Origin of the sequence: Rhizobium binae (assembly GCF_017357225.1) — a bacterium.
In the GTDB taxonomy this organism is placed as follows: Bacteria; Pseudomonadota; Alphaproteobacteria; order Rhizobiales; family Rhizobiaceae; genus Rhizobium; species Rhizobium binae.
In genome coordinates this window covers 281,205-337,058 of record NZ_CP071606.1, presented here as the reverse complement: position 1 = coordinate 337,058, position 55,854 = coordinate 281,205, and the positions used below count along the sequence as shown (strand labels likewise).

Here is a 55,854-nt window from a genome sequence, read left to right as displayed (position 1 = left end):
GCTCCGCGAATTTCATCGTACCCTGCGGGTCGGTGCGCCATTCATCCATGCCCGGCTCTTTCAACATGGCGAGCAGGTCATCGAGGCTGGTCTTGTCGCCCGACACCGTCTTGTAGGCTTCGAGGGCTGTCTTGGGATCTTTCTTGATGAAAGCGACCGCTTCTTCCGTTGCTTCGCGCAGCGCCTTGACGATCTTCGGGTTGGCGTCGGCGAATGCCGTGGTGGTGAAGAAGGTCGCTTGGGTCAGCGCACCTCCCAAGATCTCCTTGGAATCGGTCACTCTATGCACGCCCTGCTGCTTCAGCTCGATATACTGGAAAGGCGGCGCCGAGAAATGGTTCTTCACCTCGTGGTTTGGGTTGGCGATCGCAGCAACCGCGTCCGGATGTCCGAGCTGAACGGTGTTGGAATCGAATGTCTTGACCTTGTCCTCGCCAAACATCTTCGCCGCCGCCATCTGCAGCAGGATGGCCTGGGTCGACACGCCGACTGTCGGCACGGCGATCTTGTCGGACGGCGTGATGTCCTTCAGCGACTTGATGCGCGGATCATTGCTGACCATGATCACCGGCTGCGCGGAGCTGGTGATGATCCCCTTCACCTTTCCCCTCGTGCGGTCCCAGAGCAGAAGCAGGTTGCCGGTGCCGGTGTTGACGACGTCGACGTTTCCGGCGAGCAAGGCATCCGTCTGAGCGCCGCCGCCGCTGAAGGTGCGCCATTCGACAGTCACATCGGCCACACCCTCGGCAGCTGCATGCTTTTCGATCAGCTTCTGCGTCTCCATCACATGGCTGGCGAGATAGAGAATGCCGGGCTGGCGGGTAATCGAAATAGCGGTCTTCTCCTGCGCTTGACTGGCAGAGGCAAGGCCGAGCGTCACGGCCGCGGCCACAAGACAATGTTTTAGAATTTGCATCTGGTCCTCCCAAAGGATGCGGGCGTCAGCCCTCTGCCGCCTTTCCCGAGGCGGATTTCGTCATTGAAGCACTAATGCATCAGTGCATCAACCCAAAAAATATGGTTTAGTCGATTTGCACGGCGCAAAAACAGGGCAGGGACATGAGCGGAATGGTTCGGGAAAGCCAGTTGGATCGGTCACGACAGGTGGCGCTGCAGATCCACGAGATATTGCGGGCAAGGATTTTGACGGTGGAACTTGCGCCCGGGACGGTCTTGTCGCGCGCCTCGTTGCAGCTCGAATTCGGCGTGAGCCAGACGCCTGTGCGCGATGCCTTGATGCGCCTTCAGGAAGAGGGACTTGTCGAAGTCTATCCGCAATATGCAACGGTCGTCGCCAAGATCGACACCGACCATGCGCGGCAGGCGCAGTTCCTGCGACTATCGATCGAGCTTGAGGCGGTGCGGCGGCTGACCGAGGAGTCGCCGGGCGAGACGGCGGCGGAACTGCGCGAGATTCTGGCGCGCCAGAATGCCGTTCGGTCTCCGGAAACCTATGACATCTTCGACGAGATTGACCGCGATTTTCACCGGAAGCTCTACGAGAGGGCGGGCATATTGCAGCTTTGGGCCAATGTCAGGCGCCAGAGCGTGCATCTCGACCGGTTGCGGCGCCTCAACCTGCCGATGCCGGGAAAAATGCAGACGGTGCTGGCCGACCACCAAGCAATCGTCGACGCCATCGCGTCGGGAAAGCCTGAAGCAGCAGCGGCGGCGCTGAGAAAACATCTGTCCGGCACGCTGTCGATCATCGATGTGATCCGAGCCCAATACCCCAATTATATTCGCGGCTGAAGTTCGAGCAATCGGCCCCGCTATCGCAAGCTTTCAAGAGGCAACGGTCCCGCAGTTCGGCGGAAGCTATGCCGCAATCCGCCGAGGACGGACCCGCCCGTTGACGCAGGAAGCATATCGACCATTGCTTCGCCCACAGGAAAGAATCATTCCGGATTCCTTTCAAATACCTCTACTCGTGCAGAGGATGTGATTTCCAGTCGATCGGGCTCTATATTCACGTAGCCGCGGCGGGTTCCACAAACCGCACCGCCATCGGCGAATATCTCGACGATTCCGCAGTCATGAAACAGACGAAGATCCTGCCCGCTGCCAAGCTCCGCCACGTATTCGATCGAGCCATCGTCCTGGGCGAGCCGGATCGAGAGGATGTCGTCGACGACGCCCACCTCGAAAGCAAGTTCGCCGCCCGTCGTCGCGACAAGCTTGCTGTCCTGCAGCGACCCGGAAAGTCGGATCTCGATCGGACGGCCGGGGAGTGAGTAACCGCCGCTTTGGTCCATGGCGAGAGGGATGGCGACATAGTGCTCGTCGACCTCGATCGCCGGCAGCATGCAGATCTTCTTCTTGTCTTCGCTAAGACTTAGAACGCGGGGCAAGGACATTTCGCCGGAATAAGCTGAACCGTCCGGCTTGCGGTATTCCCAGTTGAAAAGCCATGCAAAGGCGATCTGTCGCCCTTCTGCTTCGAAACTCTGCATCGCGTAATAGTCAGTCCCGAAATCCAGCAGTTGCAGCTCGGGCGTATCGGGCACAAAGCGATCGTTGATAAACTCGCCGATCAGGGCGTAGAGGAGGTTGTGGCGCCTTGTCGCTGCTTCGATATGGCCCACAAAGCCCATAACCAAAACCCACTTGTCCTCCAGCAGAAAGAAGTCTGGGCATTCCACTGCGCGGGCGCCTTCTTCGCGGAAATTGACCGGCGCGCGGTAAAGTAGCCCCAGATATTGCCATTCTAGTCCATCATCGGAGCCATATAGCAGCACCGCGGGATCGCCATACATTGATGCACCAAGGATCATGCGATAGGCGTTGGCTGCTTCGTCCCACCAGACTTTAGGGTCTCGGAAATCATGCTTCACGCCTTCCGGACGGATCTCCAGCACGGTCGTGATTCGCTCGGCATTGATGAGGTCGCGGCCGGGTTCGGCGATCTTCTGGACTTCGCGATAATTTGCGAAGAGATCGTAGGCGGGCAAGCGCTCCGTGTAATAGAACTTTATCTTTCCGTCCCGATCCCGAAACGCGCTTCCCGAGAACGCGCCACCAGTCGCACCGAGTCGAGCGAGGTTCTGTTCCGGTCGCAAGAAGACCGGCATATGAAGCCACGCGCACAGGTCGAGGCTGGTCGCATGCCCCCAATGCATCGGCCCCCAATCCGTGCCGCCGGGGTGGAACTGGTAGAACAGATGCCAGACATCGCCAACCTTGCACAACCCGTTGGGATCGTTCATCCAGCCTCTCACTGGTGAGAAGTGCAGGCGCGGCCGTTGCGTGTCGGCCGCGCACCAGCCGTCGATTTCGGATCCGGTGCGCTCCACCAATCGTTCCCCGAATTCCAAAACAGTGATTCCGGTCTTCGAGACTGACCGTGGATCGTAAGCATAGGCCCAAGTGAATTCTGTTCTGCCTTCATCCCATTCGAATTCCACATCGCCCGCTTCACGATGATGGTAGCTGTAAAATTCCGAAAACTCGGAAAAGCGTTTCACCCCCCACAAGAGCTGGTCACCCTGCAGAACGCGAAATTGGAATTCGTCCGAGTTCGGTTCCTTCGATGTCGCCCAGAATTCAACGCGCGTCCCAAGCGCCAATCGCATTTTCTGCCGTCGCATCCTGTTCCTCCAGAAAGTGAATGGTCCCGACCCGATACCGCCCGGGCGCACGGTCGCTATCCCGGCCGCGGCCAGTGACGAGGTGGCATTTCAGGTCTTCTTTTTTCGCTTAGCGTCCGATCGAGGATTAGGAACCGTCGCGTTCAGTCCGAGGTCGGCGATATGAGCGCGGGAGCCGCTATGGCTATCCTATAACTGGCGTTGCCCGGAACGCATTCATTGTTCTGTCCAACTGGACCTGTTCGTCACTGCCTGAATCGAGTACCGTGTTCCGCACAGAATCTTTTTGGACCTTTATTGCCGTTACTTCGAGCGTCGCTAAATTGCTCGTAGAAAGCAATGCGCCCACCTGCGTCGAAAAGCAGGCACTTTCTGGTGCGTCGCTGCTTTGCGATTTTTCAGTCGTGGCCACAATGTGATTATTGGCTATGTAATTTCCGCTACCGGAAACCAAGTTGATAATCACAGGCTTTGCAGCGATAGGCTTGATATACTGAGTATCAATCGTTTCCGAGATGTGGTTTGCGATCACCGAGTTGTTGCTCCCGTCAATTCGCAAAAGTCCGTATAGATCATCCAGCCCATTGTCGTATTTCTGCATGGGCGCCCATGGTTCGCGGTCTCGCAAAAGGTGATTTGAGGAGACCAAATTCTCGCAGCAGTTGTCGGCAAGAACCAGCATCCCGGGATAAAAGGAGTGGAATCTATTTCCTGTGACTGCGGAACGGACGACGCCGGAAAAATAGATGCTGCTGGCTCCTCGAGGGAATACGTTGTTTGAGGATATCAGAACGCCCCCATAGTTTTCCGCGAATATGGAATGGCCCCTGTAGCCGGCTCCAACGAAATTATTCGCTATTCTTGACGCCTGCCCCATGCCTTTCAATTCAATACAGTTGCCGCACTCGGCAATGAAATTGTTATCGATCGCGAGCGCATCTGCATCACGAACCGTAACTCCATGCTCCAGATAGATAAGACCCATCCCCGTTATCCGGAATGAGTCATTGGCGCTGCCTACATAGATTCCTGTTTTGCCGTTCTTGTAGGAATTTTCTGCGTCATATTGCCCCGAACCATCGTCAATAAAGTGCAGGCCGTCGATGCAGAAGTCAGCAAACTCCACGGAACTTATCCGAGGATTTCCGGCGCGCTTAACATAAAACGCGGCTCCTGCGGCCTCACCGTCGGCGGCCTCAGGAGTTGTATCTACAAGTACCCGACTTCCGCCGGGCCACACTTCATGCCAGTGTCTCAGTTCGTTTGCGGGTACGTTGAAACGGATGCTCGAAGACGTAAAACCATGCCCGGAGCCCACAATCTTAAGATAGCTGACGTCGATAACGACTTGGGTGACAAGTCGGTAATCGCCGGGCGGTATATAAATAACCGCTCCAGGTTTTCCGCCGTCATTCAGATCGGATACCGGTTGCCCGCTTTTGATATCCGCAATGATGCTGTTGATGACCGCTCCAATATCCTCATAGGGATTTCCTGCAGGGTACTTCGTTACGTCGAAACAGTTTTCGCTCGCCATTGTTGATATCTCCTCGGACATTTCTCACTCCACAGCGAGAGTAATGATGTCCTTGATTGGCTTGATGCTCGCTGGGCGCCTGGGCAAATGCGTTCAAGCAGCTCTATGTTTGATCACCAGATGCTGGTGCGGGTGTCCGGTCTAAAGAAGTGAAGTTCTTCTGCATCGACAGCGAGGCGCGCGATGTCACCGGCGCGGACTGTGCTCTTCGGAGAGAACCGGGCGACAGCAGTTTTATCGTTGCCGATGTCGGCGATGGCATCCGGATCGCCGGCATCCACCCAAGGTGCGTCGATATTCACATGCACCATGGATTCAGAACCCAGCGCCTCGACAAGAGTGACCGAGACCGAGATCTCGGCCGAAGAAGGTCGGATTGCGGCGTCGTTCATGTGCTCCGGCCGGATACCGACGATGACCCGACGGTTGGACGCACCTTTGAGCGAGGGGCGATATTCGAAAACCCGGCCAGGGATTTCAAAACTGTTGCTGCCCAGGGTCAGAGTCCTGCCATTCAGAACGGCCTCGTACAAGTTCATCGAGGGCGATCCGATAAAGGCGGCAACAAAGACGTTGTCAGGGCGGTCGTACAGGTTTTGCGGCGTGTCGACTTGCTGCAGCACGCCGCCTTTCATGACAGCGACGCGATCACCCATCGTCATCGCCTCGACCTGGTCGTGGGTCACATAGATCGTGGTGACATTCAATTTTCTTTGCAGGCTGGCAATCTCGGCCCGCATCTGCACGCGCAGCTTGGCATCGAGGTTCGACAATGGTTCATCCATCAGGAAGGCTGCCGGCTTGCGGACGATCGCTCGTCCCATGGCAACGCGCTGGCGCTGCCCGCCGGAGAGCAGTGCCGGCTTACGGTCGAGCAGTGTCGTCAGTTCGAGAATGCGCGCCGCCTCGTTCACTCGGCTGTCGATCTCAGCCTTGGGCAGTCCGGCCATCAGCAAGGGAAAGGCGATGTTTTCGCGCACCGTCTTATGCGGATAGAGCGCGTAGGATTGGAAGACCATGGCAATGTCGCGGTCTTTGGGATCTACGTCGTTTACGATCTGGTCTCCGATCTTGAGTTCACCGCCGGAAATGCTCTCCAGGCCTGCGATCATTCTGAGTGCTGTCGACTTCCCACATCCCGAGGGACCGACAAACACCATGAACTCACCGTCCTTGATGTCGAAGTTGAGATCATGCAAAGCGTGAAAGCTGTTTCCGTAGATCTTGTTGATATTGCGCAGTTCTACACCGGCCATGCTGGTCTCCTCATCCCTTCACAGCGCCGAACGTCAGTCCGCCGACGATCTGTTTTTGAAGTGCGAGCGTTACGATGATGACGGGCAGCGAATAGAGCACCGCGGCGGCCGTCATCGCGCCCCACGCAAGCCCGTAGACCGAATTGTATTCGGCAATAACGATAGGTGCCGTCTTGGTCGCTTCCGACGTCAGCAGCAATGCATAGAGGAATTCGTTCCAGCTGGTGATGAAGGTGAAGAGCGCAGTGACGGCAATTCCGCCGATCATCACAGGAAGAATGATTTTCCGAAAGGCTTGGAATCGTGTGCAGCCATCCATGCGGGCAGCTTCTTCGAGTTCCTTGGGCACACCTTCGAAAAATGCCGACATCAGCAATAGCGCCAGTGGCACAGCCGCCGAAGTGTGTGCGAGAATCAGCCCTGGAATGCTGTCAAGCAGAGCCATGGACTTCAAAAGTTGGAACAGCGGCACGCCCAGCGACACCGACGGCACCATGCGGGTGACCAAAGCAAAGAGCAGGAAAAGTGTCGTGATCCGGCGGCGATACTGAGTGGCAACGTAGGCGGCCGGCACCGCCACCAGCAGCGAGAGCGCAGTCGTCAGCACCGCTACCGTGAGGGAGTTGACGAAAGCCTTCGGCAGCGTCGACGATTGTAAGACTTCCCGAAAATTCTCGAACGATATGACAGCGGGAAAGAAGCTCGGCGGAATCTGCTGGACGTCTGCCGCCGGCTTGATCGAGGTCATCAGCAAATAGATGTAAGGGAGCGCGTAGGACAGCACGATCACTAAGGCCGCGGCGTTGATCAGGACTCCGCTGGTATTGAGGCGAGGCGCTCTATGCATGGGCGGGCCTCCATATCTTCCAATAGGCGATGCCGGCCAGAAGCATCATGACGAGGAGGAAGAGCGTGCCGGATGCGGATGCCTCGCCGAGATCGCCAAACCGAACCATGCGCTGATAGATGTTCATCGAGAACACTTCCGAGGCATGGCGGGGACCGCCCTGCGTCTGGATCCAGATCAGATCGAACGTCTTGGCGGCGTCCACGCCCCGCACGATGACCACGACGGCAATGACCGGCCGCATCAGCGGCAGGGTGACATGCCAGAACCGCTTGAGCGCGTTCGCCCCATCGATCCGGGCCGCCTCGAGAAGGTCCCTGGGGATGTTCGTCAACCCGGCATAGGAGATGAGCGCGACAAAGGAGGTCGTCAGCCATATGTCGGCGAAGGATACTGAATATATGACGATATTCTCGCTGGAGAGCCACGCAATCTCGTTGGGGTCGCTGATCAACCCCAGGCGAACCAGCCCGTAATTCAGGATGCCGATATTGCCGACCAGCAGGAACCGCCATAGCAGGCCGGCGACGATCGGCGGCACCATCAGCGGCAGAGCAAAGATTGTGCGGTGCCAGCGCGATTGGCCCACCATGGCCGAGAACAACAGTGCGGCGCAGAAGCCGAAGGTGAACTCGAAGAAGAGTGCGAAGACCGAATACTGAAGCGTCCGCAAAGCGCTTTCCGCAACGCGCTTCGAGGTCAAGGCATCGACATAATTTTGCACTCCAACCCATTCGCGGATGTGAGGCGTGATCGTTTCGACCTTGAAGAAGGAATCGAAGATCAGCAGTCCCACGGGGTAGGCGACCAACAAGCCGAGGATCGCAACCGCGGGCGCGAGCATGCAGAGCACAAATCGGTCTTCATCCGACATGTTCGCCTCCGAAGGCTGATGGCGCGGGAGTGACAACGAACCTCCCGCGATATTGAGGAAAAGTCGGACTAGTTAAGGATATCCTCGATCGTTTCCTTGGCTTCCGTGAGCACTCCTCCCACGTCGGCCTTGCACGTCAGCGCCTGCTGCACGGCCGGCAAGACAGCCTCGTCGATGATTTCCTGATATTTTTCGTTTATCGGTCGGCCTTGGGTTGCCGGCGCGCTCAACGTTTCAAGCAGCGGCTTGAAATGCTCATAGCCGGATTTGCCGACGTAGCTGTTATAGGCCGAGTTGGTCGCGGCAAGGCCGAGCTTGGCTTCGATGCCTAATCCATTGTTGGCGATCGCGAAAGCGATGAACTTTTTCGCCGCATCCTTATGCTGGGATGCCGAAGGAATGACATTGTACCAAGGACCCGGAATGGCGGCGATGCCTGCATCACCGGCCAACATCGGAGCGACGCCGACTTTGCCGCTGACCTTGGAATCCTCAGGCGTCATCTTGTAAGCGTGCGCCCAGAATTTCATCATCGCTGTCTTGCCCTGATAGAACAGATTTTGCGCCTCGCCCCAGCCGATTTCGTTGACGTTTTCAGGAACCGAATGGTCGGCGCAGTGCGGCGCGATATAGAACTCGAGAGCCTTCTTGTGCGCCTCGTTGTCGATGATGACATTGCCATCCTTGTCAAGGATCACACCGGGCGAGCCCGCCTGCAGCACATGCGCCATCCATTCTTCCGAGAAGGTGCCGATGGTGTCAGTACCCCAGAAATCGACCTTGCCGTCGCCGTCAGTGTCGCGCGTGAAAAATTTCGCCATGTCACGCCATTGCTGCCAGGTTTTCGGCGGCGCGAGGGGATACCCGTACTTAGCCTGGAAAGCTTCCTTTTCCTCGGGCTTATCGAAGAGGTCCTTGCGATAGAAGACGATCTCCGCATTCGCCCATGCGGGCATTCCGATCATTTTGTCGCCAGCCTTTGCGTCGGCAAGCAAAGCCGGCGGCAGATCCTTGCGCACCGCGTCGGTAAAGAGCGGTGAGAGATCCTCCACGTGGTTCGCGAACTTCGCGTTCCAGACCACGTCGATCGTCACGACATCGAATGCCGACGAGCCGGAGGCGATCTCGGCAGAAAACTTGTCGAACACGCCCTGATAGGGAACGACAGTGAATTTGACCTCAATGCCGGTTTCTCTGGTGAACTTTTCTGCCACCGCCTTCTGCAGCATCTCGCCGCCGCCTTCGACAAGAAGGTTGATGGTTTCGGCCTTCGCCGCGACCGCCATGAAGATGAGCGCAAGCGCGCTGGCACCAAGCAGATTTCTCATTGATTCCTCCCTTGCTCGCTGGGGCGCTTGCAACAGCGCCATTGCTTTCTTGGACCATAGTCTCCATATGACGACGTTGTCAACACACATTGTCGACGTTGTCATAGAAATATGTCGACGTTGTCAGCTAACTGGTTTAGAACGGTTGCCAGCAAGGAGATCGGCGAGACATGGTCAGCATTATCAGCGTCGCGAAGGCGGCCGGGGTTTCGAATAAGACAGTCTCTCGAGTGATTAACGGCGAGCCCTACGTGACGGAGGAAACACGGGAGCGGGTGGAGAAGGCTATTCGGGATCTTGGCTATATCCCCAACATGGCTGCGCGCCTCATACGGTCGAGCCGCTCCAACACCTTCGGCATCATCACAGATTATGTGTCTACCACGCCCTATTCGGTCGACATCGTGCGAGGAATACAGGATTGGGCCAATGCGAACGGGAAGACCATCCTCATGGCGAATACAGGTGGCTCGTCCAAAAGAGAGGCTGAAATCTGGAAAATGTTCCAGTCCCATCGGATCGACGGGGTTCTTTATGTGACAATGTATCGTCGCACCGTGGATCCTGAGGCAGGCGACGTCCGGATTCCGACGGTAATGATCAACTGCAGGCCTCAGACGAACGAACTGTTGCCGTCGATTGAGCCGGATGACTACCAAGGCGCGCAGGATCTTACCCGTTATCTGCTTGACCGTGGCCATCGAAAGATCGGCTATATCAGGCTCAATCCCATCTTGTTGGGTGCTCAGCTGCGCCTCGATGCCTTCCGTAAAACCGCTGCAGAGTTTGGCCTTGCTGAGAGCGACCTGAGCATCCGTCTGGGCATGGAAGGGCCGGTTGGAGCGGAGAAGAACTACGTTTTTGCCGCTGCGACTGAGATGCTGCAACAAAAGGATCGACCGACTGCAATCATGAGCGGCAATGACGAAATGACGATTCAAGTCTACATAGCAACAATGGCGCTGGGTCTGCGCATCCCTGAGGATGTCAGTATTGTCGGCTTTGACGATTTTCGGACGGTTTCCCTAGCGCTGAAGCCGGAACTGACGACAGCGGCCTTGCCCTATTACGCTTTAGGTCTGGAAGGGGCGGATTTGTTGAATAGCGTAGTTGCGGGAAACAAGGCTCGTCCGAGCAGGCGCGTTATGCCCTGTAAACTGGTCGAGCGAACGTCGGTGCAATCCGTATAGTCTGACCTCAAGCGGCAGGCGCGCTCAGATCAGCCATCAATGCGGCGTTTTCCAGCGCGTAGGTGGCCAGGCAGGGGGTAGTCGTGGAGATTTGGCAGCACTTAGCACGTCTTCAGGCAGATAGAAACTGGACCACCAGGCCGCTCGGCTAACCAAGTTCCATAACATACCTTACGCCGCATCGGGTTGTAGGGGCTATTTAGTAATGCGACAGTTGGGCCAGTTAGAGATGCGACAGTCTCGCCTCTCGACGCACTGGTCAAAGCCAATGTTGGGAGCAAGGATGACGATCTTCAGCCTGGTCGAGACCATGAGCGGTCGGAGTCGTCATGTCCTTTATGATCACCATGTCGCAGAAAGAGTTGCATCGCCTCGAAGTCATCCAGAAGATCCGTGACGAACGCCTGAGCGTTGTCCAGGCTGCCGAACTGCTCGACCTCAGTCGAAGTCAGGTCCATCGGCTGCTGCAGGCTTATGACCGGAATGGTCCAGCCGGCCTTGTTTCCAAGAAGCGATCACAACCGAGCAACCGGCGCCACAGCGAGGAGTTTCGCAATGCGGCGCTGGATCTCATCCGGGAGCGCTATCTGGATTTCGGTCCGACGCTGGCTCGCGAGAAGCTGATCGAACTGCATCATATTTCGGTCGCCAAGGAGACGCTGCGGCAATGGATGACCGAGGCCGGCATCTGGATCTCGCGTCGCGAGCGCAAGAAGCGGGTTTTCCAGCCACGCGGCCGGCGCGACTGCTTTGGCGAACTGGTGCAGATCGATGGTTCGCATCACTGGTGGTTCGAGAACCGCGGCCCCAAATGCGCCCTGCTCGTCTATATCGATGACGCCACTGGCAAGCTGTTACATCTTCGCTTTGCCGGATCGGAGAACACGTTCGATTATCTGCATGCGACGAAAGCCTATCTGCAGCAATGGGGCAAACCGCTGGCTTTCTATAGCGACAAGCATGGTGTTTTTCGTTCGACCCATGCGTCGGAGAAGGACCGGACGAGCGGCCTGACGCAGTTTGGTCGTGCGCTTTATGAGCTGAACATCGACATTATCTGTGCCAACACTCCGCAAGCCAAGGGCCGTGTGGAACGCGCCAACCAGACATTGCAGGATCGGCTGGTCAAGGAGATGCGGCTTCGCGGCATCGATACGATCGAAGCTGCCAATGCCTATGCGCCTGAGTTCATTGCGGATTTCAATTCGCGGTTCGGCAAGCAACCGCGCAATCCGAAGGACATGCACCGACCGCTGGCCGACCATGAGAATCTCGATGGCGCCATGTGCCGGAAGGAAGTCCGCACACTGTCGCAGTCGCTGACGCTCCGTTACGACAAGGTCTTGTTCATTCTCGATCCGACCGAGATTTCCAGGCCATTGGCGGGTAAGAAGGTCGTTGTCTGCGACTACCCGGACGGCCGCCTCGAGATCATGCACGAGAGCTTCACCCTGCCCTACAGAACCTTCGATACATTGCGGTCGGTCCACCGGGCAGAGGTTGTCGAGAACAAGCGTCTCGACGACATGCTTTCCATCGTCGCCGAGCTGCAGGCTGGGCGGGAACAGCAACGCAGCAAGAGCGGCCCTCGCCGCACCGGCCAGACGGATCATATGTTCGGTATTCCCGATGGCAGCCAGGGCAATGGTTATCAGAAGCGTGGCCGCAAGCCTGGCCGGCGGACGGACTTCATGAATGATCCGGAGGTCATCGCAAAAAGGCAGAAGGCGCTGGCACGGCTGGAGGCAGCGGAATAAATCGGGCACTCATAGTCTCAAAGCTAAAGCCGAAGGGGTGCTCCTCACCCGCCCCCTCCCTTCCCTTGCAACCCGGCCCAGCCGGTCCGGTCGGGGGCTTGCCTCAGCGCAAGTGGACATGCCGAGTGTCGCATTTCTAAATGGCTGACAGCGTTGCGCATCTAATCAGCTTTGACACGGGTTGTAGCGGGGTACATTCTATTTCCAAGTGCGACATGCCAATGATTTCAACGGCTTCACTTTGGAGATTTTGGCATGTCCCGATGCTATACGCAGCTTGCTCTCGCCGACCGACGACGCCTACATCAGCTGGTGGCGGCAAAAGTTCCCATCAACGAAATGGCCCGTCAGCTTGGCCGCCATCGTTCGACGATTTACCGCGAGATCAAGCGCAACACGTTCCGCGATCGTGAACTGCCGGACTACGACGGCTACTACAGCACGGTAGCTCACGATATCTCCAAGGACCGGCGACGCCGGCTGAGAAAGCTGCGGCGGCACCCGAATTTACGCACGGAGATCATCACCCAGTTGGAGGCACGCTGGTCTCCGGAGCAGATTGCCGGGCGCCTGTTGTTGGAGGGGCGCAGCCTCGTCCGCGTCTGTAAAGAGACAATCTACCGCTTCATTTACAGCAAGGAAGATTACGGGCTTGGCCTCTATCAGTATCTACCGGAAGCGCGTCGCAAACGTCGTCCACTGCGCTCCAGGAAGCCGCGCGACGGTGTGTTTCCAGCCTCGCACCGCATATCCCAACGTCCTGATTTTATTGGAGATAGATCGCAGTTTGGGCATTGGGAGGGCGACCTCCTCATCTTTGAGCGTCCACTCGGCCATGCCAATGTCACGTCCCTCGTCGAGCGCAAGAGCCGCTACACCGTTCTCATCAAGAATCCAAGCCGGCATTCTCGCCCGATCATGGACAAGATCATCAGAACTTTTTCGCCTTTGCCGGCCTTTGCGCGTCAGAGCTTCACGTTTGATCACGGTACCGAGTTTGCCGGATTCCGGGCTTTGGAAGAAGGGATCGGCGCGCATAGCTGGTTCTGCGACCCAAGTGCGCCTTGGCAAAAGGGCGCCGTGGAAAACGCCAACAAGCGCATTCGCCGCTTCATGCCTGGAGCTACAGATCTCGCCGCCGTGTCACAACGCGACCTGATCCAACTCGCACGTCATCTGAACGACCAACCCCGTAAATGCCTTGGCTACAAGACGCCGGCCGAGGTGTTCATGGAGCATTTGCAGGATCAGGCGTGATCCCCTACCCTTGAAGACAGGCATGATGCACTTGGGTTAGCTTCTCCAGTAGGCAAAGTTAAAGTGTCCTGTTTCTGCAAAGTTGGAATGTCACTCTCCCCGCGTTTGATGACGTGGGAGACAAGCGGATGGGACTGGTTGCGATGAGCGAGCGTGATCTGCAGCGGATCGAGGTTTTGTCGAATGTGATAGCGGGCCGGATGACGATGGTGTCGGCGGCGCATGTGCTTGCTCTGAGCGAGCGCCAGGTACGGCGGCTGTTGGATTGCATCAGAACGACTGGCGCGGCATCGATCCGGCACAAGGCGATCGGCCGGCCGTCGAACAACCGGATCAGCGATGGTGCTCGGGATTACGCGGTGGCGCAAAAGCGAGGCGACCGTTGCTACACGAGATGAGCCTTCAAGACTCGTGATATTCAAGAGCGTAACCTGCGCCGTACACAGTGCGGACCTGTAGATTTGTGAAGCCAGCAAACGCTTTTCGCAGCCGGCCGATATGCACGTCGACGGTCCGACTCTCCACTGCGTGCGGATTTGGCCAGACGGCCTCAATGAGTTGCTCGCGGGTCGTGATTTGCCATTGCCTTTCCATCAAGAACTCAAGGATTCTCGCCTCCATAGGCGTGAGGCTTATTCTCTTTCCCCCGACGACGACAGCGCGCTGCTCGAAAACGAACCCAGCGCGGACAGCCGAAGCTGGCCGGGCCAGAGCTTCCGACCGCGGCTTTATTCCATGTAAAAAGCCAAGAAGCTTTGACGGCGAGAGAGGCCTAATGATGCCTTCGTCGAGCCCCGCCTTAATCAGCTGCAAATGCTGTTCGCGCATGTCCCCGCTGATCAGCGCACCGACGGAAATCCCGGCGTCCTTCAACAGTGCACATAGCCGGGCAACATCGCTCGGCCAGCCTGCACAATCCAGGAGGACCGCGGCGATTTCTGTCGGCGTGCACGCGCCCACCGCATCGTCGTCAGTTGAAGCAAGCCGAGCTTCGAAGCCTTCGCTGCGAAGAATATGTGCAAGCAGCAGATAAAGCTCAACGTCTTGCGAGCAAACCAGAATGACAGGAGACACGTCGATCGCCCCTATTGTCGTTCGAAAAATCGCCGGTCCTCAACTCGGCGCGAACTCGCCGCCGTTGACATCGATGATGGCTCCGTTGACGAACCCGGCATCTTTCGATGCCAGGAACATGATCACTGCAGCGACATCGTCAGGATCACCAAGCCGACCGGTCGGAATACGCGTGAGCATATTGTGATCGTGCTTGACGAGGGCGCGAAACAGGAAATGGAAAACGATGCCGGTGAGCGCATAGGCGATCGATCCCACGGTGATGTAGAGGATGGTCGTCAGCATGATGTTGACGCCCATCGCCTCCATGGTCACGCCGGCGATTATTGCCGGGCGAGTGCAGGCGAGAAACAGCGTATCGTCTTCGAGGCTCGGGGTGTTCGCCATGGCGCTCAGCTCCCGACGATGGTGTTGACCAGCTCGGTGGCGCCAAAAATTCCGCCGATACCGATGATCCAGAAGCCGGCCCGACGCAGATCCATATAGCCAAACATCCAGGCGATGCAGATGATGATGACGGCGATGACCGCCAGGAGGCGGGCGATATTGCCGGTCAGCATGTCAACGATGTTCTGCAGCACGGTTTCGATACCGGCGGCCTGGGCAAAGGCCGGCTCGACCATACAGGCGACGATGGCGGTCGCCATGAGTGTGGATGCGGCGAGGGGGCGAAGGCGGGCTTTGAAGATCATTCACTTTGCTCCGATCGATCATTTTGGAAAACGAGAACCGAGGATTGCCGTCGGGCATTGAAAACGTCCCAGGATGCGGCCTCAGCGGTTTGGACTGCGTGGGAGAGTTGTTCCGGAGGCGCTTGCCCCGCCTCATTTTGCGAGCGCTCGCCAGACCCTGCCTGGTCGCGGGGCTCCGCGATGGTGAGCGAGGCCAGCATTGGCGATAGCCGCCTTATTTCCTGACGCACCTGCTCGTCATACCGGACTATTGCACCAACGGATGGATCATCACGACCATAATAGGAGCGGAGCATTATCGTCTCGGCTCGAGCCGGATCGTCTCTTGCGCGGAGAGCCTCACGATAATATCCGTCCAGAAGCGTCGCCGTGGCCTTGAGGCTCAGGCAAGGATCGAAGGCGTCGGCGAGGGACAGATCGAGTTTATGAAGCGCCTCCATCCCAAGACCGCCAAGGCCGAGCTGGATATCCCTGCGATCGGCAAGCAGAGAAGTGGCCTCCTCGATCGCCTCGGCTTTCGAAGCGGGCTGGTCGGCAAGTGGCGGGCCGCTGTTGACGCGAATGGCGAGAGGCTGAAAGCCGCTCTCAAGGCTGACGACGGCTGCCAGCGTCTCGATCTTCACCATCGGCGCGCAGGCTTGCGCCATATCGATGAACGCAGCGGCCATCGTCAGTACCACACTCTTTGCGTGGTCGCGCCGTCGATGGTGACGTCGATATAGTGCGGCTGCGGCCTGACATTCGGGGGCATGATGGGATAGCCCATGCACTGGCGTCGCCCATCCTGACGCTGCCAATGTGGTGACAGTACCGAATTGTTGTGGGTGCCGAAATCGTCGGCATCATTCGAGCAAAGGGCATCGCTCACCGGTTGCGGGGACGTCGGCACGCAGGTCACTTGTGCTCCGTGCGAACCGTCTCCTCCCGTCAGCCTGTACCCAGCATCGCAATAATAGGGCTCGTAACCAGGCCGCGAGCTGTGGAAACCGACACCGCTGCAGGTCGGGAACGAATGCCCTTTGGCGAGCTCCCGCCACAATTTATGGATCGGCGGCCGGCATTCGCCATATTGGGTCGGTCCGCCGGGATTGGAAAGGCACAGGATAACCTGGCATCCCCAATCTTCAGCTTGCGCTTTACTGCCGGAAATAAGATAGGATGACGTCATGCAGCAGATCGCAAGAAATGAAGTCAACAGAAGGCTTTTCATGGACAGGCTCCTTCGACACGACGATGTTCCACCGCATTCGCGAAGACTTGCACGGCTTCCCTCTCAACGTCGTACTACCTTATATAACATAGTTAAATGACATGACAAGCGCACTTAAACAGCAATGGCAGAACCTTGCCTTCTCCGGGCTCATCCTCCATGAGATTCTCGATCACCCGCTGGAGGACGAAACGCCGCAGGCGCGACTGAAACAGGTTGGCATGATGACGATCCTCTACACGATGAGCCAGGCGCATCAGAAGCTAACCCTCTCGAACATCATCGAAATTACCGAATTGACGCGAACAGGCGTGAAGGAGACCGTCGACCTTCTGGTGAAGCGTGGAATGCTCAGCGAGACGATGGTGAAGAATTCCATGGGCAGGGGAACGGCGCGGCAATTCGAGATCTCGGAGGATCTGTTGAACAAGCTGAGCTCGTTCCGGGTCGGCCAGAAATCGGATTAAACTGACTTTTTTCGAAAGCAACGGAACCGCGATGGCGAATCAATTGCGGCCTGTTCGTGCTGCTGACGCGGAGAAAAGGGATGCTCGGGCAACCCGCCCCCGGGCGGGTTCCACACAGACAATGAAGAGTATCGGAGAAATCAGCATTAGCGCCGCCGAGGGCGGGATTTCGGGAATTCTCGCCACGCTAAGGGCGGAACAAGGGCAGCCGCAGGAGCCTCAGCATAGCGGCCGGCAGGGAGGCGGAACCGACTGCCCCCGCCCGTGCGTTCCTTTTTTCCGAGAATATTGTCGCACCCTGTCGTCATCACCGCGCGGGAGCCTGGAAAGGGGTGATGCTGTTCGTGGAAATGACAATGCCGCCGAGCGGGCTCGGACCGATCGGCGGCATCACGTTAGGAGGCGTGCTCAAACCGCACTTTCGAGCAGCCTCCTCGCCTTGCCTTCCAGCTCGAGGCGGACGTCCTGATGGGTCTTGTCACGTGCCAGGGCGGTGATCCCCTGAACGAAGTCGAAGACCGATTCCGGCGGGCGGCCTTCTTCGGACAGAACCGTCTCGATGATCTTGCCCGTTTCACTTTTCGAGAAGCCCCGCCGCCGCAGGAATGTTTGGCGATCCTCATCGTCGCGGGCGACGATCCGCTCGCGCGCGGCCCGGATTCCTGCGACGAAAGCTGCAGGTGAGGAATTGGCAAAGCTTGCCAGCGCCGGTGTTGCTTCATGGGCGAAGCGCTCGGAGGCGAATTTGCTGTGTCGAATGCTGATCTCCTGAAAATTTTCCGTGCCCCAGATGTTGCGGTTGGCGCAAACGGCTCGCAGGTAGAAGGAGGCGATGCCGAGCGTTTTCGATCCCACCTCCGAATTCCACGCATAGAAGCCGCGAAAGAAGAGATCAGGTTCACCATTGGGCAGCCGCCCCGCCTCGATCGGATGGGTATCATCGACCAGGAACAGGAAGACATCGCGGTCGGATGCGTAGAGCGTTGTCGTATCCTTGGAGATATCGACGAAGGGGTTATGTGTCATGCTCGCCCAGTCGAGCAGACCCGGCACTTTCCAGATCGTGTCGCCGGTTCCGTTGCCGGCGATCTTCATCACGGCAGAAACGAGTTCGTGGTCCCAGATCCTGCCGTATTCCGGACCGGTCACCGCGCGCAGCTCGACGCGGCCGCCGTCCATCTCCAGCGTTTTAACGAGCTCGGCGCGATGGCTGAGCAGGCCATGTTGCAGATTGATCGCGGCAAGCGGCGCGGGAAGCTGGCGCATATAGGTGGCAGGCGCCCCGACCAGTGTGCATAGCTGACCATAACTCCAGTGCGTTGGCGCAACCGGTCGCTGATTGCCGGGCACGATCAGTTCGAGCCGCTCGGGATTGTCCCGACTGGCCTCGAGGCGGATCGAGGAACTTTCCACCGTGCGGGCGTGGGCGCGCTCCGCACGGCACTTGACCGCCCCGAAGAGTTCGCCGAGCGAAAGATAGCGCTCGTCATCCGGTCGAGAGAACCATTCGGACGAGACGCGGCCATTGCGCTCACCGCGCGAGATGTCGACCTTGAAGCCGGAGGATACTGGTTGCAATGTGGAAGTGATGGTGTCCATGACATTAGCTCCTTGAAACCAAAGCGATCCGGCCTCCTGACGGAGCCGGACCGTGCGAGTGGATCGGAATTGAAGTCCCGGCATACCGGCCGGACCTTGACTGGGCGGGTTAAAGCCTACTCGGCAGCATCGAAATGCTGCTGCTCCGCCTGAAAGGAGTCGTGCGGCTCCGTTGTCGCTTTGTCGACGTTCACTTCCTCCGCGAGAAAAGCCGCAAGATCGGAAGCCTCGGCTTCGCCCAGATCGCAGGTGTTGCGGGCGATATCACCGACTGCTGTTTCGGGCATATCAGCCGATGCCTCTCTAATCGCCATCCTCAGCGGCTCAGGAAGCCAACCGCTGCCCTCGAGCAGGCGCTCGGCTTCACGCGCCATATCGGCCTTCTTCAGATGATCTATCCTATGAGCTGACTCTTCGCCCTTCGCCTCCCGCACGGCGTGCAGAATATGCGCCTTGCTGACGCGTCCAAGATAGGCATCGACTGTCGGCGTCCAACCGGCGGCGACCATGTCGAAACCCATCGAACGGGCGACCTGATCGGCATGAGCGATCGCGCGGGTGCGCTTGTTCCATGGTTCGATCACGGCATTCAGCGAAAGGGATGCGCAATGGGCAAACAATGCCAGCCGGCTGACCTCATCGAGCGCGATCAGAAAGTCCCAAAGATCATCGGGCGCCTTCGGAAGGTCCTGGCCCCATGCCTCCTGCCGCTGATCGATCTCCTTTACCCAGACGGTGGCGGCCAACCCTTCGCTCTGGCCGAACCTGGCGCTTTGCAGCGTCAGTTCCAGGCACGTATCGGAGGAATATGGATAGAAGGTTTTCAGGACGAAGGCATGGAGCACGGCAATGAAGGCCACAGCTGGGTTATTGGCGAGCGCATTGCGCAGGGCGACAGTGCGGGTCGCCGTCAGATCGACAACCAAGCGGTCGGACAAGGGGCGGATGACATCATCTTCCTCCTCTGCCTGGTCATCCATAGCCCGGCCGCAGATCGATACCCCGCCGGTCGATGATGATCCGGCCACGTCGCGGGCGACGTCGCTCCTGAAGATCGCGGCGTCCGTCTCCACCGTCTCAGGCTTTGGTTCGTCCTCCGGTCGGACAAAGCCGCGCTCGACCCTCAGTTCACCGCCGGCGTCGAGCGAGACGAACACGCCGCCACGGGCGACGTCCTGGGGATCGAAGACATATGGCCGATCGTTGAACCGATCGAGTTCGCTCCCGAGTTCCTCCAGGCGATGTTCAGTCTCCTCGCAAGGCTCCTCGGCCTTGGCATGGGTTGCGTCAAGTTCGTCGTATTCGGCCTTGAGCACTCCGTACCGAGCGATCTCTTCCTCGGTCATTTCGGCCTGGTGGCCATAGAAACGACGGAGCCCCGCTATATGACCGTAAGGAAAGTCGAAGGCAGCTTCGACCCATTTCCAGCCTTCCGCAGCTTTGAGCGCCTCGGCGTCTGCCGTCAATTTCTCCAGTGCCAATTGCTCGAGCAGGGCCGGATCCTGAAGCCATCCGCCGTTGTCCTGCTCGAACAGGTCGCGCATGACAAAACCGCCGGCGGTTTCGTAGGGATCGATCCCAACATACACGGAGCGGCGATCGCTCGCGCGGACCGTCGTTTCCGTCAGAAGTCTGCGGATATAATAGGGTTCGCGGACCTGCTGACGCGAGATCGTGTCCCAGACCTGCTCCTGCCGGGCATGGTCGTTGGTGATGGAAAAGGCCATGAGCTGTTCAAGCTTGATGTCCTCGTTGGCATAGAGTTCAAGCAGCCGCGGCGAGACCGATGCCAGACGCAGACGTTGCCGGACCATCGCCGCCGAGACAAAGAAGCGGGCGGCGATTTCCTCTTCGCCGATGCCCTGCTCACGCAGTGTCTGGAAAGCGCGGTATTGGTCAAGGGGATGAAGATCGACGCGCCGGACATTTTCGGCAAGAGAATCCTCAGCTTCGGGGGTTTCGCCGCTGCTGACGATACAAGGAATGCCCGCGGTCTTTGCGAGCCGTTTGCGTGAGACGAGCAATTCAAGCGCACGGTAGCGCCGGCCGCCAGCCGGGATACGATAAAAGCCGGTCTCGTAGCCGTCATCATCGACTTGAGCGCGAACATTCAGGCTGGTCAGCAATCCGCGGCGCGCTATGTCCTCTGCGAGATCTTCGATCGAGACGCCTGCCTTTACCCGACGCACGTTTTGTTCGCTCAAGATGAGTTTATTGAAAGGGACGTCACGTCCAACACTCAGCGTAATTATCTCATTGGCCTGTGCCATATCGTTTCTCCGTGACGAGCAGGCCGGACTTTCTCCAGCCTTCCAAACCCGCCGGAAAATCCCCTCCCTCCTCTCCCTCTCCGGCGCCCTCGACTTTGCGAAATTCCCTGCCGTCCATAGGTGGAATCTCTATCGGCCCGAAGTGCCGGTACCGCTCGGCGTCTTGATGTCGGCGATGTGGACCTCACCGTCAATCGAGACATGGCGGACTTCCTACCATTCGGTCGGAAACAAGCTCTTCCATGCTCGATGCCATTCGGTCTCTGGCTCACACCAACGGTAGCAAACAGCGGTGCTGACATGCGCCCAGTGATGAAGGCGCTTGGGGCCGCACTTAGCGAGCGTCGGTGATCCGCATCCAGAGCAGGTTCCACGTGCCGGTCGTTGCTTCCTTACGGGTTCGTTCCGTCTACGAGGACGATTTGTCTCCAAACAGCCGTGAGCAGCGTCCGAAACGACACAAGCTCAGTTCACAGGGAAAACTGGCGGGCGGTTGAACACCGCTCGGAAATTGTTCGGGATGCCGCCGTTCTTTATCCATCGGAGGCTGAATTGTATTTTGGCATTGTTCGATAGCCGGGGCGATATGGGCAGGAAGCTTACAATCATGTTCGCAGCAGACGAAGAGGAAGAGCGGGAGCCATTGATCGAATGGTCGCGCGCACTCTATCACCGCAAATCATCAACAAATCCAAGGAGACAGATCGATGAAAGCGATCATAGCAACCGACGAAGCCGACGGCACGGCTGGCATGACGCTGGCAGAACGGCCACAGCCGCGGCCGGCGATAAACGACGTCGTCGTTGAAGTACATGCGTCAGGGTTCGTGCCGACCGAACTGACGTGGCCCTCCACCTGGATCGATCGCATCAACCGCAAGCGGACGCCTTCTATCCCCGGGCACGAGTTCGCCGGCGTGGTCACCGCTCTTGGCTATGGCACAACCGGCCTGTCGGTGGGTCAGCGCGTGTTCGGCCTCACGGACTGGTACCGCGACGGCACCCTGGCGGAATATGTGGCCGTAGAGGCCCGCAACCTCGCGCCGCTTATGGGCGACGTGAGGTTCACGGTGGGTGCGAGCGTGCCGATCTCCGGTCTGACCGCCTGGCAGGGGCTGTTCCAACATGGCCGTCTTAAAGCCGGCCAGAGCGTCCTTGTGCATGGCGCCGCCGGTGCGGTCGGTTCGATCGTCACGCAGCTAGCCCGCGAATTCGGCGCTTACGTCATTGGAACCGGACGCGCTGCCGACCGGCAGAAGTCGCTAGAATTTGGCGCAAATGAGTTCGTCGATCTGGCGAACGACAGGCTGGAAGACATCGGCAGCGTCGATCTCGTGTTCGATGTGATCGGCGGCGAGATCCAGAAGCGCTCGGCGCGCTTGGTACGAGCCGGGGGAACGCTGGTTTCCGTCGTGGGCCCAGTTGAAGCGCGCCCCGCCGATGGCCTGGCGGTTGATTTCGTGGTCGAGTCCGATCGTGCTCAACTGTGCGAGATCGTTCAGCGGGTACGTGACCGACGCCTTCGGACGAACATCGGCAACATCTCAACGCTCGATAATGCCGTCGCCGTACTCAACTCGACGGAACGAAGGACAGGTAAGACGATCATCAACATCCGCCCATGAGAGACTTCGGGCAGCGAGATTGAGCCGACGGTTAGTTGGATCGGCCCAGGCCCGACTGATAACGGCCGGAGTTGCTCCAGCCGTTATTCAGGATATGCCGCTGAGTGCTCCCCAAAATAGATTGCAGTTGGAAAGATTAGAACCAACGACGCCGCTATGTCCCTCTATGCGAGCTTCGTAAGGGAGCCAAGAACATGGCCCCAGTTGGAACGACCGAATGGGATGATGAGCGGATCGGGGCTTTTAGAAGAAAGCGCGGCAGCCAACAGCGATAAACGCCCGTGAGGGCGACCTGTGGGATTCGCTCGGACATAGCCTTCCAAGTACAGCGACCGGAATTGGATCAGGCCTATTGCGCCGAAAACGGCCAGGGGCTTCCGGCTGTTTGACGGCGCCGGAAGCGAGCGCATAATAATCCGGGATTTCGGCTAGTCGGCCGCGGGCAGCGTGGGTTCACGTGCTGTGACATGGACGCAATTAAGGGGACTTCGGCGTTGGGAACTATCGCATATTTCAAATGCGCGATGGTTTCAGTTGCTTGAAAAATCGGCAAATACCAGGCAACTTTTTCGTATCTGAAATACGCGAAAGTTACATACATGGCTCTCCATCAGCGCCAGAACAATTCCGGGACGCGTTTTTGCGCGCAGCTGATGAGGCAGGCATAGTCACCCTGAACGTCGTCCAGAAGGGTGTAAGAGCGCGGCGACCACACCTACTCTCGACGATTCGGAAATAAGTCTCGATCGCAACCTCCGTGGGTAATCGGTTAAGGACGCGCACCAAGCCCTGATTGTCAGCACCGAAGAGGTCGCGTTCGAACGCATGTACGAACTAAGTCCCGACTCCGAATCAAATCGTCTTCGTGCTGTTTCCTTCACATTGGTCAGATCGGATTATCTCGGTCGACAGGTCCCCGCTTGATTCTTGTCATGACGCCGGAGGTGCCGACGCGGGATCCAAGCGTAGATTTTATCACCAAATGGTGCTATTTAAAACTTCAGAACAAGGATAATAAACGATGCGATCGACTATCAATCTCGACGACACTCTTATGGAAAGGGCCAAGTCCCTGACCGGCACAAAAGAAACCGCCGCTCTCGTCCGCCAGGCGTTGGAGACGCTTATCCGAGTAGAGTCCGGAAGACGCCTGATCGCGCTCGGTGGAACCATGCCCGATGCGGAGGCGGCTCCACGTCGCCGGAGCGCGGCGGCCAAGTGATACTGGCAGACACTTCTATATGGATCGATCATTTTCGCCATGTTGATGCGGAGCTTCGGACGATCATTCAGGACGATCTTCTACTCTGTCATCCGGCTGTGGTTGGCGAACTGGCACTTGGCAGCCTTCGAGATCGCGAGCGTGTGATTACGTTTCTGGCAGCCCAGCGACAGGCATTCGTCGCAACGCACGACGAAGTGATGACAATGATCGACCGTCACGGCATTTTCAGTATGGGCATCGGCTATACCGATGCCCACTTGCTCGCCTCGATACTGCTTGATCGCCGAGCGGCATTATGGACCAGGGACAAGCGTCTGCAGGCGGCGGCCGAAAAGGCAGGCGCTTCATTGCATAAGCCGGCCCATCCCCGCAACTAAACACCAAAATAGTCCGACCGACTTTTTGGCTCATCCGGTCTCTCTAGCCTTGATGGGAGCAGAACCCGAAAACCGTCATTCAGAATCTGCTTGCAGTTGATGGCAATCGAAGCATCGCGCCGGAGTGGCTACCACTGGTCAGCAGCAAATCTACTGAAAATTCCTGCCCTTGATCTTTAGGGTATCGATATCAAAGGTCCGGCACAAACATATCTCTCAGCCGAAGCCCCAGCGCCGGCGGTTCGAGACAATCCGGACTGCCAGGAGAGCCATACGCGACCACGTCGCCGCCGCCGCCGGCCGGGGGCCGGAATTCACCGCCGCGCCCGGCAGGCACGACAGATCGGCCGAGAGATCGAAGAGCTACCCTGCGACGAGGTGTTCCGCGTCGGCTTCCTGCTGGATCCTGCCATTGATCATGATGGCGCCGAGCACCACCCTGCGCGAGCGAGCCGACGTTCCAACCGACCTGACGCAACGTTTCAGCGCCGGCGAGGCAGCCAAGGCACGGCGATGCTATGGGCCCGAGGGAGAAGGATCGCGCTGATAGTGCAGTGGTTGCCGATTGAGCAGCATGGAATCGCCGAATTCATGCGCACGGTAGCGGCATGCAGTGAGCGCTGCGGAGGCGCTGGCGAGCAGGCCGTCGTCGGCTAAGGCGCGCAACAACTCGAAATGGCTTTCGCCGGGCTGGTGGAGGCCAGTGAGAATCGCATCGACGATGCGGAGCGGAATGCCACGTGCGATGCGCCCTGTCGCAATACCATCTCCGGCTCGCACGCTCCCATCGGGATTGGCGGCTGCTTCAAGTGCGCGCACGACGCTCGTGCCGATCGCGATGATGCGGCTGCCTCTGAGCTGCGCCCGCGTTACCTGCGCGACGGTAGACTCAGGGATGCGGTACGGCTCATCGAAGGGAAGGCGCGAGTCGAGCGCCGGATCGCCGGTGGAAGAAATGCCCGCGGCATGTGTGAGTGTTGCAAAACCGATCTCGCGCCGACGCCAAGCTTGCAGTGTGCGCCAGTCGAGCGCGAAGGAAGCCGATGGCGCCTCGAATGCGACCGGCCGGGCGGCAATTCTCGTCCAAACATCCCATAGTGCCAACGGCTCGGGAACATGCGCGTATTGGATCGGCCTGCCGTGCTGCGCCAGTCCTGCAAACATGGCTGCTCGGGTGCCTTCGAAACTAAGCTCGACAAGGCGAGGATGGTCGAGAAGGCGCTCGACTCTGGCTTCAAGTGGGCCGAGCTGGAGGCGATCGCCTGATGACAGTGTAGGCGGCGGCAGCCGATCTTCCGTGCGGGTGCGGTGATCGCCCGAGCCGAAGGCAATCGCCACGAAGCGGACTGGAGCCGAAGCTGACAGCCAGCCGGCTAAGCGGATCTCGATCGCCTTTCCGCATTGGAGATGTGTGCCATGCAGGCTGGCAGGCAAGGTCGCAGCGTCGTTGGCGACAACCAGATCGCCAGGATCGAATAACGTCCCGAGGTGAGCCCGCGGCAGGTCGCGCATCGTGCCGTCCGCCTCAACGACGAACAGCCTGGCCGATTGCCGATCGATGCGATCAGCGGCGATCACGCGTGGGCTCCGGCGGTAAGCGCAGCGTGACCCGACAACGCGTCGAGCATCGTTTCGAGGATCTCGGCAGCGGCCAGTTCCGGGTCTTTCAAGCTCGACGGATCGGCGTCCGGGAGCGCCAACGCGTGCAGCGGGGTGTCCATATCGCCAGGGTCGGGCGCAAGGAACCTTATTCCATCGGATTTCGACTCCTCGTCCCAAATTGCCGTCAGATGGGCAAGCGCTGCCTTGCTCGCGCCGTATGCGCCCCAGCCGGGATAGGCGTTGACCGCCGCGTCGCTGGAGATGTTGATCACCAGCCCGCCGCGGCCCTCGCGCGCGGACGCGGCAAGCGCACCGAACAGGGCTTTCGTCAGCCGAAAGACGCCGAGAAGGTTGACCGCGAGCGCCGCTTCCAGCTCCTCGCACTCCGTATCGGCAAGAAGCGCAAGAGGCACAGGACCGAGGCTCGATGTATTATTGATCAGGACGTCTACCCCGCCAAGATTGGCACTGATCTGCATGGCGATCGGGTAGATGTCTTCCTTCTTGCCGATGTCGGCGACAATGCCATGCGCGCCCGTCTCGGCGGCGACGCGTTCGACATTCGCGGCGGTGCGGGCGACGAAGGCAATGCTCGCACCCTTGTCGGCAAGCTGCCGCACAAGCGCCAGCCCGAGTCCGGAAGTGCCGCCGGTGATCCCTACGCGAAGTCCTTGAAGATCGATATTCGCCTGCATTGCGGTGCTCCTTCAATGGGTACGCGTAACTGCTACAAGTTCAAGTGAACTTGAAGTCAAGAGCGCTTCGTGCTTTTATTCATGCATGGATCCGATGCTGACCATCACCGACGTGTCACGACGCAGCGGCGTTGCGTCATCAGCCCTGCGCTTCTATGAGGAGCGTGGGTTGATCGCATCCGAACGCGCAGGCTCGGGACATCGACGCTACCACCGGTCTGCATTGCGGCGGATCGCCTTCATCGTCTTTGCACAGCGGATCGGGCTGACGCTTGAGGAAATCGGCGCCGAACTGGCTCAGCTGCCGGCCGATCGCGTACCGTCACGTCGGGATTGGTCGCGGCTGTCGAGCACGTGGGCAAAGCGTATCGACCAGCGCATAGCCGAGTTACAGCGCCTGCGGTCCGGTCTTGGCGAATGCATCGGTTGCGGCTGCCTTTCGATCGACCGATGTCGCTTGGCGAACCCTGTCGACGTGGCAGGGCGCAAAGGTCCGGGGGCGAGGTATTGGCTGGGGTGAATGAGCCTCCAACGGTACGCCGCACGATCTTACGATGTTTCCGATTATTCAGTGTCGCCCAATCCATATACGACGAAGGGCGTTATAAAGACGGGTCCTAAATCGCACCTGCGGCACGGCATACGATGTAATCGCTGACGAGGGACAGCAGCGAAGGCGCTCGCCTGGCCGCTGTCAAACAATGCGATCACAATGACGTCATGGGAACCCAACACCGTCACGAGGGCTGGAGAGCCGTCGCGCAGCCGACAGAGGACTCGTGAGACCGAACGCAAGCTCACCCCTGCACTTCTTACTGTTGACAGGTCGGGATCCGGAGCGCCGGATCAAGATCTAATTCTGCCCAAATTCGCGAGACGCTTGAACTTGATGAGCTGGAGCGGCTCACGCGTCACCAAAAACTTGAAGAACGTTTGAAGCTGATCGAAGATCTTCCCAATTGATGACGACGTCGGCCTGTCGGAAAAACGACGGCAGTTGGCAACCGAATTTGCGAAGATGATCCAACGCGAACGAGAAAATGAAAATGCGTGGCTGCCTGTTTCGCGAGCTTGTTGACCGCAGTCGGCGGGGGAGCTCGCATTTCCGAACTCGGAAACCTGCAGAGATACAAGCTCAGACGAGGCCAAATCGCTCGAGCATCTTTCGAAGCTGAAGGTTCTCCTGGTGGAGGTGCTTGATCAGCAGTGCTTTGAGATGTCGGTTTTCAGCATCAAGCGCAGCCAGTTCATCGATCGGCGCTTCCAAGGAACCGGCGGAAGATGCCGTGCCGCCCTCGTCAACTGCACCATCGATTTGATGTCTTGAGCGCTTTTCGTCAATGCGCGTCGTTATTCGAGCCGGCCGTCTGATCGAACGTTTTTTCGATTGCGAGGTCGAGGCGAATTGACCGTGATCGTTCTGGGATGGAACGATTTGCACCGGTTCAGTCAAAGAAGCTGCAGGCTGATTTTGGTTCGCGTCATCGCTATCATCGGGCTGATTTCCTGGCTGCTGGTCCTGCAGCATTTCGCCAGGTTGGCCGAGATCTTCTGGTCCCAGCTTGGATTCGAACAGGTGCGGCGCTTCCGTCTCGGCCTGGCGGACAAAAGCCCTGAGATCGGTGTTTCCCCAGATCGAATCCGGCTGCGTCGTCGATCGCCGGCGGCCTGACTTGAATTCGACGACGAACTTTCGCTGCGGTATTTTCATATATTCGAGACCTCTAAATCATATGCCAAGCTCAAGAAACGTCGAACCGTTTCAGCATCGTTTTGAGCTGGGCGTTCTGTAGCTGGAGCTTCCGAGCGAGCTCACTTCTCAGCTTTTTAATGTCCTCATCAAGGCTTACCACGTTATCGAAGAACGCATCCCGGGCTGATGACGGGGACACGCTTTGACCTTCACGCTTGGCGGCAGCGCCCCGCGCAGTTACGTTTGCCTCGGCTCCCTTCGTCCGTTCACGGCGGCTGGGCGGAGGCCCTCTGCGAACCTTAATGCTTGTCTCGTTTGGCCCGAGGGCGCTGGCATCGGAACGACGGGCTTCGCTTGGTGTGGGTGTCCACACATCGTCACCATCGACCGGCGGTGGTGAAGCCTGCACGGCTTCACCACCGTCTTGCTTCTCAGCCAATGACGATGCCACTTGCTCGACCAGAACAGCCTTGCTGTAACGCGCAGAGGCAGGGACTTCGATCGACGGAGGTGCCGGCGTCTTCTCCGACTCGTGATCGAGAGCCGCGGGATCGGTATCATGCCCAATGGAGCTCTCCTGCTCCTTTGCTGCTCGTCGCCGTGACGTCAATTCTGCAAGGAACTTCCACGGTGTTTTCATGGGCATTTCCCCTCGATGAACCCGGGTTGCGATGATGCGGCAGCGGTCCTATCCCACTCGCAGGTCGGCCGGGCACGACGAAGGCGCCCGGCGACCGTTTTTTCTGCTGAAGATGCGACGACTAAGCCGCGTTGGCGGCCGACTTACATCTCTGAGTGCTGATCAATCAAGCCCGAGCCGTTTGCGCAGGTCGGTATTTTCCTGGCGCAGCTTTTCCGCCAGCAATTTGCGCAATCGCTTGTTCTCTTCTTCAAGCTGAATCAGATCTTCCAGCTCATCGACTGCGGGTGCGGGTGCGGGTGCGGATGCCTTTGCCATTTGCGGGGCAAGCTTGGCAGTTTTATTTCTTCCTCTCCCCTTGAGGGTGCCCTTAGCATCGGAAGGTTTCGCCTCGATCGACCTCGGCTTTCTTCCCCTGCCACGTTCAACAGATTTTGCCGCGCCTGCCGCCGGCAACGGTTCGATCACCGCCTCAGTCACGACAGGAGCCGGTTCGGCAGCTTGCTTTTGACGCCGCGGCGCACGCTTCTTCTTGACGTTGGTTTTTAACGGGGCATCCGTTTCCGCGCCCCCGGTAGCGGCGCCCGTATTGTTCTCTTCAGCCATCAGACATCTCCTCTATAACCACGTCACTTTTCGGCTGAGTGAAAGACAGAGTCAACAAAGGCGCTACGGCTGCCGCCAGCCTGTTATTTTGGATCTGACTTGACCGCCTGCGGAGGTGGCGAGCCAGCTTTGGGCTCAGACTGCATCCCGCACTCGTAGCCAGGCATTATGCAGGTGCTTGCCGATGATCTCGACTAGCTTTTCCACATCGCGCTTTTCCAGCGCGGCGACGATGTCCTCGTGCTCGGCCATGGCCGCGGCCCACCGTTCCGGCCCCTCATGGCCGATGAAGCGAATGCGCTTCAGCCGCGCCTGCAGTGTGGCATGGAAAGCCGACAGGTGCGGATTATCGGCAAGCGCTACAAGCGAACTATGTATCTGCTGGTTGAGCTTATAGTATTCCATCCTCTCACCGGCCTGGTAATGTGCCCTCATCCGGTCATGAAGCTCGCGCACGCGCCTGATATCCTCGTCGCTTGCCACCTCGCAGGCGAGACGCGCAGCCAGTTCCTCCATCGACCGGATCAGCACCAGCATGTCGTGCACATCCTTGCGGGTGAACTGCCGGACCACCGCACCGCGACCCGGAGCGAGCTCCACCAGCCCTTCACTGGCCAGCGATTTCAATGCTTCGCGCAAAGGCGTACGCGACACGCCCAGCGATTCGCCAAGCGGGATTTCATAAAGGCGCTCTCCAGGCTGCAATTCTCCCTCGATGATCATGTCGCGCAGCCGGCTGACGATCTCCTGATGCAGCGACTGCCGTTCGATAATACCGCGTCCTGCTGTTCTTTCGGCCGTGCCGTCCAAGGTTTGATCCTTCAATCCAATGTTGCTTCGTCCAAGTCATCTTATGCCATTGGAAGGGGTCTTCACAACGCCCGAATAATTATGTATACAGAATACATAATGCGCTTTGAGCTACAGATTCCATGGAGGCAGGGATAGTGGACGCACTGAAAATTGAGGCTCGAGCCGAAGGGCGCCCGATATTGGCATTGGCGATGGGCGATCCGGCGGGGATCAGCCCCGAACTGACGGCCCGCCTGCTGGCACTTCCTGAACTGAGCGACGTCTGCCGCTTCATCGCGATCGGCGACGAGCGCGTCCTGAAAAAGGGCGCCGATGTCGCCGGTGTCGCTCTCGATCTCCAGCTCGCATCCCGTGACGACATTCCCGACCTGCCGGCAAGCAGGCATGTTTTCGTCGACCTTGGCCATCTCGATCCGGCTGATGTAACCGTCTCCGAGGCCACGCTTATCGGTGGTCAATTCGCAGTCGAAAACTTCCGTTTCGCCCTGCAGCTTGCCCATCAAGGCCGCTGCGACGGCGTCTGCTTCACGCCCTTCAACAAGAAGGCGATGCGTTACGCTTATCCGGGATACGACGACGAAATCCGTTTCGTTTCGGACGTCCTCGGCTATCCCGGCAAGATGCGGGAATTCAATGTGCTGGAGCGCATCTGGAACGCCCGTGTTACCTCACATATCGCGCTTTCTGCGGTGGCATCCCATCTCTCCCAGGAGGCTATCCTGGCGGAACTGAAGCTGACAGGGGAATGCCTGCGGCAGGCCGGCTTCGACCGGCCCCGGATCGCGGTCGCCGGTCTCAATCCGCATGCTGGTGACGGTGGCAGCTTCGGCATGGAGGAGATCGAGATCATCGAGCCCGCGGTGAAGGCCGCGCAATCGCTCGGGATGGATGTCGACGGCCCTTTCCCGGCAGATACCGTCTTCTTGCGAGGTCTTAAGGAAGGCTTTCACGCAGTGCTCACCATGTATCACGACCAGGGCCAGATCGCCATGAAGATGATGGGCTTTGACAAGGGCGTCACCATGATCGGTGGACTGCCGTTCCCACTCTGCACGCCCGCGCATGGAACCGCTTACGACATCGCCGGTCGCGGCATCGCCGATGTCGGCGCCTCTCGCGAGGCGGTGTTTCTGGCCGCAAGAATGGCTGAGCGGAGACGCGTGCCCGCCGAATAGACGTGATTTCGCAGGCGCTGGAGGGCGCCGACATTACAAGGGAGGAACTGACATGCTGAAATATTTCTCTGCGATAACGCTTGCGGTCGCGGTCGCCACGCCGGCACTGGCTTTCGAGCCGAAGAGGCCCGTGGAGTTCGTGGTCACCTCCGGTCCCGGTGGCGGTACCGACATCTTTGCCCGTACGGTTCAGGCTATCATCACGAAACATGAGCTGATCGGCACCTCAGTTGTGGTGACCAACAAAGGCGGCGGCAGCGGCGCCGAAGGCTTCGTCTACGCTGCCGGTTATAAGGGCGACCCCTACAAGCTGACCTTCGGCACCAACAACGAATATCTGCTGCCGAGCGTGGCAGCCGTTCCCTACAAGCCGGAGGACCTCACACCGATAGCCGCCATGGCGCTCGACGAGTTCCTGATCTGGGTCAACGGCAAGTCCGAGCTTGCCGATGCAGCTGCCTTCGTCGAGGCCGCGAAGGCGAAGCCGGGCTCCATCCAGTTCGGCGGCAGCCAGTCGAAGGACACCGATCAGATCCTGGTCTCCTCGCTCGCCGAAGCAGTCGGCGCGGAGTTCCGCTACATCCCGTTCAAGAGTGGCGGCGAGGCCACGACACAGCTTGCCGGGGGCCATATCGACGCCAACGTCAATAATCCCAATGAGAACCGTGGACAGTGGCAGGCCGGCATGGTCAAGCCGCTCTGCGTCTTCCGGCCGGATCGCTTTCCGCAAAGCGATGCCGTCCATGACGGCAAGGGCTGGCACGACATTCCGACATGCAAGGAAGCCGGCATTCCATTGGAAAATTACCGCATGCCGCGCACCGTCTGGCTGCCGGCCGGCGTCGACAAAGACGTGGTCGCCTTCTACCGCGATGTTTTGAAAAAGGTCAGCGAGACGCCCGAATGGCAGGAATATCTCACCAAGACCTCCCTCACCGGGCAATTCATGGTGGGCGACGAATTTCAAGGCTACATCGAGAAAGATAAGGCGACCGTTTCCGAGGTGCTGAAGCGCGAAGGCTGGCTCATCAAGTAACCTATCCAGTTCGAGGAGCTCGCCATGGCTGACAACAGCAAAAGGCATCTCAGCCGCCGGACGATGGAGATCGCCACCGCGATCGCCACTGCGGCAGCGGGCGGTGCGGTCTGTTACGGCGCCGTCGAGATCGGCACAGGCTGGACCGAAACCGGTCCGGCACCCGGCTATTTCCCCTTCTATGTCGGGTTGCTCATTGTCCTGGGCAGCCTGGCCAACCTGGCACGCGCTATCGTCAGCCGAAACTGGCGCGAGGTCGTCTTTCTCGACGTCGAGCGCGCAAGGCCGGTTCTCGCCTTCGCCCTGCCCCTCGTCGGCTTCGTCATCGCAGCCCTCTTGCTTGGCCTTTATGTGGCGACGCTGCTGTACGTCTCGGGGGTCATGATCTGGCAGGGCGGATATCGCTGGTCCGCGGCCGTTCTCGGGGGCGCGGCGGTTACTGCCGCCTTTTATCTGGTCTTCGAAATCGCCTTTCAGGTGCCCTTGTTGAAGGGACCGGTCGAAGGCTGGCTTGGAATCTACTAAGCGGGCTGGCCGCTCACGAGCGGCTCGCCAACATCGTTTGGGAGGAAGTTTCATGGAGAATTTCGGCCATCTGATCGACGGCTTCGCCACGGTCATCAGCGGCCATCATTTCATCATCATGATGGTTGGCGTGATGCTCGGGATCCTCGTTGGCGTCCTGCCCGGTCTGGGAGCCCCCAACGGTGTTTCGCTCCTTCTGCCGCTTACCTTCACCATGGACCCTGTGTCTGCCATCATTCTCCTGTCCTGCATGTATTGGGGGGCGCTTTTCGGCGGCTCGACAACATCGATCCTGTTCAACATTCCAGGCGAACCCTCCTCGGTCGCCACCACCTTCGACGGCTACCCGATGGCCCGCAGCGGCCAGGCCACGCGCGCACTCACTCTGGCCTTCGTATCCGCAGGCATCGGCGCGATCGCGGGCGTCATCATGATCACGCTACTATCGGGCTGGGTCGCACGTTTTGCACTGCAATTCTCGTCGCCAGAATTCTTCGCCGTCTATTTCCTGGCTTTCGCCAGCTTCATCGGCATGGGCGCCAATGCGCCAGCCAAGACGCTCGTGTCCATGATGCTCGGCTTTGCGCTTGCGACCGTCGGCATGGACACGATTTCCGGCGGGCTGCGCCTCACCTTCGGCGTCCCCGACCTTATCAAGGGCGTGTCCTTTCTGGTGGCAGTAATGGGCCTGTTCGGCATCGGCGAACTCCTCCTCACCACCGAAGAGGGACTCCGCTTCCAAGGTATAAAGGCGCAAATCCGCCCTCTCGACGTGTTGCGCACCGTGGCCGAAATTCCCCGGCACGCGGTGGCGATCGGGAGATCCATCCTGATCGGAATCTGGATGGGGATAACGCCGGCCGGCCCGACCGCAGCATCCTTCATGGCTTACGGCATGACGCGGCGCTTCGCCCGCAATCCCGAGATGCTCGGCAAGGGCGATCCTCGCGGCATCGTCAGTCCCGAAGCTGCAGATCATTCGGCCGGCACCTCTGCTCTGCTGCCGATGCTGGCGCTCGGCGTACCCGGCTCGGCTACCGCGGCAGTGATGATGGGCGGGCTGATGATCTGGGGGCTGACGCCTGGCCCGATGCTTTTCATCGAACGACCGGAATTCGTCTGGGGACTCATCGCCTCGATGTATCTCGGCAATGTCGTCGCAGTCCTGCTCGTACTCAGCACAGTGCCGCTCTATGCCGCCATCCTGCGCGTCCCCTTCGCGATCATTGGGCCGATCATCGTCGCCGTCATCTTCTCCGGCGCCTATCAAATCGCCAATTCTGCCTTCGACATGTGGCTCGTGCTGATCTTCGGCGCCGCAGGCTACGTGTTCAAGAAGCTCGATTATCCGATTGCGCCGCTGGTGCTTGCCATGGTGCTCGGCGACAAGGCCGAGGATGCCTTCCGCCAATCGATGCTGATGTCCAACGGCGCCCTCTCGATCTTCTGGTCCAATCCGCTCGTCTTCTGCATCATGGGCCTCGGCGTCCTGATGCTCGCCTGGCCTCTGATCGGCAAAGCCATGGGCCTGCGCAACCTGATCCGCCGCGGTCGCGAAAACACTTCCAACGCAAGCTGAAAACGAGCTCTTCATGTATCGCCACACCCTCTATCCTGCAGACGGCAAAGTATCCGTCTGCCTGGTCGGCACCGGCGCCTTCGGACGCAGTCTGCTCGCCCACCGTGTTCCCCGGCTGGATATCCGCATCGCGGTCGATATCAATGCGAGCCGGGCGGCGGCCGCGCTCAGCGCGGCAGGTATTCCGGAGCATAATATTGCGGTGTGCGAGAACGCCGAAGCAGCTGAGCAGGCTTTTGCCGCCGGCCAGATCATCGCGGCAGGCGATCTCACCCATGTCATCGATCGTCCCTTCGATCTTCTGGTGGAGGCGACCGGCAATCCAGAGGCAGGCGCGCGCCACGCCGATATGGCGGTGGCAAACGGCCGCGACGTCGCATTGGTCAGCAAGGAGGTCGACAGCGTGGTCGGCCCCGGCCTTGCCTACCGTGCTGCGGCCCAGGGCCTGGTTGTAACCCCGGTTGACGGCGACCAGCCGAGCCTGCTTATCGATCTGGTGACCTGGGCCGAATTGCTCGGTTTCGAAATCATTGCGGCCGGCAAGGCAAGTGAATACGATTTCGTCTTCGATCCTGCCTCCGAAACTCTGACAAGCAATGGCGAAACCATTTCGGTTTCTGGGTTTTCGGATCTGCTGGATCTCGGCCAGTGGGATGTTGACGCCTTGATCAATGCCCGCGCCGGGGCAGCCGCGCGGCTGCCGCAAAGGGCGGTTCCAGACCTCTGCGAGATGGGCGTGGTCAGCCATTCGATCGACCTCGTGCCCGACCGCCCGGATTTTCATTGTCCGATCGCGCGCATCGTCGAGGTGCCGACAATCTTCTCCAGGCGCGATGAAGGCGGTATCCTTGCCGGAGATCGTCGGCTTGAGGTGTTCCATTGCCTGCGTTTGGCCGGAGAGGTGAGTTTCGCCGGTGGTGTCTTCATCGTGGTGCGCTGCCGCGACGCCGAGAGCTGGGACATGCTGGCCCAGAAGGGCCATATTCTGAGCCGCGGCCAGAAGACGGCCATGATCTATCTTCCTCGCCATCTTCTGGGTCTCGAGGCGGCAACCAGCATTCTCGACGCAGGCTTGCTGAAGCGCTCGAGCGGCGCGCCGGATTCCAAGCCCCGTCTTGACCTAATTGCTATCGCCGAGCAGGATCTTCCGGCCGGGACCCTGCTTTCTGCGACCGGCCACCATCATGCAATCCGGCATGTCGGATCGGCACTCGTTCCGGCGGCGCCGCTTGCAAACAATGGGCCTGCACCCTATTACATCGCCGCCAATCGCAGGCTGATCAGACCGGTGCATCATGGCGAACCCATCCTGGTCGGCGATCTCGAACTCGATCCGAGTTCAAATCTTCTAAGGTTGCGCAGACAGCAGGATGCAATCTTCTACGGCCGATAACAGCCGACGCAGGAGTGAGGCGCCGATTGGTCCTGCTTTCAGCCTCGCGATTGTCGACCGCTGACAGCGTCCTCTGTAAATTCGCAGCCATCGCGACGACGGCGTGCTTTCGGTCCGCTGAGCCGCCCGCTAGACGCTCGGGATATGGCATGCAGTTGAGGGGAATCGAACCTGAGGCCCATTTCGTCGCCGTCGAATTTCCAAGAATGCTCGGGTCTGGACCCTGCGGCGAATTCCCAGGCGCTAATGCCACAACGCCGAGATTGGCACGGCGGATAGGCGTTCTCCGAACGGGATCACCTTGTCATGGTCGTACAAGACCAGGCCCGAAACAAACCGTTCTCCGGATGCTTCGGCCAAAATTCGCAATCCAGAAAAATCGGAATTCGAGACGGATGCTGCCGCTTTTATCTCGATACCGACAATCCGCCCTCGCCTGTCTTCGATAACGATATCGACTTCGTTCTGCTGCTTGTCACGAAAATGCGAAAACTCAAATCCGGTTTGTGCGGCGCTGGCGAGTTTAAGGATCTCCCCAAAAACGAAAGTCTCCAGCAACGCCCCGAACTGCCCCCTATCGTGCCGGAGTCGATCGAGAGAGAGGTCACGAAGAGATGCGAGAAGACCAGAATCGAGGAAATGTATTTTCGGGGTCTTGGTCAGGCGTTTCAGTTTGTTGGAAAACCAGGGTTGAACTGTTCGGGCGAGGAAAAGGCTCTCGAATATACCGACGTATTTCTGCGTTGTGATGTGGTTCATCCCGATGGCTGCGCCAATTCCGGAATAGTTCACGAGTTGTCCCGAATGCTCTGCCAGGATGCGCAGCAAGCGCGGCATTTGCGCAATCTGCTCGATTTGCGCGACATCGCGAACGTCGCGTTGAACAATCGCCTGGATATAATCCGTATACCAGTCCTGTCTGCGGCTCAAGGTTTTGCGGCCCAATGCCTCGGGATATCCACCGGCCAGAACCGCAGCCATCAGGTCGTCGCCGACGATCGGTTCTCCGCCGCCCTTAGCTTCATTTTGAAAGGCGTCGCGCAGGAAGCTGCTGCCGGCGGTTCTGATCTCGCTTTGCGCAAGCGGCAGCAATCGAACGACCTCCATGCGCCCTGCGAGCGAGTCCGCCACGCGTGGCAGGGTCATGAGATTGGCTGAACCAGTCAGGAGGAAACGTCCTGGACGTTGGTCGGTATCGACGCTTTCCTTGATGGCTAGCAACAACTCGGGGGCGCGCTGAATTTCATCGATAATGGCGCGATCCAAACGTCTTACAAAGCCAACTGGATCCTGTCTCGCGGCGTCCAGGGTCGTCGCATTATCAAGCGTGTAATACTCCCTCCCTTCGTTGGCCATCTTCTTGGCCAACGTCGTTTTTCCTGATTGTCGGGGACCTACGATCAGAACGACCCGCGTGTCTGACATGGCGTCGGCAACGCGTTGCTCAACCAGCCTTGGATACAGCGCCACAGCTTCATTCCTTTGATGACTATTTGAAACTATGGCTATGACCAATTGAAAGTCAACATGTAACCATTTGAAATCAGCGTGGCGGCTGATTTAAAGTATGTGGCAGGCGCAAATTGCGGCACGAGGTAGGCGAGAGGCCACGCAGGCGCTGCTGAAGCTTTCGCTGATAGGTCGCCGGAACCGGCCTAGCTGAATTTCAACGGAGGGGTATCTGATCAGAAGCGAAGCGAAAGCAAATTCGTGCATATTTCCATCGCACTGCCAAGCCTACCAGCTTTTAGCAAACGGAAGGAATGCAGCTCTTCATGGGAGAATTGGCGATCCCCTTATGGAGTACTCGACAACGACGATTTATTGGCCTTACGCTCAAGCAATCTCGCCTTCGTCCAAAAATCATTCATTCAACCAGCCAGACGCTTCATGAGATCCATTCGTTCATGAAGAATTGCCACGACAAGGGCGGGCGCATCCTCTCGAAGCAGACACAAGACGTGGTGATGTTCGCATTTAGCCATTCGTAACGCCGGATAAAGCGCGCTCAAGCGGCATACCTGGGCGGCACTCCATTGAGCACGTGTGTAGCGTATTACCGAACGTAGATCCGATTCCGCCTCTGCGGTAAGAATGTAGGCCGTCAAGCATGACCGTCGGCAATCTCCTCGTCGAGGATCTCACCTACGGTTTTGGTCGACAGTTTTCCGGCGAGCCCGTCTTTGATGCGCGTGTTCATTAACGTCTTCAGCTCCTCCCAGGCTCGTTCTCCATCTGTGTCACCGGGAAAGAGGCGCTCAAGTGCATACTGCTTGATTGTCTTGCCCTGCAAAGCGGCCAGCGCCTTTAAGCTTTGATGTTGTTGGTCCGTTATGTCGATTGTCAATCGGCTCATCTAACGTGTTCCTGAACTTTGGAAGCCCACATTAACACATATGTGGGTATGTGGCCACCGTCGCGATGCTCTGATCCGATGTCCCTTGGACGGACCTGCTATTTCGAAGAAGATGCCGATCGGCCTATCCAGCCCCTGATGGGAGAGAACCCGAACCCGCTCACTCGACCTGTGCGTTGCAGTTGAAGGGATACGAACTGCCGACCCGTGATTATTGCCCACACTCCCCCCGTTCGACCTTTGGGATGAATTCAAGAGGCTGAGTTTATGCTTGCATAATCAGCAAGCGTCTCTATATTTGCTAGCATGAACAGCAAGCAGAGAAAGACTCTCGCGGCGGTCTTCAAGGACCCGGTCTCGGGAACCATTGAATGGGCCGCTATAGAGAATCTGCTTGTGGCTGCCGGAGCCGACCTTATTGAGGGGAACGGTTCCCGCGTTAAGTTTGAAAAAGACGGGATCATTGCGAGCTTCCATAGACCACATCCGGACAAGGAAGCGAAGCGTTATCAGGTGCGCGATGCTCGCGAGTTCCTGATGCAGATTGGAGTGACGCCATGAACATCATGACCTACAATGGATATCACGCTCGCATCGAATTCGACGCTGAGGACGATGTGTTTTTTGGCAGGATTGCAGGTATTTCGGATGTAATCGGCTTTCACGGTGACAGTGTCGCTGAACTCAAGAAAGCCTTCCATGAGGCAGTCGATGACTACCTGGAGACCTGTAGGAAAATCGGCAAAGAGCCTCAGCGACCCTATTCTGGGAAGATGATGTTTCGTGTCGCTCCCGAAGTCCATCGCCGAGCAGCTCTTGCTGCTGAGCTTTCGGGAAAGAGTCTGAATCAGTGGGCAGAAGAGGTGCTGGAAGAGGCCGCTGACCATTATGCCGAGGCGCGCCTGCCGGCGTAGTTCCCTTCCCCGTACCGCCCATCGGCGTGTCCGATGAATTGGTGTTGTCTTCGATCCATTATGCGATCTTCTTCGCACAGAATGCGAACACAACGGCAACAGACCGGACATTGGCCTCGAAAACACTCGCCCTGCCAGAACCGTTGACCCGCTATTTCAGTGTCGGTGGGGTAAAAGGTATTTATGGAACTGAAGCCGATCACATAGGCTGCAGCGAACCTTCACATCACGCTTTTCGGATGCGACAGCATCTCTCCTCCGTTGCAGCGCCCGCTGGAACGTCGCTACGTCAACGCGGTGCATGGCGGCGATTTCCACTTGCTTTTTCCGGCCTTCGTTGAGCCGAAAAAAAGCCGGACCAAAGACTGCGCGAAAAAGATGTCGTTTTGCATTTAATCGGGGTCTTCCTCACTTTGTGTGGAGCTTCGCGATATCAATTTGCCTCATCCGCGCTCTGAGTAGCTCTGGACACGCTCTGCCGTACATTGCGCGCTTGATCGTCTTCAGTCGGTTGATTTGACCCTCCGCCTGACCGTTGCTCCAGGGCAAGTCGATGGCGTTGCGCACGGCGTCAATATCACGACGAAGGACCCGTGCGAAACGGGCGAGGGAGGTGAGTCTTGGAATCAATGGCATCATCGATCCATCCTTCGAGCTTCGTCGAATCTCTGCCACGAAATATTCCGCGAAATGGCATTGAGAAGCTGCGCAAAACACCAAACGTATGCGATTCCTGTTTGAGGACGTCGACCTTCCGCGCCTGGTTGATGGTCAGTGCGCCGCGCGGCTTTATGCAGAGAGCAGCCGCGACAATCGGTGAGATCAGATGGCCAGAGAGCGGATCACGCACAGGTGCATTCTCATATGTCCTCCTGGCGAGCCCAATCCGAGCCGGCGCCGTATCACTCTCATCCTTAATCTGTTCCGGCCTTTCGGCGCGGCGCCAGGTTGCCAGGAGGCGCTCGAGATTGGAAGTGCTGCCGGTACATCCGCGGCGCTTAATGTCATGAAACAGATGCCGTCCACGGCGGTTGCCGTCCTTCCAGCACTGGGTGAGAAAGACTTCAAAGTAAAAAGGAGAGGTCGGCTGTAGTGCAGTGAACCGCGCCGGGTTTGCCGGAGGCTCCAACTTCTGAGAAAGTGGAGCCGATATGAGCAAGACAACGAACAAATTTTCGCCTGAAGTCCGTGAGCGTGCCATCCGCATGGTGCTGGATCACGAAGCCGAGCATCCCTCGCGGTGGGCTGCTGTTTCATCTATCGCAGCCAAGATCGGCTGCTCGCCGGCGACACTGCACGAATGGGTGAAGAAGACCGAAGTCGATAGCGGTAAGCGAACAGGCCTGCCGAGCGATGTCGCCGAGAAGATGAAGGCTCTTGAGCGGGAGAACCGCGAACTTCGTCAGGCCAACGAGATTCTGCGCAAAGCGTCGGCGTATTTTGCCCAGGCGGAGCTCGACCGCCCATTCAAGCGATGATCTCATTCATCGATGAACACCGTGGCGTGTTCGGGGTCGAGCCGATCTGCAGGCTGCTGCCGATTGCCCCATCCACCTACTACGAGGTCGTTGCCAAGCGCACGGACGTGGGTCGCCTGTCGGCCCGCGCCCGTCGTGACATCGCTATGAAGATCGAGATACGCCGGGTGTTCAATGAGAACTTTCAGGTCTATGGCGTGCGCAAGGTCTGGCGGCAGTTGCAACGAGAGGGCTTCGACATCGCCCGCTGCACCGTCGCTCGGCTTATGAGGGCAATGGGGATTCAGGGCATCATCCGTGGCAAGCCGATCCGCACGACGATCAGCGACAAGGCCGCTCCATGCCCGCTTGACCGCGTGAACCGGCAGTTCTTTGCTCCCGCGCCGAACATGCTGTGGCTCTCCGATTTCACCTATGTGGCCACCTGGCAAGGCTTCGTCTACGTGGCCTTCGTCATCGATGCCTTTGCACGCCGCATTGTCGGTTGGCGGGCAGCGGACCGCCCATGCGGGTTTCGTCCTCGATGCCTTGGACCAGGCGCTTCATGATCGACGGCCCGTCCATCGCGGTGGCCTCATCCACCATTCCGACAGGGGCGTGCAATACGTGTCCATTCGCTATTCCGACCGACTGGCGGAGGCGGGCATCGAGCCCTCCGTCGGAAGTGTTGGCGACAGCTATGACAATGCTCTCGCCGAAACGATCAACGGTCTTTACAAGGCCGAGGTCATCCATCGGCGAGGACCATGGCGCAACTTCGAAGCCGTGGAGTTCGCCACACTCGAATGGGTCGATTGGTTTAACAACCGCCGCCTTCTGGAACCCATCGGAAACATTCCGCCAGCAGAGGCTGAAGAACGATACTACGCCATGCTGGACGCACCAGCCATGGCTGCATAACTTAAACGAAATGGCCTCCGGCAAACCCGGCGCGGTTCAGTCATTTGGAACCGGAAACGGCAGTGTGGACATCGTTGTGGTGGATGGTGGTTTGAGAGCGCGGCTATGACGGCGCGTCGGATAGCTGGCAGTGTCGGTTTAGGCGGGCCGCGTCTGTTCTTTTTTTCCCGCTTTGCCTTGTATAGGCGCTGATGTTGCAGGAAGGCATAAGCGATCATGGTCATCAGCGCGTGTCGATGGAGGCCTTGCCATGATCGGCCTTCGAAGTGATCGAGGCCGAGTTCTTCCTTCATCTGCCGATGAGCCTGCTCGCAGACCCAACGGGCTTTAATGGCCGCCGCCAACTGCTTTAATGTCGCCTCTGCTGGAAGATTGGAGAGGTAATATTTGCGTTCGTCGTTTGAGCGCCACTCACCAACCAGCCAGGCTTCCTCGCCCGGCATATGCTGTTGTCCCTTGTCGAGGATGCGCTGGGGGCTGCCATCCGCAATTCGAATGCGCAGGGCAGCAAAGCGCGCTACCAATCGACCTTTGGTGCCACGCCGCCAGCTGAGCGTCTTCCATGTCGATGCCGCGAGGATCGTTTCGGCTGCTGTCGACAGCGTATCGGGGATTGAATGCCTGCGCGGTCGTCCATGGCCAGCAACAGGAAAGATCAATGCGACATAAGGGGGATAAACCTTCTGATGCTTGGAAATGCCGACGGCCCAGGTGAGACCCCGCGCACTCAAACCCTGGCGAAAAGGGGCCGACAGACCGTAACCTGCGTCAGCAAGCACGGTGCCAAACCGCCGCCTACCGCGATCAGCCGATCGATCTCGTCAAGCGCGATCTCCGGTTTGGTGCGGGATATGCGCATTGGCTCGGGAAAGCCGGCCTTTGCCATCCGATCCTGATCACTGGTCCAGCTTTCTGGCAGGAACAGCCGCAGGCCAACGGGAACAGGAACCTCGTCGCGTGCCAGCGTCAATGTCACCAGCGTCTGGCAGTTGGCTCGCTTGCCCAGCATCGATGCATATTGTGGGTGCGCCCTAACAGAATGGTCGCCCTTCTTCGGAAGAGCTGTATCATCGATCACCAGAAAAGCATCCGAAGCCCCGACTATTCTGTCAGCCTGCACCGCCAGTTCTTCCTCAAGAGGACCAGTGTCCCAAATACCATCCGAGATGAAATGATGCAGGCGGTCGTAGCGATCAGGTGCCAGGCGCTCTGCCATCGGCTCGATACTCTTACGATCTCCCGGCCCGATCACGCCAGAAATATACACCGGGCACATCTGCCGCCGCTTCTTGTGGCCAAGCTTCTCAACGAACGGCTTCAAACCATTCCGTCAGTGCAACATCCTGCTCTGCCATCCTTCGCACCCTGTTGAAGTGCCAAAGATGGCCGATCATCGTTGACCGAGGATCAATCTGCCAAAGTAGTGCTAGCGCCTTCCGCGGCGTTTCGCCTTAGAACCCGCGCTGGTCTGTCTCGCAATGCTATCCGCCTGGACCCCGCTAGCGTATGGTGGAGGCGCGCCTGAGCCGATATCACTCGCATCTGCAACCCTGCCAAGAGAATCCTGGTTCTCAGGCTGAGGAGTAGTTTCGGAATTCTTCCACACCTCCGATGGGTCCGTCAGATCTTGAGCCTCCGGGCGGGCGTTTCGGCGCTCATTCCTGGAGCCGGTACTTGTCGTCGCGGCAATGGTTGGGGGCTTCGGTTTTGATCGTTTCATTCGTCCGGTTCCTGCTTCCTTGTCAAGCAAACGAACCGCAAGGCCTGCCGTTCCCGAAACCGACAAGAAACCCACACCGCAATCATCACTTGAACGTGAAGACTGGATCGGAAACCTACCCCCTGGCGCACTGTTTTACCTTGAGATCGCGGCCGCAGGATTTGTGTGCGAATAGCGCGGTCGTTCTTAGGTCAACGAGCAATTCAAATGATCCATAGCGGACCCGGATATTCTGTTGCTGCGCTGCTTCTTGCATTTGCTGCATCGATTGTGACGGCGGGGCCTTCGTTCGGTTCGGAAAAAGGCTTCGAAAGCAGGAATGACTGTCGCGCAAAACCTCACGATGACAGTGAGCAGAAGTCTCTCTCGGAAAAAACTCCACAAGTGCGGAGGAGCACTAAAGCCACCGCGTGCCGGGGACTCGGAAATGGTTGAACCCCGCCTGACGTCGGAACAATGCCCATCATTCGTCCGGGGGAGCTGCCTCCCCAGCGATGATGTCCCAGGGAGTGGTGTAACTTCGGCGTTCGCCGTGCCTTCCGGGCAGCCGCAGCAGGCAGGCTGATGATCGGATCATCAGCTCATTGTGGCGATGGTCTCAAGGTTCATGTATCGGGAGCGCCGGACGGCGCATTCGTCATTCTGTTCGAGGAGCAACGCGCCGACGAGCCTGACGATGGCATCCTCGTTGGGGAAGATGCCGACAACCTCGGTTCGGCGCTTGATCTCGCCGTTCAGTCGCTCGATAGGGTTGGGGCTGGCAGCTTCGTCCAGTGCTGACGGGGAAAAGTCATGTAGGCCAGCACGTCTTCGTTCGGCACTGTCCATGAGGGTGGTAAGCTTCGGTATTTTCGCCAGAAGGACTATTGGCTTGGCCAATGCGCCGGCCATGTCGACGGTGACCGGCGACCTGCTCGAGCGGACCGAGGAAAAGGTGTAAGCGAGGCATCGATCGCAAAGAACACAGAACATGACGGGCTGGGAATACAGTATCCTCGCCAAAGCCTGGTCGTAATATCACAGCAGCTTCATGCCGTATTCACATTTTCTCCTTGATGCCTTGTTTAATGAGCCACCAGTTGACTGGGTAACTCGTCGCGAAACCGCAGATCATCGCGATCTGCATGGCGAACCAGAACTCGAAGCTGTCGACTTCCGCCCGATGGCCAAAGGCGGATGGAAAGACAAGCAATTGCAGAACTCCCATCGCTCCATACATCCCCACCTGCCAGGAGATCAGAGAGAAGGTGTCGGCCTTTAGAGAGGCTTTGATGCCTTCGAATGGTGAGAGCTTTCGCATCGGAACGATTGCGAAGTACTGAAAGACAATTCCGAGAAAAAACGCGAAGATGAAATCGAGGATCCAGACGGCATACATCTTATGCGAGAAGATCGTCTGCCAACCGAGCGCCAAGGCAATCCCCGGAACGAGAAATGCAAGCCACTCGGCGACCAAATCCCCGATCATGCAGCCGCTGCCACAATGGAGGGCGCCTTTTCCCACCATCACGGCAAAAGGCATACCCGGCTTCTCGTTCGTTTCCCTTTCCGCAATCGCTCGTTCGCTTGCTCGCCTTCCAAACCGAAGATAGGCGAAGACGATCGCCACCGTGCCGAACAGAGCAGTTGCCGGCCACACCACGTTCATCACGCCCATATGCTGGGGTTTGCGTATGACATCGATCGCAACACCGACAGCTAACAGTATCCCACCGACGACCATGGCGGTTGCCAGAAGGTGAAACCAGATTGGAAAAGGCATTGCATCCTTCCGGCAGTGAAGGGTTGGCTGAGAATGCGGTCGATCGTCGCGGTTCCAGTTAGCAACACGCGAGACCGCGGCTAGTCGGCATCAATGGGGCGGCGCAGACCCCGCGGTTGCTCTGCATCCCGAGCAATTGCATCTGAGCAATGGCAGGCGAGGAGCGAAATCCTTGGTCGATCCTCTGAAGGAAAGTCGCCGATAGTCCTTCCCCTTGCGCGGCGATCCGTCCGATTCAGGTCCGGCCGACGATGGTGCTGGTCAGCAGTTGGTTCCCGCACGGCTCGATCGACAGAAGTACGGTTTACAACGACGATACGGAGCGAAGCGAAGCGGTTTTGCGGCACGCTTCATGTCTGCGTTCTCCGATAGACCACAGTGCATTTTCTAACGCGTGCTCAAGCTTACTTGAAGCTCGCGTATGCGGGCAAGCAAACTGGCTTTGCGCTTCGTCGCTGCCTCAACTTCTTGCGGATCATGGGACGACGGCGGCGAATCATGCTTGGCGGCATCGAAAGCAGCGAGTTCTCTTAGCAGCTGTTCGAGTTCCTGGCGATCACCTTCAGCCATAACGACCTCCCCTGGCTTTCCGACAGCGGCGTATTTCGCTCGACCGCTATTTGCTGCAGCCAACCCCCAATCTTCTGCTTTAGACAGAACGACCGCAGGGTTCGCTGGTTCCCACCCGTTCATCAATACAGCCCCGCCCTTATTGACCACCTCCCGCCCGACGACGCCGTACACGATTGCGGAGGAGCCTACTTCGATGATCAGATCGCGGACCACGTGACCATGGAGCTCGAGGATGTGACCGTGCCGAACGGTAAGGTCGCCCTCGATCTTTCCGTGAAACCTGACGTCACGATCGAACGACACCGATCCTTCTATATGCACGTCGAGATCATCCAAAGCGGGAGCCTCCTTGTATTGTAAATTCCGCGGGAGCAGCTGTTGTTGCCTAGCCTTGGGCCCGCGGACCTCTCCTCCCTCATCGACGACTTGATTATATCACACCATGATACATATTCCAGTTGTTTCTCCCCGTTTGATGTGAGCGAAGCAGAGCACCCCGACATTCGCATTCGCGAAACGACAAGGAGCTTCAACGAAAGTGCATTGGACATCAAAAACCGCAATCGTTCGGCTGACAGCTGGCCTACCATCTGCACTGCAAAGCTCAGCGCAAGCCGATGAGATGGGCACTGTTCCTCCTGCCTGTTCCGTTGAACTACAAGAAAAACTCGAGCAGAGGGCGCTTGAGATCTGCGATGGCTTGTTCAAGCCGCTGCCTGCCGGCGATGGCGAAATGCGCAACGAACCTCCGAAGGGCGGAATGATGCCAGTCATCCAGCCCGAAGACCTTCGGCAACAAATTCAAGCTGAACAGGCGTAGGAGCATGTCCAAGGCCCAGACCGAGCCACGGGAAACCGCGCTTCAGATGGATCGGCGTCCTGACACAGAACGGTCGCGTGCCAAGGCGTTGCCACAATGGTTGGTGCGCGGTCTGTTCTTCTATTCCGCGGTTTTGTTTTTCAGCTTTGCGAAAGATTTTCTTGTTCCAATCGTGCTGGCAACCCTGCTTGCTATGGTCTTCGGCCCGATCAGGCGCATATTCGATGAGAAGGGGATAGCACCTTGGATAACATCGGTGCTCCTCGTCGGATCATTGCTAGCGGCGCTCATCGTCATCGTCGCCGCCATCATCGTGCCGGTCAGTGGATATGTTGAGAGCCTGCCGAGGATCGAGGAAGAGATACAGGTCAAGCTTTCCAGCATATCGGATGCTTTTTCCGGGCTTTTTGAAGCGAGCCGGCGCCTCTCCGATCTCCTCAAGAACCACGCAGCCAACGTCCCGCAGGTTGAGCTGCGCGGCAACGGTTTGCTTGCAAGTGCAGCCCTCGTCGTGCCGTCAGCCATCGCACAGATCATGCTTACTCTGATATTGCTGCTTCTCCTGCTGGCATCGGGGGACATGTTTTACGAAAAGCTGATCGCGATCATCCCAACCGTCCAGGACAAGCGTCGCGCGATCAGGATCATGTTTGAGATCGAGCGGAAGCTCTCGCGATACCTTCTAACTGTCACCACGATAAACTTTCTTCTTGGCTGCACCCTTACCTTCATCTTGTGGCTCTTCGATATGCCAAACCCATTGGTTTTCGGGGTCATCGCATTCATCTTCAATTTCGTGCCCTATCTCGGTCCCTTGGCAAGCATGCTGGCTGCAACCGCCGTCGCACTCATCTCGTCCAACGGTGTCGGCTTCGCCATTACGATCGCGGCTACCTACCTGATGACCATGACTATCGAAGGTCAAATCATCACGCCCTATTTCGTAGGACGCAGATTGAGCCTGAATACCGTCGTGGTGTCATTTCGATCTCGTTTTGGGCTTGGCTTTGGTCCATCACGGGAATGCTGCTGGCAGTCCCATTACTGGTGACGCTTAGCGTTTGCTGTGAGCATATCGACGAATTGCAACATTTCAGGGGGGTGCTATCCGGAGCCCGCAACCAAGCCATCGACGGTCTGGGCACGCGGTCCGGGCGTTTCAACAAGCTATAGGTCGTGATACCGGCGACAATCCTTTTTGCCCTGAAGGATCGGCCGTCAGCGGGTAAGGTAATCGAGGCCGGCCAAGGAAAACAGGATCGTGAGCCAGGCAGCAGCCCCAAATGCCGCCAGCCGCGCCAGGCCAGGTTGCTCGTCAAGATGCATATAACGCCATGACACGAGACCTGTCTTGACGAGAGCGATGCTGAGCCCGACAGCCAGTCCTATCGCGCCTGACAGAAGAGTACTTGCTGCCACCGTCATTCCCAGCAGCATGAGCAGAGCGGCCCAAACGAGCAGGATCGAAGCGGTTTTTGTCATGGCTACCTCGCCAGATAAAGAAGCGGATAAAGAAGGATCCAGATGACGTCGACGAAGTGCCAATAGACCCCACAGACGACCACCACAATTGCGCGCTGCGGCAAGGGCAATTTTCTGAACAGAACGCCTAGGGCGAGCCCAATCATGAGCAGGATGCCGACGGACAGGTGAACTGCATGGATGCCGGTGGCCACGAGGTAGAGGTCCATGAACAGCCGATGCATAGGCCCGCTCAAGGCACTGCCGCTGGCGGCAACCGGAAGAAGGCCCTCTTGATATTCCAGCGCATATTCATAGACCTTGAGCACCAGAAATCCCAAACCGAGCAAGGTCGCCGCCGCAAGCCACCATGCAGCGCCCGTCCCGCCGCGTTTGGCGCGATCGGCCGCCATCGCGACCGCGGCGCTTGAAGTCAGCAGAACAGCGGTGTTTACTCCGGCAAGCAGCCAATGCATCGCCTTTGACGCGGCAACCACCTGGTCCGGATGCTCCAGACGTAACCACGCGATTGTCAGGAAGAGGCCGCCGAACAGGAGGGTCTCGGTGCCGATGAAGATATAGATCCCCATCATCGCCGCTTGCGCCTGTCGGCCCGGATCGTCGTAGGGTTCGCGGACACGCGTTAGAGCACTCAACTCTCTCCCTCCCGTTCCACCGGATAATCGTAAGCGGGGCCGCTTACGACGGGCACCGTGTCAAAGTTATGCTTTGGCGGCGGCGATGGCACCGTCCACTCGAGGCCTCGAGCATCCCAGGGATTATCGTCTGCAGGTTTGCCGTAGCGCATCGAATAGATGAGGTAGACGAAGGGAAAGAGGTAGGCGAAACCGAGAATGGTAGCACCGGCCGATGATAGGACGTGCAGCGTCTGGAATTCCGGAGGATAGACATGATAGCGCCGCGGCATGCCCCAGTAGCCCAGTAGAAATTGCGGGAAAAAGGTCAGGTTGAAGCCGAGGAAGATGAAGATCGCAGTAATGCTGCCCCAGATATGGTTGTAGCGTCGGCCAATGATCTTCGGCCACCAGTAATGCAGGGCACCGAAAAAGGCCGATACGGTCCCTCCGACCATGATGTAGTGGAAATGGGCGACCACGAAATATGTGTCGTGGACGTGAAGGTCGACGGCCAGCATGGCAAGCATCAGCCCGGTCAGGCCACCGACGACGAACAGGCCGATAAAGCCCATGGCAAAAAGAAAGGGCGGATCGAGACCGATGTGGCCTTTATAGAGTGTTGCGGTCCAATTGTAGACCTTGATGCCCGAGGGAACAGCGACAGCCAGGCTCAGCAACGAGAAGGCGGCGCTTGCATACATCGACTGGCCGGAGACGAACATGTGATGGCCCCAGACCAGAAAGCCGATGGCGGCGATCGCCATCGAAGACCCGGCGACGAACTGATAACCGAAGACTGGCTTGCGAGCCGCCGCTGCAATCAGCTCGCTGACGACGCCGAGCGCCGGGAGGACCATGATATAAACGGCCGGATGGCTGTAGAACCAGAACAGGTGTTGGTACAACAGCGGATCTCCCCCGACTTTGGGATCGAAGATACCGAGACCGAAGAAGCGTTCCGCGACGATCAGCACCAGGGTGATCGACAGGACCGGCGTCGCCAGGACAAGCACGAGCGAGGTTGCGTAATGAGACCATACAAAGAGCGGCAGACGACCCCAGGTCATACCGGGGCAGCGGAGCTTGTGGATCGTGACGATGAAGTTCAGTCCGGTCAAAATAGATGAAAAACCCGCAATGAACACCGCTGTTGCGGCCAGAACCACATTGCCGTTCGCAAACATCGAGGAGAGTGGCGTATAAAAGGTCCAACCCGTATCGACGCCGCCGGTGACAATGACAATCAGGGTAAAGCATCCTGCCAACATGAAGATGTACCAGCTGAGCAAGTTGAGCCGCGGAAATGCTAGGTCGCGCGCCCCGATCATCAGCGGGATCAGGAAATTACCGAACGTGTTCGGAATGGAAGGGATCAGGAAAAACCAGACCATGATCACGCCGTGAAGCGTAAAGGCGCGGTTATACCCCTCGTTTGTCAGAAGATCTGCCTGTGGCGTCAGGAGGTCGGCGCGCACCAGGGCCGCAGCGATACCTCCCACGAAGAAAAAGAAGGTCACCGCGAAGAGGTAGAGTATGGCGATCCGCTTATGGTCGGTGGTCAAGAGCCACGAACCAAGACTGTGGCCGGCGCGCAGATAGCTGACACGTTCCTCTGCGGTCTCCGAAAGCCCCTCACGATGAAGGTTGGTATCAAGATGGGTCGCCTCAGGGATTGGCATCGGCCGCGCTCCCGTTTCCTGTGGACTTGATGTAGGCAACGAGCTTCAGCACCTCCTCCTCCGAAAGGACGTTCTGAAAGGTTGGCATGATCGACGGGTATCCGGCGGCAATTTGCTTTTGCGGCAGTAAGATACTGTCGCGGAGATACTGATCGTCCGCCGTCACGATCGTTCCGTCGGAAAGCGGAACCGGGCTGGCGTAAATGCCTTCGAGTTTCGGGGCGTGCACGGTTGCCGACGGTCCGTGACAGCCGCTGCAGCCGTGACTGCGGAAAAGGACGGCACCTGCCGCCGCCAGGGTTTCGTCCACAGAGGACCCGCTCAGCCAGCGGCTATACTCGCCCTGCGTCATGACGATGATTTTTCCGCCCATAACCGAGTGGTCGGTGCCGCAGAATTCGGCGCAGGTGAGCCAGAAGGTTCCAGTCTTATCGGGCGTGAACCACATAATCGTGTAGCGTCCGGGCACCACGTCCTGCTTCAGCCGCAGTGCGGGGACGTAGAGACTATGGATGACGTCCTGCGAAGCCATGGTGAGCTTGACAGGCTGATCGAGCGGGACATGAAGCTCATCGATCTCCCCCTGCCCTTCCGGATGCTGAAATTTCCACATCCACTGCTTGGCGACAACATCGATATTGAGGGCATCGCCCGGAGGGAAATAACGAGTTGCGAAGAGCGCCGTGGACCAGCCGAAAAAACCAAGCATCAGCAGAAAAGGAAGGATCGACCAGGAGAGCTCCAGGGTGAGGTTGCGCTTTGGCGGATGCATGCGGTTGGCAGGCTTTCCCCGACGATACTTGACGGCGTAGAAGACGATGAGGATAAAAACCGGAGCCGCCAAGGCCAGAATGAACACGAAGAAAGCGACGGCGAAGATATCGACCTGTTGGCTGTAGGCAGAGTTTTCGCTCGGCATTAGAAGCGCAAAGAGGTCAGCCATCGCGATCAACCGCGTTGCGGCGCCGCTCGCGCAAAAAGGCAAGCCCGAGAAAGCCGGCGAGCGATGCGATCGTCACGCTTGCGCCAACGCGAAGGGCATTCCAGACGATTGGGGAGTATCGACCGGTGGTCGGGTCGTAGTGGTAACACAGAAGCAGCAGTTGCTGCCCCCAGGAGCCAAGCTGCCCCTGCCCTGCCTCCGTCAGTGCAAGATTGAGATCATCCGGTACAGGAGCCAGGCCGTAGAGCCAACGACTGAGGTGACCGCTCGGCGTTACCACCGCAGTTGCGGAGATGTGGGCATATTGTCCAATCTGCTCATCCCAGGCGTAGCGATACCCGAGCGCGCCTGTGACTGCCGCTATTGCTTGTCCGCTGCCGGTCCACGCATGCACCGCGGCAGCGAGATCGGGATAGCGCTTGCAAAGTTCCTCCATCGACTGCCTGGCGTCGCCGGGCGTTTCGGTCGGATCGATACTCATCGCGACCACGGCGAAATCCTTGCCAGGCTTGTAGGACTGAGCGCGAACCGCTTCCATCAAGCCCGAGAGGGTCACGCCGCAGATGTTCGGACAGCGGTGAAGCACCGGGACTAAGAGCATCGGGCGCCCTGCGGCAGCACTTTTCAAATTCGCTGCTCTGCCGGCCTCGTCGATGAAGGTGGTCGACATGGGAAGGAGGACACCGGGGCGCTGATCGATCCCCGCCTGCTGGAAGGGGTCAAACGCCCGTGCCATCGTCGACCCGAGCGCTGCAATTGCGCTTAGCGATATCAGAAGCGCCAGCAGGAATCGTCTCATGGGTGTCCACTCCTTCCGGCAGCGGCCTCCGGCCACCCCTGCTGGGCCAGGAGTTCCATCGCGCGGTCGATCGGGATATGCGCGGAGGTCTGGGTTTCGTCATTCCAGCCTGCTTCCGTGAGCCGTTTGCCCGCCTGTTTTTCGATGCGGTCTTCCGCCGCTTGGGGATCGACCTCGAGGCGGATGCCAAGACGTGTCTCGCCCTGCCCTGAAAACGGCCTTGCAGGTTGCGCCCAGTGAAGGATCGCCGCGGCCAACGCGACGCAGGTCACCATCAAGACGAAGACCATCAAAAGCGCGAACAGAACCCGACGTGGCTTAACGTCTCTGGTCTCCACCGAAGGCAGGTGCTCAAGCGCTTTCATGGGCGCTCCTTTCCGACCCTGGCAAGCTCGGTTCGGGCCTGCGCGAGCGAAACGGAAGTCAGCAGCGCCATTCCTGCGCTGGTCACGAGGTAAATGACTATTGCCCAGGTCGGGCTCTCAAGCTCGGGTATCACGAGCCATGCGACCTCAGCCAGGCTGCCCGCCAAAGTCAATGCCGCGAAAAGGCGGAGCCCACGGCCGCTTTGCCGGATTGGCGGAAAGAGCAGCAGAAATGCAGGACCCAGCCTCAAGATGATGACGATAAGAACAAGGACGGACCAGACGCCCCCCGAACGTCGCAAGAACCAGTCGGCGCGCGCAGGCAAATTGCCCGACCAGAGAATAAAATACTGCATGAAGTCGAAATAAGCCCAACTTAGAAGCAGCGTGAGAAACAAAGCGCCCATTAGAGAGCGCTGCCTGGCGTCAGGCGGAGAAAGCAGAAATCGGATCAGGATGATCGCGGAAAAAGCCGTCAGCGCCTGGACTGACAGGAAATATAGTCCGAAGCCGGAGGAATGGAACTGCGGATCGAGCGAGAGCACGACATCCGTGGCGAACAGGCCGTCGAGAAGGACAAAAACGATGAGTGCGGCGGCGGCCAGGGGCCGGTTAGGCGCTCGCGAAAGACGCGTCTGAAGCCAGATGCAGATAGCGAAAAAAACGATCAATCTTGCCGCCACGGCCAGAGGCGCCAAGTAGAAGGCGCGGAACCCGGTAAGGCCCTCGCCATTATACCAGGGAAAGATGAGTCGTATGCCAAAGAGGACGGGGAGGCAAAACACTGCGAGCAACGGCATTCCCGCCGCTAGCATGGCTGCCGGCGGCCTCACGATGTTTCGCCAGATGCCCGGGATAACATCCACCAGCATGATGAAGAGCAATCCGCCGAGAACCGTTGCACTTTGTAAAACGAAGGCGGCGAGCCAGCCGGTCAATGCTTGGCGGGGCGCAGGAAGCGTCGCCGCAAGACCAAGAAGCAAAGCAACAAAGCCGAGTACCCGCCGGTAATCCGAGCTCATGGCTGCGCGTCCTTCTTTTCCGCCTGCAAACCGGCCAACGCCGCCGGCGGGGCGTTTTGGCTGAGTTGCAGCGCCTTCACATAGGCTGCGATCGCCCACCGATCACGCGGCAGTACCCTATCGGCATAGGAATACATTACGCCGTGTCCGTTGGTGATGACGTCGACGATGTAGTGGTCTGGAGCATCCCTGAGCCTCGCCATATGGAAGCTCGGAGGGTGAGGAAATCCGCGGGAAGGGACGCGGCCGTTCCCGTACCCTGCGGGGTCATGACAAGGGGTGCAGTAGATCTCATAACGCTCGTGACCGCGGGCCAGAAGGGCAAGCGACATCGGCGGGCGTGTTTCGAGCTCCTCGCGGTCGCTCTCATCGTCCCGCGCCACCGCACCGTCGGGCGGCGCCTGCATCGCCTGGCCGTCCGCAAAAAGCCCGCTCCTTTCATAGGAATCGTAGCGCGGCTGATGATCCATGTCGTCGCATGCCGGCAGGAGCAGCACAGCGGCCAGACCGAGGAACAGCTTGGTCATTCGGGTTCCTCTGTCTGGTGCACGAGAGCGAGCGTCAACGGATCCAACGAACGAAGGAAAGCTTCCGTCGCCTGCGGGTCGAACTGCGGGTCATTGCCGAAAACGATCAGGAAAAAGCGATCGACACTGGCGAGATGAAACGTGGCAATGTCGAAGACCGGATGGTGCAGCCGTGGCAGCCGGTTGAGAAGCAACATTCCCACCACTGCGGCAAGGACTGCAAACAGTACGCAGGTTTCGAAAGTGATCAGCATGAAGGGCTGCCAGGCAAACAGCGGGCGACCGCCGATGTCGATCGGGAAATCCCAATTCGTGTAAACCTGCATACCGTAGCCTGCAGCCGCGCCGAAGACTCCGCCAGCCAACGTGATCCAGGCTACCCGATTGTCCTCTATCTCCAGTGCTTTTGAAAGCTCCGGAAGCGGAAAAGGCGAATAGGCGTCCAGGTAACGAAATCCCGCGGCACGTGCCTGGCCTGCCGCCTTTATCAGCTTCTCGGCGGCGTCGAACTCGACGAGGATGCCGAAAGGTTCGACATGGGCACCGGGCTCACGCATGGTCCAAGCTCCCGGTTTCCTCATAGGCTTCCTTCACCTCGAAGGCGGAGATGACCGGAAGAAAGCGGACGAACAGGAGATAGGGCGCGAAAAACACTCCCAGCATGCCGGCAAACAACAACCATTCCCAGAAACTGGGGCGATATTCGCCATAGGAGGACACCAGCCAGTCGCGATAAAGCGCCGTCGTCAGCAGCATGAACCGCTCGTACCACATGCCGACCGTCACCGAGAGCGCGACCAGGAAGATGGCGAGTGGGGAGCGGCGGATCGAGCGGAACCAGAGAAGCTGCAGCGGCACGAAATTCAGGATGACGGCGCCCCAGTAGCTGTACGCATAGGCGCCGGTCACCCGGTCGAGCAGCGTCTCCATTTCCTGCTGGTCGCCGGAGTAAAGGGCGTTGAAAACTTCCGCAACGTAGCCGTAGGCGGTCATGAGGCCGGTGACGAGCAGAAAAACCGCTAAAAGGTCGAGATGGCGCGCCCGGACCAAGCGATCAAGACCGAGAGGATGGCGGATCACCGTGGCAATCATGATGACCACCGCAAAGCCGGAGAAGGCCGCACCCATGACGAAATAGGGCGGGAAGACAGTCGAGTTCCAACCAGGGATCGGACCTGCGGCAAAGAGCAGCGATATTTCCGAGTGAACCGAAACCACCAGCGGCACGGCGATGGCCGCCGTGAGCCGATAGGCCTGCTGCCATCGTTGCCAATGCCTGGCAGAGCCGCGCCAACCAAGGGAAAGCAACCCGTAGAAGACTTGCGCGCGGCGGCTCCTTGCGCGGTCGCGCACCGAAGCCAGATCCGGAACAATACCGATATACCAGAAGAGGACCGACACCGTCAGATAGGTCAAGACTGCGAAGAAGTCCCAGGTCAGCGGGCTCTTGAACTGCGGCCATATCTGCATGGCGTTCGGATAAGGAGCCATCCAGTAGAAAAACCAGGGCCTTCCGAGGTGGAGGATCGGGTAAAGGCCAGCGCAGAGAACCGCAAACAGCGTCATGGCTTCAGCGAAACGGTTGAGCGAGTTTCGCCAATGCGCACCGACGATCAAAAGCAGCGCTGAAATCAACGTGCCGGCGTGACCAATGCCCAGGAACCAGACATAGTTTGAGATCGCGAGACCCCAGTTGACCGGAATATTGTTACCCCAGACGCCGACGCCGCGGTAAAACAGGACAGCGACCGCCACCCCAAAGCAGCCGAGCAGAAGAAGCGACAGGCCGAACAACAGCCACCAAGCGCGCGGCCTCGGGAAATCGAGCGGAATGGAAACGATCTCGCGTGTGATCTCGCGATCGACATCGCCGAACCCGTCCGTCATGACTTTTCCTCCCGTGCCAGATCAAAGCCTATCCGGGCGAGATAAGTCGTACGCGGTCTGGTGTTGGCCTCCTCGAGCAAG

The 55,854-nt window shown here is 58.4% G+C and carries 56 protein-coding genes, 5 pseudogenes and 1 other annotated feature (2 of these 62 running past the window's edge); of the genes and pseudogenes, 21 read left to right on the top strand and 40 right to left on the bottom strand.

Going from position 1 to position 55,854, the window contains the following annotated elements; genetic code table 11:
- Window positions 1-916 carry the 5' portion of an ABC transporter substrate-binding protein gene (locus tag J2J99_RS26130; RefSeq protein WP_168302117.1) on the bottom strand. It extends 89 nt beyond the left edge of the window, so 916 of the gene's 1,005 nt are visible here — the first part of the coding sequence; it begins with the start codon at window positions 914-916; the stop codon falls past the left edge of the window.
- A gap of 143 nt (window positions 917-1,059) precedes the next feature.
- Between J2J99_RS26130 and J2J99_RS26125 the strand changes: the two genes are divergently transcribed.
- The gene (locus J2J99_RS26125) at window positions 1,060-1,752 is read left to right on the top strand and encodes a GntR family transcriptional regulator (protein WP_168302118.1); all 693 of its coding nucleotides are present in this window, start codon (window positions 1,060-1,062) and stop codon (window positions 1,750-1,752) included.
- 146 nt (window positions 1,753-1,898) lie between these two features.
- Here J2J99_RS26125 and J2J99_RS26120 read toward each other — a convergent pair whose 3' ends face one another.
- The 6 genes from J2J99_RS26120 to J2J99_RS26095 form a co-directional block, all read right to left on the bottom strand.
- Complete coding sequence (locus J2J99_RS26120; RefSeq protein WP_168302119.1) at window positions 1,899-3,587, bottom strand: glycoside hydrolase family 32 protein; 1,689 nt, start codon at window positions 3,585-3,587, stop codon at window positions 1,899-1,901.
- A 184-nt stretch (window positions 3,588-3,771) separates the two neighbouring features.
- A complete protein-coding gene (locus J2J99_RS26115) occupies window positions 3,772-5,124 on the bottom strand; it encodes a NosD domain-containing protein (protein ID WP_168302126.1) in 1,353 nt (450 codons plus the stop codon).
- Window positions 5,125-5,237: 113 nt separating this feature from the next.
- Window positions 5,238-6,380, bottom strand: a complete 1,143-nt coding sequence (locus J2J99_RS26110) for an ABC transporter ATP-binding protein (protein ID WP_168302120.1) — start codon at window positions 6,378-6,380, stop codon at window positions 5,238-5,240.
- A 10-nt stretch (window positions 6,381-6,390) separates the two neighbouring features.
- Window positions 6,391-7,227: a carbohydrate ABC transporter permease gene (locus J2J99_RS26105; protein ID WP_168302121.1), complete on the bottom strand. Its 837-nt coding sequence runs from the start codon at window positions 7,225-7,227 to the stop codon at window positions 6,391-6,393.
- A complete protein-coding gene (locus J2J99_RS26100; RefSeq protein ID WP_168302122.1) occupies window positions 7,220-8,101 on the bottom strand; it encodes a carbohydrate ABC transporter permease in 882 nt (293 codons plus the stop codon). The genes J2J99_RS26105 and J2J99_RS26100 overlap by 8 nt, the downstream gene beginning before the upstream one ends.
- A gap of 68 nt (window positions 8,102-8,169) precedes the next feature.
- On the bottom strand, window positions 8,170-9,429 hold the full coding sequence (locus J2J99_RS26095; RefSeq protein WP_168302123.1) for an ABC transporter substrate-binding protein: 1,260 nt from the start codon (window positions 9,427-9,429) through the stop codon (window positions 8,170-8,172).
- 170 nt (window positions 9,430-9,599) lie between these two features.
- Between J2J99_RS26095 and J2J99_RS26090 the strand changes: the two genes are divergently transcribed.
- From J2J99_RS26090 to J2J99_RS26075, 4 genes and pseudogenes are all read left to right on the top strand, one after another.
- Complete coding sequence (locus J2J99_RS26090; RefSeq protein ID WP_168302124.1) at window positions 9,600-10,619, top strand: LacI family DNA-binding transcriptional regulator; 1,020 nt, start codon at window positions 9,600-9,602, stop codon at window positions 10,617-10,619.
- 329 nt (window positions 10,620-10,948) lie between these two features.
- Entirely contained in the window at window positions 10,949-12,376 is a 1,428-nt protein-coding gene (locus J2J99_RS26085; protein WP_168312671.1) for an ISNCY family transposase, read from the top strand.
- A gap of 255 nt (window positions 12,377-12,631) precedes the next feature.
- Window positions 12,632-13,633, top strand: coding sequence for an IS30 family transposase (locus J2J99_RS26080; protein ID WP_207600985.1), 1,002 nt, complete (start codon window positions 12,632-12,634; stop codon window positions 13,631-13,633).
- 128 nt (window positions 13,634-13,761) lie between these two features.
- A pseudogene (locus J2J99_RS26075) lies at window positions 13,762-13,995 on the top strand (helix-turn-helix domain-containing protein); the annotation flags it as partial.
- Between the two features lie 40 nt (window positions 13,996-14,035).
- On the opposite strand, the gene J2J99_RS26070 reads toward J2J99_RS26075, so the two are convergent.
- From J2J99_RS26070 to J2J99_RS26045, 5 genes are read right to left on the bottom strand one after another with little or no spacing between them, the layout of a single operon-like run.
- Window positions 14,036-14,707 (bottom strand): winged helix-turn-helix transcriptional regulator, encoded by a 672-nt coding sequence (locus tag J2J99_RS26070; RefSeq protein ID WP_168302402.1) that lies wholly within the window; start codon window positions 14,705-14,707, stop codon window positions 14,036-14,038.
- 39 nt (window positions 14,708-14,746) lie between these two features.
- Window positions 14,747-15,094 carry a VirB3 family type IV secretion system protein gene (locus tag J2J99_RS34185; protein ID WP_168302401.1) on the bottom strand — a complete coding sequence of 116 codons (348 nt, stop codon included), beginning with the start codon at window positions 15,092-15,094 and terminating at the stop codon, window positions 14,747-14,749.
- 5 nt (window positions 15,095-15,099) lie between these two features.
- Window positions 15,100-15,399, bottom strand: a complete 300-nt coding sequence (locus J2J99_RS26055) for a TrbC/VirB2 family protein (protein ID WP_168302400.1) — start codon at window positions 15,397-15,399, stop codon at window positions 15,100-15,102.
- The gene (locus tag J2J99_RS26050; RefSeq protein WP_168302399.1) at window positions 15,396-16,067 is read right to left on the bottom strand and encodes a lysozyme family protein; all 672 of its coding nucleotides are present in this window, start codon (window positions 16,065-16,067) and stop codon (window positions 15,396-15,398) included. The genes J2J99_RS26055 and J2J99_RS26050 overlap by 4 nt, the downstream gene beginning before the upstream one ends.
- A gap of 2 nt (window positions 16,068-16,069) precedes the next feature.
- The gene (locus J2J99_RS26045; protein ID WP_168302398.1) at window positions 16,070-16,609 is read right to left on the bottom strand and encodes a hypothetical protein; all 540 of its coding nucleotides are present in this window, start codon (window positions 16,607-16,609) and stop codon (window positions 16,070-16,072) included.
- Between the two features lie 101 nt (window positions 16,610-16,710).
- Here J2J99_RS26045 and J2J99_RS26040 point away from each other — a divergent pair, with 101 nt between their 5' ends.
- Window positions 16,711-17,076 carry a MarR family transcriptional regulator gene (locus tag J2J99_RS26040; protein WP_168302397.1) on the top strand — a complete coding sequence of 122 codons (366 nt, stop codon included), beginning with the start codon at window positions 16,711-16,713 and terminating at the stop codon, window positions 17,074-17,076.
- Between the two features lie 408 nt (window positions 17,077-17,484).
- Here J2J99_RS26040 and J2J99_RS26035 read toward each other — a convergent pair whose 3' ends face one another.
- On the bottom strand, window positions 17,485-18,675 hold the full coding sequence (locus J2J99_RS26035) for a DUF932 domain-containing protein (RefSeq protein WP_168302396.1): 1,191 nt from the start codon (window positions 18,673-18,675) through the stop codon (window positions 17,485-17,487).
- Between the two features lie 116 nt (window positions 18,676-18,791).
- Window positions 18,792-20,945 (bottom strand): ParB/RepB/Spo0J family partition protein, encoded by a 2,154-nt coding sequence (locus J2J99_RS26030; RefSeq protein WP_168302395.1) that lies wholly within the window; start codon window positions 20,943-20,945, stop codon window positions 18,792-18,794.
- Between the two features lie 707 nt (window positions 20,946-21,652).
- Here J2J99_RS26030 and J2J99_RS26020 point away from each other — a divergent pair.
- The 4 genes and pseudogenes from J2J99_RS26020 (at window position 21,653) to J2J99_RS26010 (ending at window position 24,172) form a co-directional block, all read left to right on the top strand.
- Window positions 21,653-22,570 (top strand): NADP-dependent oxidoreductase, encoded by a 918-nt coding sequence (locus tag J2J99_RS26020; protein WP_207600984.1) that lies wholly within the window; start codon window positions 21,653-21,655, stop codon window positions 22,568-22,570.
- 613 nt (window positions 22,571-23,183) lie between these two features.
- Window positions 23,184-23,309, top strand: a pseudogene (locus J2J99_RS34175) (DUF982 domain-containing protein); the annotation flags it as partial.
- Between the two features lie 282 nt (window positions 23,310-23,591).
- A complete protein-coding gene (locus J2J99_RS26015; protein WP_168302162.1) occupies window positions 23,592-23,792 on the top strand; it encodes a type II toxin-antitoxin system VapB family antitoxin in 201 nt (66 codons plus the stop codon).
- On the top strand, window positions 23,789-24,172 hold the full coding sequence (locus tag J2J99_RS26010) for a type II toxin-antitoxin system VapC family toxin (RefSeq protein WP_168302163.1): 384 nt from the start codon (window positions 23,789-23,791) through the stop codon (window positions 24,170-24,172). Before J2J99_RS26015 ends, J2J99_RS26010 begins: the two co-directional genes overlap by 4 nt.
- A 516-nt stretch (window positions 24,173-24,688) precedes the next feature.
- Here J2J99_RS26010 and J2J99_RS26005 read toward each other — a convergent pair.
- Window positions 24,689-25,750, bottom strand: a complete 1,062-nt coding sequence (locus J2J99_RS26005; RefSeq protein WP_168302164.1) for an S-adenosylmethionine:tRNA ribosyltransferase-isomerase — start codon at window positions 25,748-25,750, stop codon at window positions 24,689-24,691.
- Entirely contained in the window at window positions 25,747-26,469 is a 723-nt protein-coding gene (locus J2J99_RS26000; protein WP_168302165.1) for an SDR family NAD(P)-dependent oxidoreductase, read from the bottom strand. The genes J2J99_RS26005 and J2J99_RS26000 overlap by 4 nt, the downstream gene beginning before the upstream one ends.
- An 85-nt stretch (window positions 26,470-26,554) precedes the next feature.
- On the opposite strand from J2J99_RS26000, the gene soxR reads away from it, so the two are divergent.
- Entirely contained in the window at window positions 26,555-26,989 is a 435-nt protein-coding gene (gene soxR, locus J2J99_RS25995) for a redox-sensitive transcriptional activator SoxR (protein WP_168302166.1), read from the top strand.
- Between the two features lie 615 nt (window positions 26,990-27,604).
- On the opposite strand, the gene J2J99_RS25990 is transcribed toward soxR, so the two are convergent.
- The 4 genes from J2J99_RS25990 to J2J99_RS25975 form a co-directional block, all read right to left on the bottom strand.
- Window positions 27,605-28,180, bottom strand: coding sequence for a hypothetical protein (locus J2J99_RS25990; RefSeq protein WP_168302167.1), 576 nt, complete (start codon window positions 28,178-28,180; stop codon window positions 27,605-27,607).
- Between the two features lie 31 nt (window positions 28,181-28,211).
- Window positions 28,212-28,802 carry a hypothetical protein gene (locus tag J2J99_RS25985; RefSeq protein WP_168302168.1) on the bottom strand — a complete coding sequence of 197 codons (591 nt, stop codon included), beginning with the start codon at window positions 28,800-28,802 and terminating at the stop codon, window positions 28,212-28,214.
- Window positions 28,803-28,964: 162 nt separating this feature from the next.
- The gene (locus tag J2J99_RS25980) at window positions 28,965-29,408 is read right to left on the bottom strand and encodes a SyrB2 regulator (protein ID WP_168302169.1); all 444 of its coding nucleotides are present in this window, start codon (window positions 29,406-29,408) and stop codon (window positions 28,965-28,967) included.
- Between the two features lie 135 nt (window positions 29,409-29,543).
- Window positions 29,544-30,218 carry a GntR family transcriptional regulator gene (locus J2J99_RS25975; protein ID WP_246735465.1) on the bottom strand — a complete coding sequence of 225 codons (675 nt, stop codon included), beginning with the start codon at window positions 30,216-30,218 and terminating at the stop codon, window positions 29,544-29,546.
- Window positions 30,219-30,412: 194 nt separating this feature from the next.
- Between J2J99_RS25975 and J2J99_RS25970 the strand changes: the two genes are divergently transcribed.
- From J2J99_RS25970 to J2J99_RS25950, 5 genes are read left to right on the top strand one after another with little or no spacing between them, the layout of a single operon-like run.
- Entirely contained in the window at window positions 30,413-31,396 is a 984-nt protein-coding gene (locus tag J2J99_RS25970; RefSeq protein ID WP_246735466.1) for a 4-hydroxythreonine-4-phosphate dehydrogenase PdxA, read from the top strand.
- A gap of 52 nt (window positions 31,397-31,448) precedes the next feature.
- Window positions 31,449-32,432 (top strand): Bug family tripartite tricarboxylate transporter substrate binding protein, encoded by a 984-nt coding sequence (locus J2J99_RS25965; protein ID WP_168302171.1) that lies wholly within the window; start codon window positions 31,449-31,451, stop codon window positions 32,430-32,432.
- A gap of 24 nt (window positions 32,433-32,456) precedes the next feature.
- Entirely contained in the window at window positions 32,457-32,957 is a 501-nt protein-coding gene (locus tag J2J99_RS25960) for a tripartite tricarboxylate transporter TctB family protein (protein ID WP_168302172.1), read from the top strand.
- A gap of 52 nt (window positions 32,958-33,009) precedes the next feature.
- Window positions 33,010-34,536 (top strand): tripartite tricarboxylate transporter permease, encoded by a 1,527-nt coding sequence (locus tag J2J99_RS25955; protein WP_168302173.1) that lies wholly within the window; start codon window positions 33,010-33,012, stop codon window positions 34,534-34,536.
- Between the two features lie 13 nt (window positions 34,537-34,549).
- A complete protein-coding gene (locus J2J99_RS25950; protein WP_168302174.1) occupies window positions 34,550-35,929 on the top strand; it encodes a flagellar biosynthesis protein FlgA in 1,380 nt (459 codons plus the stop codon).
- A gap of 243 nt (window positions 35,930-36,172) precedes the next feature.
- Here the strand turns inward: J2J99_RS25950 and J2J99_RS25945 are convergent, their stop codons facing one another.
- From J2J99_RS25945 to J2J99_RS25940, 3 genes are all read right to left on the bottom strand, one after another.
- Window positions 36,173-37,399: an ATP-binding protein gene (locus J2J99_RS25945; protein WP_207600983.1), complete on the bottom strand. Its 1,227-nt coding sequence runs from the start codon at window positions 37,397-37,399 to the stop codon at window positions 36,173-36,175.
- 401 nt (window positions 37,400-37,800) lie between these two features.
- Window positions 37,801-38,037, bottom strand: a complete 237-nt coding sequence (locus J2J99_RS34170; RefSeq protein WP_168302175.1) for a type II toxin-antitoxin system RelE/ParE family toxin — start codon at window positions 38,035-38,037, stop codon at window positions 37,801-37,803.
- Entirely contained in the window at window positions 38,034-38,285 is a 252-nt protein-coding gene (locus J2J99_RS25940) for an antitoxin (RefSeq protein WP_168302176.1), read from the bottom strand. Before J2J99_RS25940 ends, J2J99_RS34170 begins: the two co-directional genes overlap by 4 nt.
- A 306-nt stretch (window positions 38,286-38,591) precedes the next feature.
- On the opposite strand from J2J99_RS25940, the gene J2J99_RS25935 reads away from it, so the two are divergent.
- Window positions 38,592-38,846: a type II toxin-antitoxin system HicA family toxin gene (locus J2J99_RS25935; RefSeq protein ID WP_003572077.1), complete on the top strand. Its 255-nt coding sequence runs from the start codon at window positions 38,592-38,594 to the stop codon at window positions 38,844-38,846.
- Entirely contained in the window at window positions 38,843-39,199 is a 357-nt protein-coding gene (locus tag J2J99_RS25930) for a type II toxin-antitoxin system HicB family antitoxin (protein WP_054185827.1), read from the top strand. Before J2J99_RS25935 ends, J2J99_RS25930 begins: the two co-directional genes overlap by 4 nt.
- A 408-nt stretch (window positions 39,200-39,607) precedes the next feature.
- Here the strand turns inward: J2J99_RS25930 and J2J99_RS34765 are convergent.
- Together J2J99_RS34765 and J2J99_RS34760 are read right to left on the bottom strand one after the other, a co-directional pair.
- Window positions 39,608-39,808, bottom strand: a pseudogene (locus tag J2J99_RS34765) (transposase); the annotation flags it as partial.
- Window positions 39,777-40,049 carry a hypothetical protein gene (locus tag J2J99_RS34760; RefSeq protein WP_425526072.1) on the bottom strand — a complete coding sequence of 91 codons (273 nt, stop codon included), beginning with the start codon at window positions 40,047-40,049 and terminating at the stop codon, window positions 39,777-39,779. The pseudogene J2J99_RS34765 and the gene J2J99_RS34760, both read right to left, overlap by 32 nt.
- 301 nt (window positions 40,050-40,350) lie before the next feature.
- On the opposite strand from J2J99_RS34760, the pseudogene J2J99_RS25920 reads away from it, so the two are divergent.
- A pseudogene (locus J2J99_RS25920) lies at window positions 40,351-41,577 on the top strand (IS3 family transposase).
- Window positions 40,632-40,748: a sequence feature (AL1L pseudoknot), on the top strand. Its footprint overlaps the pseudogene before it by 117 nt.
- On the opposite strand, the pseudogene J2J99_RS25915 reads toward J2J99_RS25920, so the two are convergent.
- The 4 genes and pseudogenes from J2J99_RS25915 to J2J99_RS25900 form a co-directional block, all read right to left on the bottom strand.
- A pseudogene (locus J2J99_RS25915) lies at window positions 41,541-42,932 on the bottom strand (IS701 family transposase). The pseudogenes J2J99_RS25920 and J2J99_RS25915 sit on opposite strands and share 37 nt — an antisense overlap.
- Window positions 42,933-43,873: 941 nt before the next feature.
- Entirely contained in the window at window positions 43,874-44,125 is a 252-nt protein-coding gene (locus J2J99_RS25910) for a transposase (protein ID WP_375337301.1), read from the bottom strand.
- Between the two features lie 211 nt (window positions 44,126-44,336).
- Window positions 44,337-45,059 carry a DUF4396 domain-containing protein gene (locus tag J2J99_RS25905; RefSeq protein WP_168302178.1) on the bottom strand — a complete coding sequence of 241 codons (723 nt, stop codon included), beginning with the start codon at window positions 45,057-45,059 and terminating at the stop codon, window positions 44,337-44,339.
- 387 nt (window positions 45,060-45,446) lie between these two features.
- Window positions 45,447-45,968, bottom strand: coding sequence for a bactofilin family protein (locus tag J2J99_RS25900; RefSeq protein WP_207600982.1), 522 nt, complete (start codon window positions 45,966-45,968; stop codon window positions 45,447-45,449).
- Between the two features lie 202 nt (window positions 45,969-46,170).
- Between J2J99_RS25900 and J2J99_RS25895 the strand changes: the two genes are divergently transcribed.
- On the top strand, window positions 46,171-46,452 hold the full coding sequence (locus J2J99_RS25895) for a hypothetical protein (protein ID WP_168302128.1): 282 nt from the start codon (window positions 46,171-46,173) through the stop codon (window positions 46,450-46,452).
- 4 nt (window positions 46,453-46,456) lie between these two features.
- Window positions 46,457-47,503, top strand: a complete 1,047-nt coding sequence (locus tag J2J99_RS25890; RefSeq protein WP_168302129.1) for an AI-2E family transporter — start codon at window positions 46,457-46,459, stop codon at window positions 47,501-47,503.
- A 167-nt stretch (window positions 47,504-47,670) separates the two neighbouring features.
- On the opposite strand, the gene J2J99_RS25885 is transcribed toward J2J99_RS25890, so the two are convergent.
- The 11 genes in view from J2J99_RS25885 to J2J99_RS25835 are tightly spaced (at most 59 nt apart) and all read right to left on the bottom strand, a layout consistent with a single transcriptional unit that may run on beyond the window.
- Window positions 47,671-47,934 (bottom strand): cytochrome C oxidase subunit IV family protein, encoded by a 264-nt coding sequence (locus J2J99_RS25885; RefSeq protein ID WP_168302130.1) that lies wholly within the window; start codon window positions 47,932-47,934, stop codon window positions 47,671-47,673.
- A 2-nt stretch (window positions 47,935-47,936) separates the two neighbouring features.
- Entirely contained in the window at window positions 47,937-48,506 is a 570-nt protein-coding gene (locus J2J99_RS25880; RefSeq protein WP_246735463.1) for a cytochrome c oxidase subunit 3, read from the bottom strand.
- Between the two features lie 59 nt (window positions 48,507-48,565).
- Window positions 48,566-50,230, bottom strand: a complete 1,665-nt coding sequence (gene ctaD, locus J2J99_RS25875; protein ID WP_168302132.1) for a cytochrome c oxidase subunit I — start codon at window positions 50,228-50,230, stop codon at window positions 48,566-48,568.
- Window positions 50,217-51,173, bottom strand: a complete 957-nt coding sequence (gene coxB, locus J2J99_RS25870; protein WP_168302146.1) for a cytochrome c oxidase subunit II — start codon at window positions 51,171-51,173, stop codon at window positions 50,217-50,219. The genes ctaD and coxB overlap by 14 nt, the downstream gene beginning before the upstream one ends.
- The gene (locus tag J2J99_RS25865; RefSeq protein WP_168302133.1) at window positions 51,166-51,972 is read right to left on the bottom strand and encodes an SCO family protein; all 807 of its coding nucleotides are present in this window, start codon (window positions 51,970-51,972) and stop codon (window positions 51,166-51,168) included. Before J2J99_RS25865 ends, coxB begins: the two co-directional genes overlap by 8 nt.
- Window positions 51,969-52,337, bottom strand: coding sequence for a hypothetical protein (locus J2J99_RS25860; RefSeq protein ID WP_168302134.1), 369 nt, complete (start codon window positions 52,335-52,337; stop codon window positions 51,969-51,971). Before J2J99_RS25860 ends, J2J99_RS25865 begins: the two co-directional genes overlap by 4 nt.
- Window positions 52,334-53,359 carry a hypothetical protein gene (locus J2J99_RS25855; RefSeq protein ID WP_205919290.1) on the bottom strand — a complete coding sequence of 342 codons (1,026 nt, stop codon included), beginning with the start codon at window positions 53,357-53,359 and terminating at the stop codon, window positions 52,334-52,336. The genes J2J99_RS25860 and J2J99_RS25855 overlap by 4 nt, the downstream gene beginning before the upstream one ends.
- The gene (locus tag J2J99_RS25850; RefSeq protein WP_168302135.1) at window positions 53,356-53,886 is read right to left on the bottom strand and encodes a c-type cytochrome; all 531 of its coding nucleotides are present in this window, start codon (window positions 53,884-53,886) and stop codon (window positions 53,356-53,358) included. Before J2J99_RS25850 ends, J2J99_RS25855 begins: the two co-directional genes overlap by 4 nt.
- Window positions 53,883-54,443 carry a DUF3341 domain-containing protein gene (locus tag J2J99_RS25845; protein ID WP_168302136.1) on the bottom strand — a complete coding sequence of 187 codons (561 nt, stop codon included), beginning with the start codon at window positions 54,441-54,443 and terminating at the stop codon, window positions 53,883-53,885. Before J2J99_RS25845 ends, J2J99_RS25850 begins: the two co-directional genes overlap by 4 nt.
- The gene (gene nrfD / locus J2J99_RS25840) at window positions 54,436-55,773 is read right to left on the bottom strand and encodes an NrfD/PsrC family molybdoenzyme membrane anchor subunit (protein ID WP_168302137.1); all 1,338 of its coding nucleotides are present in this window, start codon (window positions 55,771-55,773) and stop codon (window positions 54,436-54,438) included. The genes J2J99_RS25845 and nrfD overlap by 8 nt, the downstream gene beginning before the upstream one ends.
- Window positions 55,770-55,854, bottom strand: the 3' end of a protein-coding gene (locus tag J2J99_RS25835; protein ID WP_168302138.1) for a 4Fe-4S dicluster domain-containing protein. 2,741 nt of this gene lie beyond the right edge of the window; only the last 85 of its 2,826 coding nucleotides appear in the window; the start codon falls outside the window, past its right edge; it ends in the stop codon at window positions 55,770-55,772. Before J2J99_RS25835 ends, nrfD begins: the two co-directional genes overlap by 4 nt.

Coding starts and splice junctions, on each gene's coding strand:
- J2J99_RS25930 (WP_054185827.1), top strand. CDS start 38,843: ATGAACATCATGACCTACAATGGATATCACGCTCGCATCGAATTCGAC.
- J2J99_RS26090 (WP_168302124.1), top strand. CDS start 9,600: ATGGTCAGCATTATCAGCGTCGCGAAGGCGGCCGGGGTTTCGAATAAG.
- J2J99_RS25890 (WP_168302129.1), top strand. CDS start 46,457: ATGTCCAAGGCCCAGACCGAGCCACGGGAAACCGCGCTTCAGATGGAT.
- J2J99_RS26105 (WP_168302121.1), bottom strand. CDS start 7,227: ATGCATAGAGCGCCTCGCCTCAATACCAGCGGAGTCCTGATCAACGCC.
- J2J99_RS25865 (WP_168302133.1), bottom strand. CDS start 51,972: ATGAGACGATTCCTGCTGGCGCTTCTGATATCGCTAAGCGCAATTGCA.
- J2J99_RS34185 (WP_168302401.1), bottom strand. CDS start 15,094: ATGGCGAACACCCCGAGCCTCGAAGACGATACGCTGTTTCTCGCCTGC.
- J2J99_RS25850 (WP_168302135.1), bottom strand. CDS start 53,886: ATGACCAAGCTGTTCCTCGGTCTGGCCGCTGTGCTGCTCCTGCCGGCA.
- J2J99_RS25940 (WP_168302176.1), bottom strand. CDS start 38,285: ATGAGCCGATTGACAATCGACATAACGGACCAACAACATCAAAGCTTA.
- J2J99_RS26110 (WP_168302120.1), bottom strand. CDS start 6,380: ATGGCCGGTGTAGAACTGCGCAATATCAACAAGATCTACGGAAACAGC.
- J2J99_RS25845 (WP_168302136.1), bottom strand. CDS start 54,443: ATGCGTGAGCCCGGTGCCCATGTCGAACCTTTCGGCATCCTCGTCGAG.
- J2J99_RS26055 (WP_168302400.1), bottom strand. CDS start 15,399: ATGATCTTCAAAGCCCGCCTTCGCCCCCTCGCCGCATCCACACTCATG.
- coxB (WP_168302146.1), bottom strand. CDS start 51,173: ATGGCTGACCTCTTTGCGCTTCTAATGCCGAGCGAAAACTCTGCCTAC.
- J2J99_RS25955 (WP_168302173.1), top strand. CDS start 33,010: ATGGAGAATTTCGGCCATCTGATCGACGGCTTCGCCACGGTCATCAGC.
- J2J99_RS25985 (WP_168302168.1), bottom strand. CDS start 28,802: ATGAAAACACCGTGGAAGTTCCTTGCAGAATTGACGTCACGGCGACGA.
- J2J99_RS26095 (WP_168302123.1), bottom strand. CDS start 9,429: ATGAGAAATCTGCTTGGTGCCAGCGCGCTTGCGCTCATCTTCATGGCG.
- J2J99_RS25880 (WP_246735463.1), bottom strand. CDS start 48,506: ATGATGGGGATCTATATCTTCATCGGCACCGAGACCCTCCTGTTCGGC.
- J2J99_RS26085 (WP_168312671.1), top strand. CDS start 10,949: ATGTCCTTTATGATCACCATGTCGCAGAAAGAGTTGCATCGCCTCGAA.
- J2J99_RS25965 (WP_168302171.1), top strand. CDS start 31,449: ATGCTGAAATATTTCTCTGCGATAACGCTTGCGGTCGCGGTCGCCACG.
- J2J99_RS26015 (WP_168302162.1), top strand. CDS start 23,592: ATGCGATCGACTATCAATCTCGACGACACTCTTATGGAAAGGGCCAAG.
- J2J99_RS26040 (WP_168302397.1), top strand. CDS start 16,711: ATGACAAGCGCACTTAAACAGCAATGGCAGAACCTTGCCTTCTCCGGG.
- J2J99_RS25910 (WP_375337301.1), bottom strand. CDS start 44,125: ATGGACAGTGCCGAACGAAGACGTGCTGGCCTACATGACTTTTCCCCG.
- nrfD (WP_168302137.1), bottom strand. CDS start 55,773: ATGACGGACGGGTTCGGCGATGTCGATCGCGAGATCACACGCGAGATC.
- J2J99_RS25970 (WP_246735466.1), top strand. CDS start 30,413: ATGGGCGATCCGGCGGGGATCAGCCCCGAACTGACGGCCCGCCTGCTG.
- J2J99_RS26045 (WP_168302398.1), bottom strand. CDS start 16,609: ATGAAAAGCCTTCTGTTGACTTCATTTCTTGCGATCTGCTGCATGACG.
- J2J99_RS26125 (WP_168302118.1), top strand. CDS start 1,060: ATGAGCGGAATGGTTCGGGAAAGCCAGTTGGATCGGTCACGACAGGTG.
- J2J99_RS26120 (WP_168302119.1), bottom strand. CDS start 3,587: ATGCGACGGCAGAAAATGCGATTGGCGCTTGGGACGCGCGTTGAATTC.
- J2J99_RS26000 (WP_168302165.1), bottom strand. CDS start 26,469: ATGCAGGCGAATATCGATCTTCAAGGACTTCGCGTAGGGATCACCGGC.
- J2J99_RS25885 (WP_168302130.1), bottom strand. CDS start 47,934: ATGACAAAAACCGCTTCGATCCTGCTCGTTTGGGCCGCTCTGCTCATG.
- J2J99_RS26050 (WP_168302399.1), bottom strand. CDS start 16,067: ATGGCCGCTGCGTTCATCGATATGGCGCAAGCCTGCGCGCCGATGGTG.
- ctaD (WP_168302132.1), bottom strand. CDS start 50,230: ATGCCAATCCCTGAGGCGACCCATCTTGATACCAACCTTCATCGTGAG.
- J2J99_RS25935 (WP_003572077.1), top strand. CDS start 38,592: ATGAACAGCAAGCAGAGAAAGACTCTCGCGGCGGTCTTCAAGGACCCG.
- J2J99_RS26115 (WP_168302126.1), bottom strand. CDS start 5,124: ATGGCGAGCGAAAACTGTTTCGACGTAACGAAGTACCCTGCAGGAAAT.
- J2J99_RS26030 (WP_168302395.1), bottom strand. CDS start 20,945: ATGGCACAGGCCAATGAGATAATTACGCTGAGTGTTGGACGTGACGTC.
- soxR (WP_168302166.1), top strand. CDS start 26,555: ATGGATCCGATGCTGACCATCACCGACGTGTCACGACGCAGCGGCGTT.
- J2J99_RS25960 (WP_168302172.1), top strand. CDS start 32,457: ATGGCTGACAACAGCAAAAGGCATCTCAGCCGCCGGACGATGGAGATC.
- J2J99_RS25950 (WP_168302174.1), top strand. CDS start 34,550: ATGTATCGCCACACCCTCTATCCTGCAGACGGCAAAGTATCCGTCTGC.
- J2J99_RS25980 (WP_168302169.1), bottom strand. CDS start 29,408: ATGGCTGAAGAGAACAATACGGGCGCCGCTACCGGGGGCGCGGAAACG.
- J2J99_RS26100 (WP_168302122.1), bottom strand. CDS start 8,101: ATGTCGGATGAAGACCGATTTGTGCTCTGCATGCTCGCGCCCGCGGTT.
- J2J99_RS25905 (WP_168302178.1), bottom strand. CDS start 45,059: ATGCCTTTTCCAATCTGGTTTCACCTTCTGGCAACCGCCATGGTCGTC.
- J2J99_RS26020 (WP_207600984.1), top strand. CDS start 21,653: ATGAAAGCGATCATAGCAACCGACGAAGCCGACGGCACGGCTGGCATG.
- J2J99_RS25860 (WP_168302134.1), bottom strand. CDS start 52,337: ATGAAAGCGCTTGAGCACCTGCCTTCGGTGGAGACCAGAGACGTTAAG.
- J2J99_RS26035 (WP_168302396.1), bottom strand. CDS start 18,675: ATGGACACCATCACTTCCACATTGCAACCAGTATCCTCCGGCTTCAAG.
- J2J99_RS25855 (WP_205919290.1), bottom strand. CDS start 53,359: ATGAGCTCGGATTACCGGCGGGTACTCGGCTTTGTTGCTTTGCTTCTT.
- J2J99_RS26080 (WP_207600985.1), top strand. CDS start 12,632: ATGTCCCGATGCTATACGCAGCTTGCTCTCGCCGACCGACGACGCCTA.
- J2J99_RS25990 (WP_168302167.1), bottom strand. CDS start 28,180: ATGAAAATACCGCAGCGAAAGTTCGTCGTCGAATTCAAGTCAGGCCGC.